Raw genomic sequence first — 57,671 nt, forward strand, 5'->3', positions numbered from 1 at the left:
CGACGCACCGGACGGATGGGGATCTTCAGCTGGCGCATGAACCCGGCCGAGCGAGAGGCCGCGGTGCGTTCCCTGTTCCCGTGGCTGGTCGACAAGACGGCAAGGGAGCTCGTGCTTCGTTTTCCCGACCAGCCCATCTCCTTCTGGGCGGCGGTGCGTCGTCGCCTCGACGACGGGGTGCTCATCGCCGCTGTGGAACGCCGCGGGCTGCGCGATCTGACTCGGCGGTTGGTCTCCGGCAGTCGAATCAAGATCGACGATCACACCTACTCGGTCGAGGACATCACGGTGGCGGCCAAAGCCATGGCTGACGACTCCGCCCACGACTTCCTCACCTCCTAGACCTCTCGGAGCGTCATGGCCATCACCAGGACTTCCACCCACACCGCCACATACACACGCACGGAACTCATCAAGATGCAGGTTGAACGGGTCCTGGTACGCAGTCGCGTGACGCAGAAGTGCACCGAGGCCATCCTGCGGGGGCTTGAGATGCGCTGGATCGCCGAGGTGTCCATCTACGGTCTTGACGAGAATGACGAATGCCATGCGGAGTTGTTCATCAAGGTCGACTGGAGCCGGAACGCCCTGCATATCTCGGCTGGACGGGACACGGTGCAGATCGATGACGGGTGGCAGGACGGCATCTCCGCCGAAATCGACCTGTCGCTCAAGAAGTTCGAGGAGTTCGTGCGTCAGCTCGGGCTCCGCCGGGTCTTCCGCACCCGATATGCTCCCGGTGTCGACCGGGATTTGACAAACCGCAGGCTCGGCTTCGTCCGGAGCTCCGCCGTGCGATGGCGCGACGGAACGGTCGGCACCGCCATGAGTATCCCGGAGCTGGACGAGGTCACCGTGGGGATCAACATCGCGGCAAGCGACTGAGTACAGTCCCGCTTGTCCAGGCCCCCCACCGCCCGACTGCGCGTGGCGGTGACGCTTCGTCGCGGCGGTGGGCAGCGGGGAGAATGGGGCCATGGCGAAGTGTGAGAAGTGTGGTGCGCGGAAGCGTCGTTGGCGTCGGAGCTGTGCCGGGTGCGGTGGTGGGCAGGGGCGGTCGGAGGCGGTCACGGATGCCGCCGACCTGGCCGTGGCGGCGGGGGCACTGGGGTGGATATGGCGAGGAATCATGGGGTTTGTGCGGATGGTGCTGCGTGCGTTCAACTGACCGGCTCGGGCGCGGGTCGCTGAAAGGCTTTGCGGGGGCGTCGCCCGGGTGATGGGGTGGCGCGGTGATCGAACACGAGGAGGCGGCCGCCGTCCGCCCGTTGACCCTGGCCTGGGTGCACCGGCATCTGGCGGCCGGCGAGGCGGATCGTCCGGATCGAGGCGCTGCACGGCGGCATCACCGCCGAGATGCGGAGGCTGACCCTCGGAACGCGGGACGGGCACACGCGTGACCTGGTGCTGCGGTCCTTCGTCGACCCGTTCCACCTGGCGCGCGCCGAGGACTCGCTGGGCCGGGAGGCCGGCGCCCTGGCCCTGCTCACGGGGACCGATGTGCCGGCTCCCGAGCTGGTCGCGGTGGATCCGACCGCCGCGCACTGCGAGTACCCGTCGCTCCTGATGGCCTGTCTGGTCGGCCGGACCGTCCTTGACGACACGGGACTGGAGGCGCGCGTCCCGCTGCTGGCCCGTCAACTCGTGGCGATCCACGCGGTGCGGCCCGCTGAACGGCCCCTGGAGTACGAGGCGTTGACGACCGCCGACACCGTGGTGACGCCCGAGGGCGCCGACGCGGCGGTATGGGCGGCGGCGATCGAGGTGATCCGGGGGCCGGCGCCGCCCTATGTCGGTCGGTTCCTGCACCGGGACTTCCAGCCCGGCAATGTGCTCTTCGCCGTGCCGCCCCGGGCGCCGGCGGCGGCCCGGATCACCGGCGTCGTCGACTGGGCGGGCGCCTCCTGGGGGCCGGCGGATCTCGATGTGGCGCACTGTGCCACCGTTCTCGCGCTGCTGCACGGCCCGGCCTGGGGCCTGCGGTTCCCCGAGGCATACGAGGCGGCCGGCGGAACGCCGGCCACGGTCCCGAGCGAGCGGCGGTACTGGCTGGTGCGGGACGCTCTGGCGGCCTCGGAGGAGATACGGGAGATGTCGGTGCCCTGGCGGCAGGCGGGCAGGACCGAGCTGACGGCGCGCGCCGTGGCGGAGCGGCTGGACGCCTACCTCACCGCCCTGATGGCCATGTTTGGGCTGAGCCGCCCCCGAGACCCGACGTCGAGCGACCCGAAAGGTGACACGGGTCACGGGGCGGCGGGGGAACCCGGGGCACGGTGCGGACAGGGCACGGGACATGACGACAGAACTGCGGCCCCGGATTCGAGACGGGGACGAGGATGCCTTCGCCGAGCTGTTCGACGCCTATGCGCGTTCCGTCTACAATCACGCGTTTCGGCTGACCGGGGACTGGGGGGCCGCCGAGGACGCCGTGTCGTTGACGTTTCTCGAAGCCTGGCGGCTGCGCGGGCGGTTGGACGCCGAGGGCGGTTCGCTACGGCCCTGGCTGCTGGGGATCGCGACCAATGTCGTGCGCAACAGCCGGCGCGCCGCCCGCCGCCACGCGGCGGCGCTGTCGCGACTGCCACGCCCCGAGGCCGTCCGCGACTTCGCCGACGAGGTGGCGGGCCGGATCGACGACGCCGCTCTGCTGGCGACGGTACGCCTCGCCCTGGACACCCTGCGCCGCCCCGAACGCGAGGTGTTGGCGCTGTGCGTGTGGGCGGGCCACGACTATCCGACGGCCGCCGAGGCGCTGGGCATCCCGGTCGGCACCGTCCGCTCCCGGCTGTCCCGCGCGCGCCGCAAGCTCGCGGCGGCGGCCGAGGCGCGCGTCGCGCGGAACGCGGCGGAGCCGGTGGCCGCCGGGCGGGAACCGCCGGGCCGGCAAGGACAGGTAGGAGGTGGCCGCCGAACGGCGGCCTGGCCCACCCAACGGAAGGACACCCCATGAACGACAACGCGTCGCTCCCCGAACGGGACCTCCCGCCGGGCCGTCACCGACAGCTCAAGGAGCACCTGATGCGCGAGATCCGACAGACCCCGGAATCCGATGGCGTCCGGGCCGGCCGGCGGAAGTGGTTGCTGCCGGCGGTCGGCGTGCCGGTGGCGGCCGGCGGGCTCGCGCTCGCCCTGCTGGTGGGCGGCCTCCCCGGCGGTTCCGACGACCCCGAGCGTGGCAGGGAGACCGAGGCCGGCCGCACGGCGGGCAGCGAGGGGACCGACCGGACGGCGGTCCAGCTGCTGACCCAGGTGGCCGACCGGGCCGCCGCCGAGGCCCCGGGTGACATCCGCGACGACCAGTACGTGTATGTCTCAGGCGTGGAGCTGTACCTGGGCGACGAGTCCAGGGAACGCGAGATCTGGAAGGCGGTGGACGGCGCCGCGGAAGGGCTGCTGCGGCTGAGCGGCGACGAGGAGGACATCCCGCTCGAACCCGACCCGATGCCCGCGCCGGGAAGCGACGGGACCTCGTCCTGCTACCGCTTCCTCGAAACGCTGCCCACCGATCCCGAGGCCATGCTGGCGTGGCTCTACGCGCGGCAGGAGGAGGGCGACGCCGACCACGACGCCGACCAGGACGCGTTTGTCCTGATCGGCGATCTGGTCAGGGAGGCCCTGGTGCCGCCGGAGGTGGCCGCCGCGCTCTACGGCGCCGCCGCGCTCATCCCCGGCGTGACCCTGGTGCCCGACGCGGTCGACGCGACGGGCCGCCCGGGGGTCGCGGTCGCCAGGACCGACGCCTACAACCCCGACACCAGCGAGGAGTTGATCTTCGACGAGGAGTCGCTTGAACTGCTCGGCACCCGCACCGTCGCCCTGACGGACATCGACTACGAGGACCTGCCCCCGATCGGCGCCGGCGAGGTGACCTATGCGTCCGCCGTCCTGGACCGCGCGGTCGTAGACGAGGCGGGCACCCACCCCTGAGGCCGAAACGGGTCACCGGGCCGGCCCGCCGGGCCCGTCCGGGTGATGAGGATTCCTCCTCATCACCCGGACGGGTCTGACAGACTGACGCAATGTCAGCTTGGAAGGATCCGCGGTGGCGGCGGCGATTACGGACGGCCCTCTACCTGGCGGGGGGAGCGGTTACCCTCGGGCTCGCCGCCCTCATGGTGCGCAGCGGCATCAGCCAGGGCGACTCGGTGGCCAGCGTCGTCGGGCTCTTCGTGGGGATCGCGGGCCTTGTCGTCAGCCTGGCCGACGTGCTGCGCGGGGAACCGCCGCCGCCGCCCGATCCCCGGGAGATCGCCGACGATCTGGCGCGGACCCTGAGGGCCCAGTGGCTCGCCGAGGCGGAGTCCCGCCGGGTGCGCGATCCCCGCGTGCTGCCGCTGACCTGGGCCGCCACCCGGCGCGAGGTCGGCCAGGACCCCGAGGCCGCCGCCGGGGCGCCGATCGGCGGCCGGGTGGTACGCCTGCGGCTCGACGGGCGCCTGGACGGGCGGTTCGACGAGGCCGTCGAAGGGCTCGCCGCCGGGTACCGGCAGATCGCCAGCGGACGACTGGTCGTCCTCGGCGAACCGGGCGCGGGGAAGACCGTGTTGGCGCTGCTGCTCACCCTGGGCCTGCTGGACGAGGCACACCGCGAGCCCGGCGGCCAGGTGCCGGTGCTGGTGTCGGCCTCCTCCTGGGACCCGATCACCGAACCCCTCGACGACTGGCTGGTGCACCGGCTCGCCGAGTCCTCCTACGCCGGCCGCGAGGAGATCCCCCGCACCCTGCTCCGGCACCGGCTGCTGCTGCCGATCCTCGACGGGCTCGACGAGATCCCCGAATCCGCCCGCCGCAGCGCCGTGCGCGCGCTCAACCACGCGCTCGGCCAGGAACGCCCCATCGTCGTGACCTGCCGGGCCGCCGAGTACGAGGACGTGATCAAGGCCGGTTCGCCGGTGCTGCGCCGGGCTCCCGTGGTGGAGATCGCGCCCGTCGCCGCCGAGGACGCCATCCGGTATCTGGGCGACATCTCCTGGTCTGAGCAGACCGACTGGACCCCGGTGTACGAACGGCTGCGCGCCGCGCCGGAAGGGCCGTTGGCCGCCGCGCTCTCCACCCCGCTGATGATCTCCATGGCGCGCACCGGATACGAACGACTCCCCGGGCCGTCCGCCGAGTTGGCCGACGAGGAGCGGTTCGGCAGCCGGCAGGCCGTGGAGGACTATCTGACCGAGCGGTTCATCGACGCCGCCTACGCACCGGGCGCCTTCCCCTGGGCCCCGCCCGGCGACGCGCCGGGCCAGGACGCGGCGCGGGCCAGACGGCGGCTGTCGTTCCTTGCCCGGTATCTCCATCGGCACCGGGAACGCGACCTCGCCTGGTGGCGGATGAGCGGGCGGCTGCTGTCCGCCTGGGCGGCACCTGGCATGGGCCTGGCGTTCGGCGTGCTCTTCACGATGGTGGCGGCGGTCGTCCTGAACCTCTCGGGAGCGGACGGCATCGATCTGATCATCGGCTGCGCCCTGATCGGCGGGTGTTTCGCCATCCTCACCATGCTGGTCTGGTACGCCACGCCCAACCGCCCACCGGGCCGACTGTCGTTCACCCGGCGCGGCGCGCTGCCCCGACTGCGCCGGGGCTTCGCGACCGGGTTCGCGGTCGCGGCCGTACCGGCCGCGGCGATCTGCGGGACGGCGCTGCTGGCCGCCCTGTCCGACGGCTCGCACAAGTCGTGGGGGAACGCCCTGGAGTTCGTGGTGCCCGCACTGGCCGTCATGGTCATCGTCGGCTGCGGCGTCGCCGTCCACGAGAGCCTGAACGCGCCGCCCGAGCACGCCGGTCGGGCCGATCCGCTCGACTCGCTGCGCGCGGACCGCCGTTCGGCGCTGGTCGGGGCGCTGGCCGCCGCCGTGGTCGTGGGCCTGGGAACCTTCCCGGTGCTGGTCACCGTGCGGGTACTGGCGTCACTCGTCGGCATGGCGTTGAGCGGCTGGGCCGGCGAACCGGCGCTGACCGACCTGGTGTTGCTGGAGGCGCGCCGCGAAGCGCGGCGCTTCGGTTCCCCGGAAGGCGAGGAGTACGCCACACCGGGGCTGCTGATCGTCCAGTACACCTTGCTGCCCGGCGTCGCCGCGGCGCTGCCCATCCTGCTGTCGCGGGCCTGGACGCGGTTCGCGCTGCTGCGTCTGGTCGCCTCGATGCGCGGGCCACTGCCCTGGCGGCTCACGGGCTTCCTGGCCGACGCCCACCGGCGCGGCGTGCTCCGGCAGTCAGGGGGGCAGTACCAGTTCCGGCATATCAGGCTGCAGGAGGCCCTGGTGGAGCGGCCCTCGGGCGCCGCGCCCCCGCCCGGCGCGTTCACCCTCCAGGCGCCCTGGCGGGTGCGCGGCTCCGCACGCCTCACGACGGGGGCGGCCGTCGTGGCGCTCGCGGTGCTGCTCCCCTCGCTTCTGGCGCATCCCGACGACGATTCGACGGCCACCATCATCACGGACTTCTCCGCCGACTCCCTGGCCTTCGACGGCGATCTGGTGACGGCCAGGGACGGGGACTGGCTGCACCGGTGGGACGCGGCCACCGGCCGGCCGACGAAGGGTCCGCCGCGGCGCGTCGAGTTCGTGGATGTCGGAGGCCGCCTGCCCGACGAGTTCGTGACGGCCGTCACCGAGGACGGGTTCTGGTCGTACGCCGCTGTCTTCGACCTGCGCACCGGCGACGACCTGCTCGAGTACTTCTGGCTCGCGGACGGAGTCCCGGATTTCGAAGAAGCCGCGCCGTTCGCGCCGACCGGCGACGATCCGCTGCTGCTCGCCGTGGGATGCGCCGAGCCACGGTCGTATGTCGTCGACGCGCGTGACGGCGACTACGTCCCCACCTCGCCCGAACTGGCCGCGAAGCTGTGCGCCGACGACAGATACCGGCACGCCGTGCTCGGCCCGGCCCGCACGCTGATCGCCCTCTGGGACCGCAACACCAACTGCGGGGTGCGCCTGCTGGACTATGTGTCGGCCGTGGAGGTCGGCAGGATCGACAGCACCTGCCTGGACGAGAGCTCCACCTACCTCTCGGCCGTGGCCGTCAGTCCCGACGACCGCCTGCTGGCGACCGGCTATGGCGACGGCACCGTGCTGCTCTGGGACATCGGGAGCGGGGAACCCCTGGGCGGGCCACTGACGGGCCACACCCCGGAGACGCCCATCGACTTCCTGGCGTTCAACGACGAAGGCACCCGCCTGGCCAGTCACGACATGGAGGACAGCACGATCCGGCTGTGGGACGTCCCCGCGCCCTGACGGACCTACGCCGGGTAGGTGCCGGTGGCCGTGTCGAGGGCGAGCAGGTGGGTGGCGGTGGCCACATACACCAGGTCGTCGTGGACGACGGGGTGGTTGCCGTCCACGGTGAACCCCACCTGTTCGCCGGGGCGGGCGTTCCACAGCTCGGAGCCGTCCCCGGCGTCCAGTGCCAGGACGGTGGGGGAGTACTCCGCGCGGTCCGCGACAAGGACCCGTCCGTCGGCGACGGCCGGGATGGTGCCCGGCCGGTCGCCTGCGGCCCACTTCCGTTCGCCGTCGGCGGCGTTCAGCGCGTACACCAGTCGGTCGCCGCCGCCGACATAGACCGTGTCGCCGGCCAGCACGGCCGGTGACGGGCTCTCCGTCCCCTCGTCCTGGACCGGTGAGGCCCATCGCTCCGCGCCGTCGTCCAGGCCGAGGGCCACCACCCGGCCCCCGTCGACGAGATAGAGAACCCCCTGGGACGCGTCCACCGCCGGCGGTCCCGACAGAAAGCCGTCCGAGGGACGCGTCCACCGGGTATCGCCGTCGTCCAGGTCGAGCGCGTACAACTGGTCGTCCCAGGCGCTGAGAAGGACGGTGTCGGCGGTCACCGTCATCGTGTGGTCACGCCAGTCCCGCGCGGACTCCCACCGCCTGTCACCGGTGGCGGCGTCCAGGCAGTACAGGACCCCGTCGGTGACCAGACACACCGTCCCCTCGTGCGCCCGAACCGTCGTGCCGCGGTCCGAGCCGGAGGCGAACTGCCAGTCGGCCACCGCGGTGCGACGGAAGCCGTACACCGTCCCGTCGGCGCACCCCACGAACACCCGGGGGCCGGACGCCGCCAGGGAGCCCGCCTGCTCCAGGGGCGCGGTCCCCAACTTCTCGCCGTTGGACGGCTCCACGGCGTGGAGCCCGTCGAGGTCCACGACATGGAGCACCCCTTCCACCATCAAGGGGGCGGTGGGCAGCACGGAGTTGAGCGCGGTCGTCCATCCCGGTCCGGCGGCCGGGGAGTCGGATCCGGTGCCGGCGGCGCCTGGCCCCGTCCCGCCGTCTCCCGGCCTGTCGCCGAACCGCAGCAGCGCGGCGACGCCCGCACCGGCGGCGGCCACCGCGCCGCCGCCCAGCCACAGGGCCCGACGGCGGCTGGGCGGTCGGGGCGTCGGGGCGGGCGGGGGCGCGAGCGCCGTCCGGGTGGGCAGGGCGTGCGGCGCCGGGGGTTCGGGCCGTTCGGCGGGGTCCGCCGCGCGGCGCGGCGGGTCGGCGACGGTGGGGGCCGGGAGCGCGGGGCGGCCGAACGCGCGCAGGGCGTCATGGACCTCGGCGGCGGTGGCGGGACGGTCGGCGGGATCCTTGGCCAGCAGCCGCAGGACAAGGTCGTCCAGAGCCGCGGGGATGTCGGCACGGTGCCGGCCGGGCGGCGTGGGCGGCGTGCCGAGGTGGGCGGTCATCATGGCGACCGGCCCGCCGGACTCGAACGGCGTGTGCCCGGTGAGGAGTTCGTGGAGGACACAGCCCAGCGCGTAGAGGTCGGAGCGGGCGTCCCCCGGGTGCTCGGCGAAGCGTTCCGGCGGCATATAGGCGAGGGTGCCCATGACCTGGCTGGACTTGGTGGTGGCGGCCATGAAGCGGGCGATGCCGAAGTCGAGGACCTTGATCTCGTCGTCGGTGGTGAGCATCAGGTTGCCGGGCTTGAGGTCCCGGTGGACGACATCGGCGGCATGCGCGGCGGCCAGCGCCGCGGCGGTCCCGGCGGCCCACTCCACCGCGCGGTGGACGGGCGGCGGACCGTCCCGGCGCAGGAGGGCGGCGAGATCGTGCCCGCTGATGAACTCCATGACGAGGTAGAGGGTGCCGTCGGTGGCGTCCTCGCCCATGTCGAAGACGGTGACCACACCACGGTGGTTGAGCCGGCCGGCGGTGCGTGCCTCGCGGAAGAAGAGCTGGGCGCCGCCGCCCCCGCCCCGCTGGTGCGGGAGGAGCTTGACGGCGACGCGGCGTCCGATGACACGGTCGTGGCCCGCCCAGACCTCGCCCATGCCGCCCCGGCCCACGAGCGACGCCAGTTCGTACCGGCCCGCGAGTACCCGATCAGCCACGCTGCCCCCGTCCCCTCGTCCATCGCACACCTGGACCCTCGGTGCCCATTCAACCGCAACCGCGCACCACGGGCTCCCGAGGTTCGGGTGCGGAACCAACGCACCGTAATTCCACTAGAGTCCCGCCCGCTCCGGTTGTCGGGGCGGGGATGCTGCGTACTCTTTTCCCTGTGTGGCCCGGTGGTCGAGTCCGGTGGTCGAGTTCGGTGGATTAGTTCGGCGGCTCGGTCCGGTGGTTGAGTCCTGAGGGGAGAGACAGGTGAATCGGTCGGCATTCCGGCCGTATCGCGAATGACGCCGTGCGGAGTGCGCCGCCGTGTGTTTACCGGAACTCCGATCCGGGATATCCACGCAGCCCAGTGCGCCCGTACCGCCTGATCGACAGCCCGTCGAAAAGCCGCCGGCCCTTCTCTCCTCCCTGGTGGAACCGGCCTCACCGACGACCGAGGGGAATTACCATGCAGCGAGGCATGCGACCCGCGCTTCTGGACGGAGAAACGCTGGGGGACGGCCTGGTCCGAATAGCGAAGGCCGCGCCGGAAACCCGTGCGCGATTTCCCACCGCCGGCGACGAGATCACCACGGCGGAACTCGAACTCGCCTCGGCCTCGGCCGCGCACGAGTTCTTACGCGCGGGCGTGCGGCCCGGGGAGGTGGTGGGCGTGCTGGTGCCCACCGCGGCCCGGTTCCTCACCACGATCTTCGGGCTGTGGCGGGCCGGGGCCGCGATCAGCGTGCTTCCGGTGGGGACCGGTTTCACCGATGTGCGCGCCGTCGCGCACCGTCTCGGGCGGATCGCGGATGTCGCGGGGATGCGCCATCTCGTGCTGGACCAGGACTACGCGGACCTCGGCCGTGAACTCGCCACCGTGACACCCGAGTTGACTTTGGTGCCGCCGCCGTCGCCCGGCGGCGTCGGCAGCGCCGGCACCCTGCCGACGGTCGAACCCGACGCGTTGGCCGTCGTCCAGTTCACCTCGGGGAGCACCAGCCGGCCCAAGGGCGTGCTGCTGCCGCACCGGACCACCATGGCCGGCCTGCGCGCCTGCGTGGTGTCCGGGGCGTTCAGCCCGGACGACGTGTTCGTCCAGTGGGTGCCGACCTTCCACGACATGGGGCTCATCGGACTGCAGTCGCACTGGCTCAACGGCGCCGATGTGCATGTCTTCGACCCGATCTCCTTCCTCCGCCGCCCGGGCGCGGTGCTCGAACACTTCGCCACCCACGGCGGAACGGTGATGACCGGGCCCAACTTCGCCTACGACCATCTGCTGGACAATGTGGCGCCCGAGCGGCTCGCGGCCCTCGACCTGTCCGGCTGGCGGCTGGCGTTCAACGGCGCCGAGCCGGTCGGCGCGGCCACCGTGCGGCGGTTCACCGAGGCCCTGGCACCCAGCGGCGTCGACCCCTCCGTGATGTACCCGGTGTACGGCATGGCCGAGGCCACCCTGTCGATCAGCTACCCCACCCCGGGCGACACGGCGACGACGCGCGCGGTGGACCGCGACGAACTCGCCTCGACCGGCGTCGCCCGGGCCGTGGACCCGAGCACGCCCCGGGCCAAACCGGTGGTCTCCGTGGGCCGCGCGGTGCACGGCCTGCGGCTGCGGATCGTCGGCGAGAGCGGCGCGGTCGCCGCCGAGGGGGCGCTCGGCGAGATCCAGATCGCCGGCGACTCGGTGACCACCGGGTACTACCGGGACCCCGACGCGACCAGGGCGGCGTTCGACAACGGCTGGCTGCGCACCGGCGATCTGGGTTTCCAGCTCGACGGCGAGCTGTATGTCACCGGGCGGCGCAAGGAGATGATCGTGGTGCGCGGCCAGAACTTCTTCCCCGACGACGTCGAGACGGTCGCCCGTTCCGCACCCGGCGTGTACCGCCGCCGCTGTGTCGCCTTCGCCGACCAGGACGCCTCGGGCGGTGAGCGGATCGGCGTCATCGTGGAGGCCAGGGCCGATCCCGCCGCCGTGTACCGGGAGGTCCGCAGCCGGGTGGCGGCCGAGCTGGAGCTGTCCCAGGTGCAGGTCTATGTGGTCAAACCCCGCTGGATTCCCCGTACCACCAGCGGCAAATGGCAGCGCGTCCTGGCCGCGCGGCGCGTCACCGCCGGAGACGGGGCACAGGTCTTCTCCGGCACCGGAAGCCAAGACCAAGGAGAACGGGTGTGAACAGCAGAACGGAATCGGCCGCCGGGGTCCCCCTGCTCGCGGACGAACGCATGCACAGCGCCCGGGTGTTCGCCGGCTACCAGCACGCCACCTGGGAGCTGCACCACATCCCGTGGGACGAGTTCAGGCCGGATCTGGTGGCGCCCGAGCACATCGTGTTCGCCAAGGGCGCCATCGTGGGCGAGTCCAATGTCATCGCCGCGACCCACGGCCTGCTCAACGAGTTCGCCGAGGACTACGACTTCTCGCAGTTCGCCTCCATCTGGGGCTATCAGGAGATCCAGCACCACATCGCCTTCCAGACCTGGCTCCAGCTCGCCGGCCACCGCATCGACCACCGGACCATCGCCGCGATGCGCGAGGCGTACCCGCCGGGGGTGAGCAGGGCCGCCACCCTGGCCACCAACGTCATCTGCGAGGTGCTGGCCACCCATGCCTACAAGTGCGTCGCCCGGTCCCTGCGGGAGCCGGTGCTCGCCGCGATCCTGAACAAGGCCAGCGGCGACGAGGCCCGGCACGCCCGGGAGTTCGTCCACTACACCGCGCGGGAGCTGGCGGCGCACCCCGAGGACCGCGCCTCCGTGGTGGAGACCCTGTACATCTACATGGGCACCACCCGCGACCTGTACCGCCATCCCGTCAGCCGGTTCAAGGGGAACCTGCCCGAGCTGGCGGACCACGAGACGATCGACGAGATGTTCGCCTACTTCGCCGAGGTGGACGAGGACGGCAGGGAGTGGGCCAAATGCTGTGAGCAGCTGTTCAAGTACTTCTCCACGCTCACCGGCCACCGGCTGACCAAGATGGCGGACGTGCGGCGGGCCATCGCCGAGGAGTCGTCGCGCGACCGGGTCTCCGCGTGAGTACCGCCCGGCGTCCGTCCGACGGGACGATCGACCTCCCCTGGCACGCGGAGCCGTCCTTCAACTGCTTCGGCTGCTCGCCCCGCAACCCGATCGGGCTCGCCCTGCGCCTGAGACGGCTGCCGAACGGGGACCACGCGGCCGAGACCACGTTCACCGAGAACTACGCGTCCTACCCGGGGGTCGTGCACGGCGGCATCGTGAACGTGCTGTTGGACGAGGTGATGGGCGACACCATCGCGCTGGTCCACGAACTGCTCGCGTTCTCGGTGACGTTGCGCAGCAGGATGCTGCTGCCGCTCAGGGTCGGCGAGCCCTATCTGACCGTCGCGCGGATCGGCGGCGGGGGCAACGGGGTGCTGCACGCCGAGGCCGAGATCACCGGGGCGGACGACGCGCTGCATGTCATGGCCACCGGCACCTACCAGCCGATCCGCTCCGAGCAGGCCAGGTCCCTGATGGAACTGGACGAGGCGGCCTTCGCCCGGGTGCGGCACTACTTCGATCACAAAACACTCGACCACGCCACAGGAGAGAGATGACCAGCGAGCCCATCAGCCGCGAGCAGGTCGCCGCGGTCACCACCGAACTGGTCGCCGCCGAGCTGGAGATCTCCCCCTCGGAGATCGCGCTCACCGACGTTCTCAAGGGACTGCCGGGCGCCGACTCGATGAAGCTGCTGCGGGTGGTGTCCAAACTGGAACGCCACTGGGACGCCGAGTTCGACGACGAGGCCATCTTCGCCGCCCGGACGGTGGACGATCTGATCACGTTGGTCCAGAAGCACCTCGGCGAGGAGACGGCCGGCTCATGACCGCCCCGACGCCACGGGAGGCGTACCAGGCCACCAACCAGCACTACGAACTCCCCGCCGAACTCTTCGGCATCTATCTCGACCGGCGCCTCAAGTACAGCTCCGGGCTCTACCCCGACGAGCACACCGACCTCGACCAGGCGCAGACCAACAAGCTCCACTTCGTGGCCCGCCGCCTCGGCCTCACCGGCGGCGAGCGGCTGCTGGACATCGGCTGCGGCTGGGGCAGCCTGATCCTCTTCATGGCCCGGGAGTTCGGCTGCCGCGTCACCGGGGTCACCCCCTCGGGCCCGCAGGCCGACCATATCGGGGCGGAGGCGGCCAAGGCGGGGGTGGCCGACCTGGTCACCGTGGAACGCGGCTCGTTCACCGATGTCGAGCCGGCCGGGCGGTTCGACGCGGTCACCCTGCTGGGCTCGATCGTCCACATGCCCAACCGGACGGCGGTGCTGCGCAAGGTCCACGGGCTGCTGCGGCACGGCGGAGCGATGTACCTGTCGGAGAGCTGCTTCCGGGACCAGGCGGCCTACGAGGAGTTCTCGCGGCGGCCCGGCACCCGACATGTCACCGAGGGGATCTTCGGCTTCGCGGACATGGTGCCGCTCTCCACCCTGGTGGCGGCGGTGGAGTCGGCCGGCTTCAGCCTCACCGGGCTTGCAGATCTCACGGCGCACTACCACCGCACCATCGAAGAGTGGGAACAGCGCGTGCGGGCCGCGCGCGACCGGGTCGAGCTGATCGCCCCCGGTATGAGCGAACCCCTCGTCCGCTATCTCCGCACCGCCAACGCCGGTTGGGGCTACACCACCAAGCACTACGCGCTCAGCGCGCGCAGATCCCGGCTGGGCCCGACGGAGGCACCGTGAACGACACCCGACCCGACCCCGGTTATGAGCCGTTACCCCCGGCCGTCGAACCGGGGGAGATGCGGGAGCTGACCCGGAACGCGGTGCGCCGTGCCGCGTCCCGGCAGTGGTCGGTCGACGAGCTGTCCTGGGCGTCGCTGCGGCCCGAGCAACTGACCGACACCGACCGGTCGGTGGTCCGGTTCATCACCTTTATCGAGGACCATATCCCCGGGTACCTGACCTACTTCCTCGACGCCTTCCCGGTGTCCGGCACCGATCTGGCCATCGAGGAGTTCTGCTTCAACCGGGAGTACTTCCGGTTCCTGATCTCCTGGGCGAACGAGGAGGAACGCCACGCCTCGGTGCTGACCAGGTACCAGATCGAGGCCGGCATCAGCGATCCGGAGACGCTGATGCGGGAGCTGGCCGAGGAGGGCCGCAAGAAGTTCGCCCTGCCCTACGAGAGCCCGGTGCAGGCGTTCACCTACACACTGGTGCAGGAGAAGGCCACCCAGCTGTTCTACCAGCGGTTTCGAACGGTCGCCAGGGAGCCGGTGCTCCGCGACCTGCTGCACCGGCTGGCCAGGGACGAGGCCCGGCACTTCGCCTTCTACAGCGAACTCGTCGAGGCGTATGTCCGGCGGCACGGGCTGGCGGCGACCGTGCCGGACCTCAAGGACGTGCTGGCGACCTTCCGCATGCCGCTCGCCGACACGTTGAACGGGTACTGGCGGTGGTCGCTGAGGATCGCGGACGCCACGTCCTACGACCACACCGAGGCGTACCAGGCGCTGGTCAGGCTCGTCAACGGGTTCGCCACCTCGGGCGGCCGCGCCTCGGCGGCCGATCTGGGCGCGTTCACCCGGGCACTCCGCGGGCTCTGACCGACAGGGGCCCGACGGCCGCACAGCCCCGCGCACAGCGAACATTCCGGCGCACAGCGACAGGACGAGGTGTTCCCATGCAGGCGAACGGCACGGCCGGCCCGGCGTCGGTCGCGGTCATCGGACTCTCCGCCGGCTCATCGGCGGATCCGCCGGCCGAGGCGGCGCTGTGGGCGCTGGAGAACGCCGGCGTCCCGCCGGAACGGCCGGCGGCCACGGCGACCGGCGTCTTCGCCACGGCGTCCGCCGAGCTGGTCGCCGCCGAACTCGGCCTGACCGGGCCGGTGTTGACGCTGGAGGGGCGGCCCGCCCAGGTGCTCCACCTGGCCTGCCGGAGCCTCGGCACCGGGGAGTGCGATCTGGCCGTCGCCGGGATCCGGGCCCTCGGAGGGGACGGCGGCTTCCTGGTGCTGAAACGGGCCGCGGACGCGCTGGCCGACGACGACCCGATCCACTGCCTGATCGACGGAAGCGCCCTCGGCCGGGGGGACGTCGTCCGGCGGGCGTGCGCCCGGGCCGGGGTGGACCGCGACGCCATCCGGTTCGTCTGGCGGCGCGGCTACCAGCCGGCGGAGACCGCGCTCGACGGGCTGAGCGAGGGGGCCGAGCCGGACGACGAGCGGGAGGAGGCGGCCGCCATCCTGGAGCTGCCCCCGCTGCTCGGCCGCCGCCACGTTCCGCCGCCCGGCGTTCCGCTCGGCGACGACCGTCGGCTGACCGCCCTGCTCGGCAGCCTGGACCGGGCGGGCACCGCCTGCGCGCTGGTGCTCTCCGAACCCCCGGCGCGGCAGCGGCCGTTGGCCCCGACCGGCACCCCGACACAAGCGCCGCCGGTGCCGGTGCCGGTGCCGCTGTCGGCGGACAGCGCGGAGAGCCTGCGCGGCCGGGCGGAACGGCTGCGGCTCCGGCTGGCCGAGCCGGACGCCCCCGACCTGCCCGACATCGCCCACACCCTGGCCGTCGCCCGCCCGCACCGGCCGCACCGGGCGGTGATCGTGGCCACCGACCGCGCCGAGCTGGCACGCGGGCTCGGCGAACTCGCCTCCGGCGCTGGCGGCGCCCGGGAGGCCGGGGCCGGACGCCGGGTGGCCTTCCTCTTCCCGGGCGAGGGCGGGCAACGGCCGGGCATGGGACGCCGGCTGTACCCGCTGTTCGACGTGTTCGCCGACGCGCTCGACGAGGTGTGCGACCAGCTGGACGCCGTCGCCACCTGGTCGGTACGCGATCTGCTGCTCGGCGAAGGACCCACCGAGGTGGCACCGGCCGACGAGCCGCTGTACACCCAGGACGCGCTGTTCGCCCTCCAGGTGGCGCTCTTCCGGCAGTTCGAGGACTGGGGAGTGCGCCCAGACCGGGTCGCGGGGCACTCCGTCGGGGAGCTGGCGGCGGCGACCGTGGCCGGGGTGTTCTCCCTGCCCGAGGTGTGCGCGCTGCTGGCCGAGCGCGTCCGGCTGTTCCGGGAACGGACGCCCGTCGGCGGCGCGATGGTCGCGCTGCGGATCTCGGAGGACGAGGCGCTGACCTCGTTGGCCGGCTGCGAGCGGCTGGCCGGGATCGCCTCGGTGAACGGACCCGACTCCGTCGTGCTCTCCGGGGACCGCGACACCGTGCTGCGGATCGCCGGACAGTGGTCGGAGCGTGGGCGCAAGGTGAAACGGCTGCCCGTCGACCGGGCCTTCCACTCGCCGCATATGGCGGCGATGGCCGACGACTTCGAGCGCTTCGTCCGGGAACTCTCGCCGCGACCGCCGACCGTCCCCGTCGTCCCCGTCCACCCCGGGCTGGGGTCGCGGCCCGAGGTGGTCGGCCGGCCCGAGTACTGGGGCGCACAGGTGCGCGGCACCGGGCACTTCCTCGGCTCCGTCACCGCGCTCCACGCCGCCGGCGTGGACACCTATGTGGATCTGAGCGCCAACGGGATGCTCGCCGCGCTGGTCGAGGAGTCCCTGCCCGCGACCACGGCCGACGCCCCACTGGTCACCGCGGCCCTGCGCGGCGGCGGCGACCACTCCGATCCGCAGGCCCTGCTCGGCACCCTCGGCCGCCTGCACAGCCATGGCGTCGAGGTCCGCTGGCCCCGGGTGCTCCACGGGCGCGGCGGCCGACGCGTGCACCTCCCCACCGGGGTGACCGAGACGGCCGGGCCGCCGGCCGCCACCGGGGCCCAACCGACGGATCTGCGCCGGGTGATCAGGACCGAGACCGAGGCGCTGGCCAGAAGCGACTACGGGCCCGACCGTTCCTTCGTCGAGCTGGGCCTCGACTCCCTGGCCGTCGTGGAACTGGTGAACCGGCTGCGGGAGCGGACCGGACTCGCCATCGGCGCCACCGCGCTCTTCGACCACCCCACCCCCGAGCTGCTGGCCGCCCACCTGGACAACCGCGCCCCTCACCCGACTCCCGCCCCCGTCCGCCGCGCCGACCCGGACGAGCCGATCGCCATCGTCGGGATGAGCTGCCGCTTCCCCGGCGGGGTGCGCTCGCCCGACGAGCTGTGGGACGTGGTCGACTCGGGCCGGCATATCGTCTCCCCGATACCGGAGGACCGGGGCTGGGACCTGGCCGCCCTGCACGATCCGGAAGGCCGAAGGCCCGGCACCACCCGGGTCCGCGAGGGCGGATTCCTCCACGACGCCGCCGAGTTCGACCCCGCGTTCTTCGGCATCGGCGAGCACGAGGCCCTGGACATGGACCCGCAGCAGCGGCTGCTCCTCGAACTCTCCTGGGAGGCTTTCGAACAGGCCGGTATCGACCCGGCCACGCTGCGCGGCAGCGACACCGGGGTCTACGCCGGACTGACCCATGGCGACTACGGCACAGGCCCCGGCCACGCCGGGCCGGCCGCCCGCCCCCAGCTGGCGATGGGGACGGCGACCAGCGTGGCGTCCGGCCGGATCTCGTTCACCTTCGGGCTGCAGGGGCCCAACCTCTCCGTCGACACGGCCTGTTCCTCGTCCCTGGTGGGGCTGCACCTCGCCGCCGCCGCGCTGCGCCGGGGCGAGTGCTCGCTGGCGCTGGCAGGGGCGGTGACCGTGCTGTCCTCCCTGACGGTGTTCGTCGAGTTCAGCCGCCAGGGCGGGCTCGCGCCCGACGCGCGGGCGAAACCGTTCGCCGAGGGCGCCGACGGCACCGCCTGGGCCGAGGGCGGCGGGATGTTCGTCCTGGAGCGGTACTCCGACGCGCTCCGCAACGGGCACCGGGTCCTCGCCCTGATCCCGGGCTCGGCGGTCAACGCCGACGGCGCCAGCAACGGACTCACCGCGCCCAACGGCACGGCCCAACAGCGGCTGCTGCGCTCCGCGCTCGCCGACGCCCGGCTGCGCCCCTCCGACGTCGACGTGGTGGAGGCGCACGGCACGGGCACCAGGCTCGGCGACCCGATCGAGGCCGGCGCGCTGCTGGCGGCCTACGGGGCGCACCGGCCGCCCGACCGGCCGCTGCTGCTGGGCTCGTTGAAGTCCAACCTGGGGCACACCCAGGCGGCGGCCGGCGCAGCGGGCGTGATCAAGATGGTGCTGGCCATGCGGCACGGCGTGGTGCCGGCGACGCTCCATGTCGACGCGCCCAGCTCCCTGGTGGACTGGGACGGCGGGCTGCGGCTGGTGACCGAGCGGACGCCATGGCCCGACCACGGCTCGCCCCGGCGCGCCGGCGTCTCCTCGTTCGGGATCGGCGGGACCAACGCGCATCTGATCCTCCAACAGCCACCCGCAGAGCCCCCGCCCGCGCCGGCGGAACCCGTGCGGCCCGTCCGTCCCGTGTGGACCGTCTCGGGCGCCTCCGACGCGGCGCTGCGTGCCCAGGCCGGCCGCCTGGCCGCGCGCTGGGACGCGCGCCCCGGGGCCGACGCGCACGACGTCGGCCTCTCCCTGGCCACCACCCGCTCCGCGCTGCCGCACCGCGCCGCGCTCACCGGTGCCGACCCGGACGCGCTGCGGCGCTCCCTCGGCGCGCTGGCCGCCGGCAGGCCCGACCCCGACCTCACCGTCGGCACCGTGGTCGACGGTGGCCTCGCGTTCCTGCTGGCCGGCCAGGGCAGCCAGCGCACCGGCATGGGGCGCGCCCTCTACGACGCCCATCCGGTCTACGCCGCCGCCTTCGACGAGGCATGCGCCGAACTCGGCCCGCGGGTGCGGGAGACGGCCTTCGGCACCGACCAACAGCGCCTGGACCGAACGGAGTTCGCCCAACCCGCGCTGTTCGCCCTGCAGGTGGCGCAGTTCCGGCTGCTGGCGAGCTGGGGCATCCACCCCGATCTGCTGCTGGGCCACTCCGTCGGCGGGCTGACCGCCGCCCATCTGGCCGGCGTGCTGTCCCTGCGCGACGCGTGCGCCCTGGTCGCCGCGCGCGGCGAGCTGATGGGAGCCCTGCCACGGGACGGCGCGATGTACGCGGTGGCGGCCGCCCCCGACGAGGTCGCCGAACTCCCCGCCGGAGTGTCGCTGGCGGCGGTCAACGGGCCACGCTCCCTGGTGGTCTCCGGCGACGAGACGGCGGTCACCGAACTCGCCGAACGGTTCCGCGCCCGGGGGCGCAGAACCCGACGCCTGCGCGTCAGCCACGCGTTCCACTCGCGGCTGATGGAGCCCATGCTCGACGGATTCCGCGCCGTGGCCGAGAAACTGACCTACCGACCGCCCCGGATCCCCGTGGTCTCCGATCTGACGGGACGGCCGGCCACCGCAGACGAGCTGTGCTCCCCGGACTACTGGACCCGCCACGCACGCGGCACCGTCAACTTCCTCGACGGGATGCGGACCGCGCGGGAGGCGGGCGCCACCACGTTCCTGGAGCTGGGCCCCGGCACCACGCTCACCGAGCTGGCCGCCCACTGCCTCACCGGGGACGGCGACGCGGCGGCCGTTCCCCTGCTGCGGGAGGACGACGCGCTGCGCGCCGTCGCCGAACTGCAGGTGCGCGGCCATGGCCCCGACTGGGCCGCCTGGTACGCCGGCAGCGGCGCCCGCCGCGTGGACCTGCCCACCTACGCCTTCCAACGCAAACGCTTCTGGCTGATGCCCGAGGCGGCCCCGCGCCCCGCCCCGCCGTCCGGAGCGGCGTTCTGGGCGGCCGTCGAGCGCGGGGACCTGACGCGACTGACGGAGCTGCTGGGCACCGGCACCGACCGGACGTTGGGCGAGCTGCTGCCGGCGATGGCGCGCTGGTGGCGCCGGCACGACCGGGAGGCGGCGACGGACCGGCTGCGGTATCTGGCCGGCTGGCAGCCCACGGCCGACCGGGCCACCGTCCCCGGCGACTGGCTGCTCGTCCACTCCGCCGAACTGCCGGTGCCGAAGCCGCTCGCCGAGGCGTTCGGCGCCAGGACGCTGCCCCTGGACGTCGGCGCCGACCGCGCCGGGATCGCCGAACTGCTCGCCGCCCTGTCCGCCGAAGGACCGCCCCCGTGCGGGGTGTTGTCCTTGCTGGCGCTGGACGAGCGGGAGCATCCGAAGGCCCCCGATGTGCCGGCCGGGCTCGCGCTGACCTGCGCGCTGATCCAGGCCCTGGGCGACGCCGAGCTGGACGCGCCCCTGTGGTGTGCGACCACGGGCGCGGTCTCCACCGGCCATGGCGACCGGCTCGCCGCGCCGACCCAGGCCATGGTGTGGGGTCTCGGCCGGGTCGCGGCGCTCGAACACCCGCGACGCTGGGGCGGGTTGGTCGATCTGCCGGACCCGCTGGACGAGGCGGCCGTCGAACGCCTGGCCGGCGCGCTCTCCTCGGCGGAGGACCAGATCGCCGTGCGCGCCTCGGGGGCGTTCGTCCGGCGCCTGCGGCACGCGCCCGCCGGCGGTGGCCCGCGCCGCCCGTGGCCGGTGCGCGGCACCACGCTGGTCACCGGCGCCTTCGGCGCGCTGGGCCGACGGCTGGCCAGGTGGCTGGCCGCCCAGGGCGCCGAACGGCTGCTGCTGACCGGCCGCACGGCGCACGATCCCGAACTGGTCGCCGAGTTGACCGCGCTGGGCGCCGAGGTCGAGACCCGCGCCTGCGATGTGGGCGAGAGGCGGGCGGTGGCCGACCTGCTGGCCGGTATCCCCGCCGACCGTCCGCTGACCGTGGTCGTGCACGCGGCCGGGGTGCTCGACGACGGGGTGCTCGACGTGCTGGACCCGGCACGGTTCGCGCGGGTCCTGCGGGCCAAGGCCGCCGGCGCGCGCCACCTCCACGAACTCGCCGGGGAGTTGGCGGCCTTTGTGCTGTTCTCCTCGGCGACCGGCGCCGTGGGCAACGCGGGCCAGGCCAACTACGCCGCCGCCAACACCTATCTCGACGCCCTGGCCGACCAGCGCCGCGCCGACGGCCTCCCCGCCACCTCCATCGCCTGGGGGCCCTGGGGCGAGGGCGGCATGGCCGACAGCCGGGAGGTGGGCGAACGGCTGCGCCGCAACGGCATGACGCCGCTCGACCCGGAGCTGGCGATCGCCGCGCTGGCCTCGGCGTTCGGCGGGGACGAGTCCGGTCTGGTGATCGCCGACGTCGACTGGGAACGGTTCCTCTCCGCGTTCACCACCACCGGACACGCCCCGCTGCTCGCCGAACTGCCCGAGGTGCGACGCCGCCCGGCGGCCGGCGCGCCAGCCGCCGAGGACTCCTCGCTCGTCCGCCGTCTGGCCGGCCTGTCCCCGGCCCGGCGAGCCCGCGCGCTGCGCGATCTGGTGTGCGAGGAGACCGCCCGGGTGCTGGGCCACGACTCGGCCGCGGTGGTCAGGACCGGAAAACCCTTCCACGAACAGGGACTCAGCTCCCTCGGCGTGGTGGAGCTGAGCAACCGCCTCGGCGCGGTGAGCGGCCTGCGGGTGCCGGCGAACATCCTGTTCGACCATCCCACCCCCACCGCGCTGGCCGGCTATCTCGACGCCCGACTCGCCCCGGCCGAGCGGGAGTCGGAGACCGAAACCGCAACCGGGAGCGGGAGCGGGAGCGGGAGCGGGACGGAGACCGTGGCCGACGACCACCGCGCGACCCCGGACGATCTCGACGCGGCGCTGCGGCGCGCCGAACAGGAACTCGCGCGCGGAAGCGAAGGGCAGCCCCGATGACGGACAACCACCACGCGCTCGCCACCCTGGAGCGCCTGACCACCGCGCTGCGGGACACCCGCGAACGCCTCAGGGCGGCCGAGGCGCGGGCCCACGAGCCGATCGCCATCGTCGGCATGGCCTGCCGCTTCCCCGGCGGGGTGAACGATCCCCAGGACCTGTGGCGGCTGCTCGACGCCGGCCGGGACACCGTCACCCCGTTCCCCACCGACCGTGGCTGGTCGGACGAGTTCAGCGGCGCCGGGTCCTTTCTCACCGACCCGGCCTGGTTCGACGCGGCCTTCTTCGGCATCGGGCCCCGCGAGGCCCTTTCGACGGACCCCCAGCAGCGCCTGATGCTGGAGATCTCCTGGGAGGCGGTGGAGCGGGCCGGCATCGACCCGGTGTCCCTGCGCGGCTCCAGGACGGGGGTGTTCACCGGGACCAGCGACCAGGACTACCGCCGGCTCCTCGGCGAGCTGAGCAACCACCACCAACACGCCGACCATCTGGCGACCGGAACGGCGGCGAGCGTGCTCTCCGGGCGCGTCGCCTACCTCCTCGGACTGGAGGGCCCGGCCGCCTCGATCGACACCGCCTGTTCCTCCTCGCTGACCGCACTGCACCTGGCAGTGCGGTCGCTGCGCACGGGGGAGTGCGATCTGGCGCTGGCCGGCGGCGTGTTGGTGATGTCGACGCCCGCCGCGTTCACCGCCTTCGAACGGCAGGGCGCGCTGGCGCCCGACGGCCGCTGCAAGGCGTTCGCCGAGGCCGCCGACGGCCTGGGCTGGGGCGAGGGCGCCGGCGTTGTGCTCGTCGAGCGGCTGACCGACGCCCTCGCCCACGGCCGCCGGGTGCTGGCCGTGGTGCGCGGCAGCGCGGTCAACTCCGACGGCGCGTCCAACGGGCTGACCGCGCCCAACGGCCTCGCCCAGCGGCGGGTCATCCGCGACGCGCTGGCCGACGCCGGGCTGCGCCCCTCCGACGTCGACGCGGTGGAGGCGCATGGCACCGGCACCAGGCTCGGCGACCCGATCGAGGCGTCGGCGCTGCAGGCGGTCTACGGACAGGACCGGGAGACCCCGTTGGCCCTCGGATCGGTCAAGTCCAACATCGGGCACACCCAGGCCGCGGCCGGCATCGCCGGCGTGCTGAAGACGGTGCTCGCGCTGCGCCACCAGACCCTCCCCGGCACGCTGCATGTGGATCGCCCCACCTCCCAGGTCGACTGGGACGCGGGCGCGGTCGAACTGCTCACCGCGAGCCGACCCTGGCCGGCCGGCACCGGCCGCACCCGGCGCGCCGGGGTGTCCTCCTTCGGGGTCAGCGGCACCAACGCCCATGTGATCATCGAGGAGGCGCCGCCGACGCCCGCGCCACCGGCCACCGGTGCCGAGCCGCTGCCCTGGGTGCTCTCGGCCAGGACGGACACCGCGCTGCGGGCCAGGGCCACCCAACTGCTGTCCCACGTGGACGGCCACGACCCGGCGGCCGTCGCCCACGCCCTGGTCACCACCCGCTCCACGTTCGACCACCGCGCCGTCGTGCTCGACGCCGACCCGGGCCCGGGACTGACCGCGCTGAGCCGGGGCGCCACCCGTCCGGGCCTGGTGACCGGCACGGCCGATCTGACGGGCAAGGTGGTGTTCGTCTTCCCCGGCCAGGGCGGTCAGTGGGCCGGCATGGCCCGGGACCTGCTGGACACCTCGCCGACGTTCCTGGCCCGGCTGCGCCGCTGCGCCGAAGCCCTGGCGCCGCATGTCGACTGGGATCTGCTCGCCGTGCTGCGGCAACTCCCCGGCGCGCCCTCGCTGGAGCGGGTGGACGTGGTCCAGCCGGCGCTGTTCGCCGTGATGGTCGCGCTCGCGGACCTCTGGCGGTCCTGCGGCGTCGAACCGGACGCCGTGGTGGGCCACAGCCAGGGCGAGATCGCCGCCGCCCATATCGCCGGCGCGCTGACCATCGAGGACGCCGCCCTGGTGGTCACCCGGCGCGCGAAGGCCCTGACGGAACTCACCGACGCCGGTGGCGGCATGGCCTCGGTCGAGCTGCCCGAGGACGAACTACGGCCCCGACTGGACGCGTCGCTCTCGGTCGCCACGGTCAACGGACCACGCTCGACGGTGGTCGCCGGCGACAGCGGGGCACTCGAAGCGCTGCTGGCCGATCTGGCGGCGGCCGGGGTCAGGGCGCGGAGGCTGGCGGTCGACTACGCGTCCCACTCGCCCCAGGTGGAGCGCGTCCGCGACCGTGTCATCGCCGAGTTGGCCCCGGTGTCGCCACGGGCCACCGACATCCCGTTCCATTCGACGGTCACCGGCACGGTGCTCGGCGGCACCGAGCTGGACGCCGGGTACTGGTACCGCAACCTGCGTCTGCCGGTCCGCTTCGACCGGGCCGTCGCCGGGCTCGCCGTGCCGGAACACTCGTTCTTCGTGGAGGTCGGGCCCCATCCCGTGCTGGTGCCGGCGCTGTTGGCGGCCGTCCACGACAAGGCCGTGGTGGTCGGGTCACTGCGCCGTGGGGAACGGGCCAGGGACGCGCTGCTCGCCTCGCTGGCCGAGCTGTATGTCCGTGGTCTCTCCCCGCGCTGGACGTCCTGGGCCGGCCCGGAATCGCCCGGCTTCGCCGAACTGCCCACCTACCCGTTCGAACGCAGACACTTCTGGCTCTCCCCCGGACCGCCCCGTGGCGGCGGTCACCCCCTGCTGGGCGCCCCGGTCGAGCTGGCCGAGGGCGACGAACTGGTGCTCACCGGACGGCTTTCGGTGGCCACCACCCCCTGGCTGGCCGACCACCGGGTGTGGGACGAGGTGATCCTGCCGGGAACGGCCTGGCTCGACTTCGCACTGAGCGCGGGCGCCGAGGCCGGCTGCCCCACCGTAGAGGAACTGGACCTCGAAGTGCCGTTGGTGCTGCCCGACGACGGCGCGGCAACGGTGCAGTTGCGCGTCGGCCCACCCGACGACGCGGGGCGCCGGCGGCTGACCCTGCACGCCAGGGTGGACGGCGCCGGCTGGGTGCGGCACGGCGGCGGGGTGCTCGGCCGGGACGAGGCGGAGCCCGAACCGCTCGACGCCTGGCCGCCGGCGGGCGCCGAGGCCGTCCCACACGCCGGCCTCTACCCGGCGCTGGCCGCCGACGGGCTGGGCTACGGCCCCGCGTTCCAGGGGGTGCGGGCCGTCTGGCGGCGCGCGGACGCGGTCTTCGCCGAGGTGGCCTGCCCGGTCGAGACGCACGGATTCACCGTCCATCCGGCGCTGCTGGACGCCGCGTTGCACGCGCTGGGCGCGGCCGGCGGCGGCGACCGGCCGGCGGGCCCCGCGCTCCCGTTCGCCTGGACCGGGGTGCGCGCGCACCCGGGGGAGCCGAGGACGCTGCGCGTCCGGCTCCGGGGTTCGGTGGAGAAGGGGGTGCGGCTGACGGTCGCCGACGGCGGGGGCAGGCCGGTGCTGTCGGCGGAATCGCTGGTGCTGCGGCCCGCCGTCGCGCGCGGCGACGCCCCCAGGGACGCGCTGTTCCGCACCAGATGGGTCGAGGTGCGCCCGTCGGGCGGCGTCGCCGCCGAAACGGTCGCGGCCGTCGGCCCCGGGACCGGGCACTTCCCCACCTATCCCGATCTGGCGGCGCTGGAGCTGGCGCTCGCCCGAGGGCTGCCGGCCCCCGGCGCGGTGCTGGTGGCCGGCCTCGGCGGCTCGGTGCGGGAGGCCGCGCACCGGGCGCTGGAACTGGTCCAACGCTTCACCGGCCGCCCGGAGTTCGCCGCCTCCCGGCTGGTGTTCCGCACCTCGGGCGCGGTGGCCGTCAGGACCGGCGACGACGTCCACGATCTGCCGGGCGCGGCCGTCACCGGCCTGGTCCGCTCGGCGGCGACCGAGGAACCCGGCCGGTTCGTCCTGCTCGACGCGGACGAGATCACCCCGCTGGCCCTCGCCGCCGCCCTCGCCTCGGGCGAACCCGAGCTCGCGCTGCGCGGCGGGCGGCTGTTGGCGCGCCGCCTGGTGCGCGCCGTCCCGCGCGCCCCGGTGGAGTTCGCCGACGCGGAGGACACGGTGCTGATCACCGGCGGCACCGGCACCGTCGGCGGGCTGCTGGCCCGTCATCTGGTCACCGCGCACGGCGTGCGACGGCTGGTCCTGGCCAGCCGTGGCGGCGGCGCGCCCGAGCTGGTGGACGAACTCACCGCGCTGGGGGCCGATGTCACCGTGGTCGCCTGCGATATCGCCGACCGCGCCCGGGCCGCAGCGCTGCTCGACGCGCACCGGCCGACGATCGTGGTCCACGCTGCCGGGGTGCTCGACGACGGCGTGGTGACGGCCATGACGCCGGACCGTCTCGACGCCGTGCTGCGGCCCAAGGCGGAGGGCGCGCTGGTCCTGCACGAGCTGACCAGGGAGCTGCCGCTGAAGGCGTTTGTGCTGTTCTCGTCGGCCGCCGCCAGCGCGGGCAGCGCCGGCCAGTCGAACTACGCCGCCGCGAACAGCGTGCTCGACGCGCTGGCCCACCACCGCCGCGCACGGGGGCTGCCCGGGATCTCGCTCGCCTGGGGCCTGTGGGCGGAGCCCAGCGCCATGACCCGCCATCTCCGGGCACCGGCCGCATCCCTGTCGACCAGGGAGGCGCTGGCGCTGTTCGACGCCTCGGTGACGCTCCCCGACCCGGTGCTGGTGCCCGCCAGGATCGACCCGCGCGGCGAAGTACGGCCTCTGCTGAGGGAGTTGGCGACCCGGCCCGAGCACCAGGAGGGAAGCCGGCGCCCGTTCTTCGACTCCCTCGCCGGCCCCGAGCTGGAGGGGGCGCTGCTCGATCTGGTCCTGGAGAAGACCGCGCTGACCCTCGGCTACGACGGCACCGACCAACTCGGCCCGAACCTCGCGTTCCTGGAGATGGGCGTGGACTCCCTGGCCGCGGTCCGCATCCGCAACCGCGTCGCCGAGGTGCTCGACGCACGGCTGCGGCCGACCGTCACCTTCGACCATCCGACGCCGCTGCTGCTGGCCCGGCATCTGAGGGAGGTGCTGGCCCGGGGCGCGGCGGAGGGCGAGGCGGAGGAGGACCCGGCGGCGGGCCGGGACATGGAGGAGATGATCCTGCTGGCGGCGGCATCCGACTGGGAGGAGCAGCGCACGTTCTTCACCACCCTGGACGAGCTGCCGGTGACCCCCCGCCCCCTCCGGCTGGCCGGCGGCCCGCAGGGGCCCGCGCTGGTCTGCGTCACCTCGATCGCCGGCGTCTCGGACCCGGTGCAGTACGCCCGGCTGGCGAAGCCGTTCCAGGGCGAGCGGGACGTCTGGGCGCTGCGACAGCCCGGCTTCCGCAGCGGCGAGGCGCTGCCGAGGACGGCGGATGTGCTGCTGGAGGCGCATACGGCCGGCCTGCGCGAGGCCCTGGGGGAGCGGCCCTTTGTCCTCACCGGCCTGTCCGCCGGCGGACTGGTCGCCCATCTGCTCGCCCAGCACCTCCACGAGCAGGGCACCCCGCCGGCCGGGGTCGTGGTGCTCGACAGCTATGTACCCCGGGGCTTCCGGCAGTTCGGCCGGCTGCTGCCCGGTCTGCGCGAACAACTCCAGTACCGGTTGAACGAACCGGACTTCGCGGTGCCCGACGACAAGGGCTGGATCACCGCGATGCTGCACTACGCGGACCTGAACTGGCGACAGCTGGTCGAACTGCCCGTGCCGGTCCTGTTCGTGCGCGCCGAGGACCCGCTGGACGGCTGGCCCGAGGACTGGGCACCGACCTGGCCGTTCGACCACACCGCCGTCGTCAGCCGCGGCGACCACTTCACCATGCTGGAGGGCGAGGCCCCGTACACCGCCGGTCTGATCCGCGACTGGCTGCGCGACAACTTCGACTGACGGCGGCCGGGGCCCCGTTCACGGCCGCGGGGCGGTCCCCGAAACCGGGAGGAGGGAACGATGCACCCTGAGGGGGAGCCTGGCCAGACCACGGAAGCTGACGTTCGGCCGCCAGACCAGCTCCTCCTCGGCCAGCTCGATGGTGGCGTACCGGCGCAGCAGCGCGGCCAGCACCAGGGAGGTCTCCAGCTTTCCGAGCGCGGCGCCGAGGCAGTAGTGGGGTCCGCCGCTGAAGGCCAGGGTCTTCGTTCCGGTGCGCGTCACATCGAGCCGGTCGGGGTCGGGATAGGCCACCGGATCGCGGCCGGCCGCCCCGAGAAGGAGCATCACCTTGGCCCCCTCGGGGAGCGTGACATCGGGGAGCACCACATCGTCGGTCAGCAGCCGGGAGACGATCTGCACCGGGGGGTCGTAGCGGGAGATCTCGTCCACCGAACCGGCGATCAGCTCGGGGCGCTCGCGCAACAGCCGCAACTGGTCGGGGTGGTCGAGCAGCGCCAGCAGGCCGTTGCCGATCAGATTGACCGTGGTCTCGTGGCCCGCGACAAACAGGAACTGCACATTGGCGATGATCTCCTCCTCGGTCAGCCGGACGCCGTCGACCTCGGAGTGGAGCAGGAGGGACAGAATATCCTCGCGCGGTTTTGACCTGCGCTCCGCGAGCTGATCCGCTATGTATGCGCGGAACTCGACTTCCGCCGCATTCATTTCGGCCGTGTCCTCGGGGGTTATCGAGGGATCGATCACACGGCTGATGTGCTCCGTCCAACCGCGACACCGGTCGCGGTCGCGCGTGGGTAAACCGAGAAGTTCACATGTCACGGTCACCGGAAGGGGCAGGGCAAGGCTCTGGATCAGATCCGTTTCGCCTTCTCCCACGCTGTCGAGAAGCCGTTCGGCCTCGGCGACCACGCGGGGCCGTAACCGCTCGACGGAAGCCCGGGTGAAAACCTTTCCGATCACGCCGCGGATACGTCGATGGGCCGGGCCGTCGAGCATGAGCATCCAGTTCCGCACGCTCCTGACCAGCGGACTCCCCGCGCCACCACGGCGGTTGGCCCAGGTCTCGTTCCGGTAGAACTCGCTCGAAGCCGCGGGCGAGCGCAGCACGGCGGCGACATCCGCATAGCGTGAGAGAACCCAGTAACCGAAGTCCGACCGGTGTATCGGCTCGGCCTCGCGCAGGGATCGATAGAGGGGATAGGGGTCGGTGCGTACCAAGGGGTCGCGCGGATCAAACGTTATGGCCATGGCCGTCCTGTCCCTGGGTGCGTGGGCCCGTTCCTCGAAATGTCATGGCGAGGAGCTTTCTTCGATTCCCGGGAGGGGTGAGTGTCCTTGCGCGCCCGGCCAGGCGCCGCCGATATGCGCGGAAACAGAGCCGCGACCACTCTCGCGGCCGGCCGGGATCGTGAAGCGGAACGCCGCCTTCTGGCATGTCCACATCCCGCATCATTTCATAGGGCGAGACGGCTGGTAAAGACGCTCCCGGTAATCGGGGCAGGGGAGTACGAGCTGAAACCGGGCCGCATTTCCGACCGGCGGCCCGGGCTGTCGGCCCGGCCGGAACGGCCCGGGATATCCGGTCACGGAAGGTCCGCTCCGCCCGCCGAGGCCGCGCCGTCGGTCGGGCGGAGCTCACCGGGGCCGGCCGGCCCGCCCTGCTCGGCAGGCCGACCAACCATCTGTCGGCGGCGCTGGTCGACGCGTTGACCGACGCGATCCGGACGCCCCGCGCCGCCGTGGTGGTCGCGACCCATGACCGCCAACTCCTCCGCGACCTCGCCGACTGGTCGCGTCTGGAGGTGGGGACGACCGGCTGAGGGGAGGTGACGCGGACGGGCGGGCGTTACGGCTTGCGGGCGACCGCGCCGTACTGGTGGACCTCCTCGGGCAGCCCGAGGGCGAGGGTGTCAGGCCGCCAGCGGGAGCAGGACGAGAGGCCGGGCTCCACCAGCTCCAACCCGTCGTAGAACGGCCGCAGTTCCTCCGGGTCGCGCAGGATGTAGGGCACCGGGGCCTGGGCGTTGTAGCCGGCGATGGCGGCCACATAGTCCTCGCTGGTGCTGGTGCTGTCGTAGTGCACCAGATAACTGCCGGACGGCAGCCCGGCGACCAGCCGCCGGGCCAGGTCCCTGGCCTCGTCGAGATCCTCGATATGCCCGAGGATGCCCATCAGCATCAGCGCGACCGGGCGGCCGAGGTCAAGGTGCTCGGCCGCCCGTTCCAGGATGACCTCCGGCTCCCGGATATCGGCCTGAAGATACTGGGTGGCCCCCTCGGGGGCGCTGGTCAGCAGCGCCCTGGCATGCGCGATCACCAGCGGGTCCCTGTCCACATAGAGGGTCCTGGACTCGGGCGCGACGCGCTGCGCGATCTCGTGGGTGTTGTCCACGCCGGGCAGCCCGGTGCCGACGTCGAGGAACTGGCGGATGCCGCCCTCGCCCGCCAGATACCTGACCGCGCGGGCGAGGAAGTACCGCGCGGCCCGCGCGCCGACCGTGATCCCCGGGAAGCGGGCGCGGAACGCGTCGCCGGCCACGCGGTCCACCTCGTAGTTGTCACGCCCGCCCAGCCAGTAGTTCCAGATCCGTGCGGAGTGCGGCACCGTGGTGTCGATGGCGTCGCCGGTGTTCTCGTTCATCAGCTGCTCTCTCTGAAACGGCTTCTTTGCGGCGCCCGCCCCCGCACGAACGCGTCAAGTAGCGATTATGCGCGCGCATTTCGAGCATCCGTGCCACCTCATGGCCAGTAGTCGTGCCTCCCGGGACCCCGGTGCGGTGTCAGGCCCGTGCCGTCCGTTCGAATCGGCGTGGTTCCGGGTCCCTCGTTCGGATGAGCGGTGAGGGCTCGGCGCGCCCAACGCCCCGGTGGCGGCCCATAGTTGTCGGGCGGTGGTCCTCGGTCTCGGGCGGAGGGGCGGCGCGGTTTCTCGTTCGGTTCTCCGCCATGCCGTGCCGCGTGGCCGACGGAAGGGTGACGTGTGATGCGCGACGAGGCGGTCAGCCGGGTCAGGACGGTCTTCTCGCTGTTCGACGTGGATGGCAACGGGGTGCTGGAGCCGGTGGACTTCGCGCTGATGGCGGACCGGGTGGTGGCGGCCGCGCCGCGTTCGCCCGTGGCCGACCGGGACGCGATGCGGGCCGCGTTCCAGCGCTACTGGACCACCCTGGCCGCCGCCCTGGACGCGGACGGCGACGGGCGGATCGACTTCGCCGAGTACTCCGCCTGTGTGCTCTCCCCCGAGCGGTTCGACGAGACGATCGCCGAGTTCGCCAGGGCGCTGACCGCGCTGGGCGATCCCGACGGCCAAGGGCTGGTCGGGCGCGCCGAGTTCGTGGCGCTGATGATCGCCATCGGCTTCCGGCGGAGCGGGATCGACGCGCTCTTCGACGCCTTCGGCCCCTCGGCCGACGACCGGATTCCCGCCGCCACCTGGGAGGCCGGCATCCGGGAGTACTACGCCCCGGACAAGGCGGACATCCCGGGCGACCACCTGGTGGTCGACGGAACCAGCGCCTGAAGGCCCCGCCTCCCATGGACATCGCAGGCCGGAACACCGGCGTGGCCGACGGCGTGGCGCGGACCGCGCTGCTGGTCGCGGCGGCGCGCGCCATCGAGACGCACCGCGCGGACGCCCTCGCCAGCGACCCGTACGCGGAGCACTTCGTCCGGGCCGAACCGGCCTGCGCCGGCTGGCCGTTGCGCCCCAGGGAGGTGCCGGCGGGGGAGGCCGACCCGCTGTGGGGGCGGCTGGGCCGCTACTTCGGGCTGCGCACCCGGGTCATGGACGACTTCCTGCTCGACGCCGTCCGGGCCGGCGTCCGTCAGCTGGTGGTGCTGGGCGCGGGCCTGGACACCCGGGCGCTGCGGCTGCCGTGGCCGGCCGGGTGTGTGGTCTTCGAGCTCGACCGGGAGCCCGTGCTGGCGTTCAAGCGACGGGTGTTGGCGGAGCTGCCGCCGGGCCACGGGAGCGGGGCCGAGGCGGCCGTCCGGGTCGGTCTGGCGGCGGATCTGCGCGAGCCCTGGGAGGCGCCGCTGCTGCGCTCCGGCTTCGATCCGACGGCGCCGACCGCCTGGCTGGCGGAGGGGCTGCTGCTCTACCTCCCGGCCGCAGCGGAACGTCGACTCATCGACACCGTCGACCGGTTGAGCGCGGCCGGCAGCTTTCTGGCCTACGAGATCAAGCTCGGGGTCGAATCGGCGGAGGTCAGAGCCAGCCCGGTGTATGTCGCCGCCCGCCGGCGGATCGGGGTGGATCTGCTGGCCCTCTTCGACCGCGAGCCACGCCCCGATTCGGCCGGTGCCCTCGCCGACCGGGGGTGGACCCCTGAGGTCCACTCCCCGTTCGGCTTCGCGCGCCGGCACGGCCGTGGCCCGCTGCCGCAGGCCCCGGACGCGCTGGCCGCCAACCGCTGGGTGTTCGCCCGGCGGCGGTAGGCGGTGTCGTCGGCTCAGTCGGCGTAGACCTCGGCGCGGTCCACGCTGACGAACGCCCCGCCGGACTGGGCGTTGCGTTCGCCGGTGACGCGGATCGTCAAAGTGTGTTCGCCGTGCGGCAGTCGAGGGCTGAGGTACTGGAGCGTTTCGCCCACCCGGATCGGGCCGTGGAGGTCGACGCGCTGCTCGGGGCCGCCGTCGACGCTGATGGCGGCTATGCCGTTGCCGGTGTCGCGCACGGAGAGCAGGGCGATCCTGGTGCCGGTGAAGGTGAATGTCGCGGTGGCGCCGGGCTGGTCGCTCCAGTGGTCGTCGCCCCAGAAGCACTGGGCGGCGCAGCCGTCGCCCGCGTTCCAGGAGCCGTCGAAGGCGACGGTGCCGGCGCCGCTGGAGCGGCCGTCGTCGTTGATCCAGTAGGTGCCGGATCCCGGGTCGCCGGAGGGCAGGTCCTGGGTGGCGCCCAGGGCCAGGGGGGCGCCGAGGTCGGGGCTGCCGTCCTGGTGCCAACCGATGCGCTGGGCGCGGGTGGTGCGGTCGGTGTAGGTGTAGTCGGCCGTGGTCTTGCCGTGGTAGATGATCCAGTCCTCGGTGCCGTCGGGTGACCGGAAGAACGTGTGGTGCCCCGGCCCGTAGACCCCGGCGGCGTCGTTCCGCGCGAAACGGGGGCCGTCGTGTTGGGTCCAGTTCGCCGGGACCAGCGGGTCAGCGCCGTCCGGCAGGGACATCATCCACACCTGGTAGTCGGGCTTGCCGGTGTCGCAGGTGGAGTAGGTCATCCAGGTGTGGCCGTTGCGGTAGAGGAACGCGGGGCCCTCGCGGACCTCGGGGCAGCCGCCGGCGCCGTCGAGCGGGACCGCGTCGCCGGAGACGGTGTAGGGGTTGGACATCGGGGCGATGTTGAGCCCGTTGTGCTGGTACTGGTTGAGCCCGCTGTAGGCGAGGTAGAGCCGCCCGTCGTGGTGGAGGATGCCGGGGTCGATCGCGAAGTCGTCGACGTGGTTGGGCGGTTCGAGCTTGCCCTTGAAGTGGTAGGGGCCGCGTGGGTCGTCGCCCTCGGACTCCAGGACATAGAGCCGGTGGTGTTCGTCCACGCCGTCGTCGGCCGTGTAGTAGAGGTACCAGCGGCCGTCGAAGCGGTAGAACTCGGGCGCCCAGATGTGCTGGTCGCGGGAGGGGTCGGTGTCTGTCCAGACCGTGACGGGGTCGGCGGCGAGCAGGGTGGCCAGGGAGGGGGAACTCCACATCCGGATGGCGTCGCCCTGGGTGGTGGCGAGGTGGTAGTTCCCGTTCGCGTAGGTGAGGAACGGGTCGGGCCCCGTGTTGAGCGGGTTGCGGAACGTTCCGGCTGCGGTGGGCATGGTGTCTCCTGCGGTGGCCTGGGGGGTCAGGACCAGGCCGATGAGCAGTGCGAACACCGCCACGACCAGGGTCGTTCGGGATCGGGCGCGCATCGTCGGGCTCCCTCGTCTCAGCGTGTCCATGGACGCCGGTACGGACGTCCGCTGACGTCCTTTATGGCATCACGACTGTTACAGCGATGTAAACGGCCAGGGGGCGGCCGGTTCCGCAGGACGGCCCGTCGCCGGGTCAGACCTTGGCGATCCTGGAGAGCTGACGCAGCCGGGCCGGCGGCCTGCGCATGAAGAGCACCTGTTCGTCGGTGAACTCCTCGGCCGCGCGCGGGTCCACCGGGGAGAGGCCGAACACCTGGAACGGCAGGACGCTCCCCTTGCGCCACATCCAGACGCCGCGCATCTCCTCGCCGAAGACGTCGGCGCAGTGCACGGCGGGCCGGCCGGCGAACGCTTCGGCGAGAGCCCTGGGCACGTTCGTCGGGTACCGGTCGGCGACGGAATCCACCCAGCCGACCACGGCCGCCCGCTGCCGGCGAAGGATGCCGGGCGGCACCCGGAGGTCGAAGACGAACACCAGGTCGTCCGGGGTGTCGTTGACCCCGGAGATCCGGTCGCCCAGCCGCACCTTGCCGACGAACAGCGCCCAGACCGGGACATGGGCGGCGCGCAGCCGGTCGAAGTCCTCCCGCACCAGCGCCGCGCGCCGGTGACGCAGCCCGGCCTCCCTGACGGCCCAGCGGCCCAGCCCGCCCGCCATGGCCAGCGCGGTCGCGGCCATCACCACCAGTTCGCCGACCTCCCCGACGGTGCCGGCGGGGAGGTCCCCCCAGCCGAGCAGACAGAGCACCAGCGCCCCGAGCAGCAGGCCGAGGACGAGCAGCAGCGCCCGCTGCCACCAGGGCGGGATCGCCGCGTAGTGCGCGTCGAACTCCTCGGGCGTGCGCCAGGGCGGCAGGTCCGTCGGAACGGGGGTCCACAGGTCGTAGCGGTACACATCGGCCCTGTCCCACGCACCGCGTGGCTCGCCGGGCCAGCCGGTCTCCATCACGCCTCTCCCTCCTCGTCGCCGGTGTCCACCCACCGGACCACGGCCGCCCCCCGCACGCAGGGTGCCCGGGGCGCGACCGCTACCGATCACAGGTCGGCGCCCGTGGCGGAGCCGGGTGGGGGACTCCGGGCCTCCCGAACTCCCCCACCCGGCACGCGAGTTCAGGGCGTCAGGGCGTCAGGGCGTCAGGGTGGAGATGTCGATGACGGCGCGGTAGCGGACGTCGGAGGCCAGGACCCGGTCCCAGGCCTCGTTGATCTGGTCGGCGCGGACGATCTCGACCTCGGGGGCGATGCCGTGTTCGGCGCAGAAGTCGAGCATCTCCTGGGTCTCCGCGATGCCGCCGATCTTGGATCCGGAGAAGGAACGCTGGTTCTCGAACAGCGTGAACAGGGTCACCGGCACCGGCTCCGGCGGGGCGCCGACGTTGACGACCGTGCCGTGCAGGGCGAGCAGCCCGAGGTAGGCGTTCAGGTCCAGCGGCGCGCTGACGGTGTTGACGATGAGGTCGAAGGTGTTCGCCAGCTCCTTGAACGTCGCCGGATCGTCGGTCGCGTAGTAGTGGTCGGCGCCGAGCCGCAGCCCGTCGTCGCGCTTGCGAAGACTCTGGGAGAGGACGGTGACCTCCGCGCCGAGGGCGTGGGCGAGCTTGACCGCCATATGACCGAGACCGCCGAGGCCGACGACGGCGACCTTCTTGCCCGGGCCGGCGTTCCAGCGCCGCAGCGGCGAGTAGGTGGTGATACCGGCGCACAGCAGCGGCGCCGCGCTCTCGAACGGGATCGCTTCCGGTATGCGCAGCACAAAGTGCTCGTCGACCACGATATGGCTGGAGTAGCCGCCCTGGGTGACGGATCCGTCGGCGTCGGTGCCGCCGTAGGTGTCGGTGAACCCGTCGAGGCAGTACTGCTCGAATCCGGCGCGGCAGTTGGCGCAGGTGCGACAGGAGTTGACCATGACGCCGACGCCGACCCGGTCGCCCACCCGGTGGCGGGTGACCTCGGGGCCGACCTCGGTGACGAAGCCCGCGATCTCGTGCCCGACCGTGAGCGGAAACGGCACCGGGCCCCATTCGCCCCGGACGGTGTGGATGTCGGAGTGACAGATCCCGGCCCAGGCGATCTCGATGAGCACATCCTTCGGGCCGACCTCCCGCCGGGAGATCACGCCGGGGGCGAGCGGGCCGGTCTCGGAGGTCGCGGTGTAAGCGGGGACGAGTGGCATCGGGGTCCTTTGCGGTGGTGAGCGGGAACACGGCATCCGCGGCGGGATGCCCGAACGTCCTCAACGAAACCACCGCGCCGCCTCTTCCCGGGAGGGTCCCCCGGGAACTTTCCGGACTCGGGGGCCGGCCGCCGGGCAGCGGTAGGCTCGAAAACATCCCGGGCCGGCCCGCCGGAGCAGTGCCGTGGGGGCGGCCCGCGCGACGTCGAACAGGAAGAACAGGAAGCCGCACCCATGTCGTTGCCTCAGCGAACCATCGGCGATGTCCAGGTCAGCGCGATCGGTCTCGGCGGGATGCCGATGTCCGTCGAGGGCCGCCCCGACGACGAGACGCGTTCGGTCCGCACCGTCCACGCCGCGCTCGACGCCGGAGTGACGCTGATCGACACCGCGAACGCGTACCACCTCGGCGCCGACATCGTCGGCCACGACGAGACCGGACACAACGAGACGCTTGTCGCCAGGGCCCTGGGGGAGTGGGGCGGCGACAGCGACGCGGTGCTCGTCGCCACCAAGGGCGGCCATCTGCGGACCGGCGACGGGACCTGGATCGTCAACGGCCGGCCCGAACACATCAAGCGGGCGGCGAAGGACTCGGCCGTCCGGCTCGGCGTCGAGGCCATCGGCCTCTACCAGCACCACCGCCCGGACCCCGAGGTGCCCTACGCGGACAGCGTCGGGGCGCTCGCCGACCTCCTCGACGAGGGCGTGATCCGCCTGGCCGGCATCTCCAACGCCGATCCCGGCCAGATCCGCGAGGCCCATGACATCCTGGGCGGGCGGCTGGCCTCGGTGCAGAACCAGTTCTCGCCGGCGTTCCGTTCCAGCGAGCCGGAGTTGGAGCTGTGCGCGGAACTCGGCATCGCGTTCCTGCCGTGGAGCCCGCTCGGCGGCATCGGCCGCGCCGGCGCGCTCGGCGAGCGCTTCACCCCGTTCGCACGGATCGCCACCGCGCACGGCGTCAGCCCACAACAGGTCTGCCTCGCCTGGCAGTTGGCGCTGGCTCCCACGGTCATCCCCATCCCCGGCGCCTCCCGGCCCGCCAGCATCGAGGACTCGGCGAAGGCCACCGAACTCACCCTCACCGAAGAGGAGATCGCCACCCTCAGCACAACGAGCCCGAACTGAGGGGGGAAGCCTTCACCCCTGCCGAGGCGGCGCCCCCGCCGCTGCCCGGCGGGACCGTGACCGTGACCGAGGCCCCGGGCGGGCGGGACGGCCGACGTAGTCGGCCGTCCCGCCCGCCCGGTCCCCGTTCTGGCCGGGGACCGTCAACGCGCTCCGGTCAGGCGGGGGTTGCGACGTTCACTTGACGCCGAGGAGCTGCTCGACGGGGTCGATGGCGAAGTAGACCAGGAAGAGCGCCGCGGTGCCCCACAGCAACCAGTGGACCTCGCGGGCCTTGCCCATGCACGCCTTGATGATCACGTAGGAGACGAAGCCGGCGCCGATGCCGTTGGTGATGGAGTAGGTGAAGGGCATCACGACGATGGTCACAAAGGCCGGGATGGCGAGGTCGTAACGTTCCCAGTCGATGTGCCTGACCTGGGTCATCATCAGGAATCCGACCGCGACCAGGGCCGGGGACGCGGCCTGGAGGGGAACGATGGTCAGCAGGGGCGTGAGGAAGAGGGCGACGGCGAACATGCCGCCGGTGATGAGGTTGGCGAAACCGGTGCGGGCGCCCTCGCCGACGCCGGCGGCGGATTCGATATAGGTGGTGGCGGACGAGGACGAGGACGCGCCACCGGCGACCGCGGCCGCGCCGTCGATCAGCAGGACGCGGCCGAGCCCGGGGACCTGCCCGCGTTCGTCCAGCAGCCCGGCCTCCGCCGTGACGCCGACGACGGTGCCCATGGTGTCGAAGAAGTCGGACAGGATCAGGGTGAAGACGAGCAGCACGACGGTCAGGACGCTGATCTGCTCGAACGAGCCGAGCAGGTCGAAGTTGCCCAGCAGGCCGAAGTCGGGAGCGGCGACGATCTCGTCGGGGAGGGAGGGGGAGGTCAGGCCCCAGGACTCGATGTCGGCGATCTCGTTGACGACGATGGCGAGGAGGGTCATCAGGGCGATGCTGATGAGGATGGCGCCCTTGATCTTGCGGGCCAGGAGGACCAGCGTCAGGAGCAGGCCGAGGCAGAAGATGGCTATCGGCCAGCCGGTGAGGGTGCCGCTGCCCAACTGGACGGGCACGGTGGTGTTCGCGACGTCGGGGATGCGGGTGACGAACCCCGCGTCCACGAAGCCGATGAAGGCGATGAACAGGCCGATTCCGACGCTGATGGCCTGTTTGAGCGGTTGTGGAATGGCGTGCATGACGGCCTCGCGCAGACCGGTCATGACCAGCAGGGAGATGAGCAGGCCCTCAAGCACGATGAGGCCCATCGCGTCTTCCCAGCTCATCAGGGGCGCGATCTGCACGGCGACGATCACGTTGATGCCGAGGCCCGCGGCCAGGGCGAGCGGCAGGTTGCCGCCCACGCCCATGATCAACGTCATGACCGCCGCCACCAGGGCGGTGGCGGTGGCCAGTTGGGGAATACTCAGTTGCTCGCCGAACTTGTCCTCGGCGCTCCCCAGGATGATCGGGTTGAGCACGAGAATATAAGCCATGGTGAAGAACGTGGCGAACCCGCCGCGTATCTCCCGGGCATAGGTGGAGCCACGTTCGCTGATGCGAAAGTAGCGGTCCAGCGGACCGCCCGTTCTGGGGGGTGGGGCGTGAACCGGACGGCCGGGGCGGGCCGGACTGGTGTGCATGGCGGAGTCTCCTGGGACTACAAATGTGAGCGGGATTGGTGCGTCGTGTTCCGTCGCGTGTGACGGTCGTTACGCGAGTGGCTCGGCACCATGCGAGCGGATCATACGCGGCCCGGCTGAATTGCCAATTACATGGTGATGTCAGGTAGTTGCCAACCTCGCTCATCCCCGGTCGCTTCATGAAGAATCGGCATCGACATAGCTCGCTAAAGGTGACGCACGCGACAGCGGCTATGGAGTTACGACCGGTAAGCCCCCTACTCTCTGCGCGTGCAGCCACCGCACCCATTCAACGCACGCGCCGCCCGCACCTTGCGTGAGACGCTCGGAATGACTCCGGATCACATCGCGTACAGCATGCGGGCCTCTCATGGCGCGCCCCACATAACCCCCCACCACATCGCCGCATGGGAGCGCGGCACCGCCTGGCCCACCGCCCACGAACTCACCGCCCTGGCGGCCGCCCTGTGGTGCGCCCCCAGGGATCTCATGGGCCGTCCCCGGACGTTGCTCGAACACCGCCTGGCCCGTGGCGTCGCCGCCGCGGACCTCGCCCGGCTCCTCGGCCTCAAACTCGATGACTACCGCGCCATGGAGGAGAGCGGCCAATGGACCGGCGACCAGACACAGGCCGCCGTCCTCGGCCGGGTCCTGGAGCTCTCCCCGAGGGACCTCATCGCCGCCACCGGCTATGAGGAGGAACTCGCCCACCTGCTCGCCGAGGCCGTGTCCAGCCGCTGGCAGGCGCATATCGGCGCCATCGCCAAGCTGGTCTCCCTGGACCGGCGAACGCTGCGGGACCCCCTGCGCACGATGCACCAGGAGTACCAGAACCTCGCCGCCGCCACCCTCAGTCGAGCCGGCCCCACGGCCGGCGAAGCCGGAGAGCGCTATCTGGAGAACATCGTCGACCACTTCTGGTCCCGACTCCCGGAACGCTAGAGGCGGGTGTCCCCACGCGCGGCCGCATAAGGCGAGGGCGCGCCGTCCGGTCACTCCTCTCCGTTTCCCGGCCCTGGCTATCCGTGATCGAAACGGAAGGGCATACGGCCGAAGAGGAGAACGCCGCCGATTTTCCTTCGAATATCTTCACCGACCGATACGTCATCTTCATCCAACAGAAAGACAAAGAGTCACGCGACAGTGTCGGCTGATCAGCTCAGCGTGATCTCACCAAACCTCCCCGGATTCCGAGGAGAAAGGAGACGCGCGCTCTTGGGCGCGGCCCAAGATCATTTTACCGGCGATCCCCACCCCCGGCCGCCGAGCGGCAACTCCCCCCGCCGCGCGCTCTGCTGCTGACACCAATCGAGCGGACCGTCGGCAACTCCCTCCATGCCGGGGCGGATCGCGCCCGCGATGGCGAAACGGTCGACCCCCTCGGCGACGGCGTCAGCGGGGCGGAGGGATCCCCGCGCCCGCCCCTGTGACCGAGGCGCCCGGCGGTGACCGTGGCCCAGGGCGAACCGGTCCGGCTTCTCGTCGTTGGTCAGATTCCCGTTCACCGGGGTGAGCGCCTGACGGCGAGCCGGCCCGGTGCGTGGGCGCGGGGCCGGCTCCTTGTGCCAGTGCGGCGTGACCTTGCCTGCTGGCCGATCACTTCGCCTGGGAGAGCGAGACCGCGTCGGGGCCGGCGGGGAATCGCAGCTGGCCGGTCGTGTCGTGCGCGGCTCGCCACACTGTTTCGGCGACGTCGCTCTCCTTGGTGAAGAGGTCCTGTCCCGTGAAGTCGCCCATGGCCTTCTTCGCCCATGGCGCGTAGGGCGCCGGGACCAGCTCGTCCAGCGAGGTGCCCTTCGTCGCGTTGGCGGCGAAGTTCGTCGTCAGGCAGGCGCCCGGCTGGACCGTCTTTGCCCGCACACCGAACGGCAGGAGCTCGAGTGCCAGGGATGCGGTGAACCCCTCGATGGCCATCTTGCTCGCCTTGTAGACGGCCGAGAGCGGCATGTGCCCCAGCACCACGCTGGAGGTCACGTTGACCACCACGCCGGAGCCACGTTCGCGGAACTGGGGCAGCACCGCCTGCGTCATCGCCATCACGCCGAACGTGTTGGTCTCGAAGACCTCCCGCACTCGGGCCATGGGGGTGCCCTCGAACACGCTGATCGAGGGCACGCCCGCGTTGTTGACCAGGACATCGATGGGGCTTTCGGCCTCGAAGGCGGCGGTGATGCTCTCGGGCCTGGTCACGTCGAGCTCGATGACGCGGAGCCGGTCCGACTCGGGAAGAACCCCTGGACGCGGCGTCCGCATCGTGGCGATGACGTTCCACCCCTGCGAGTGGAAGTAGAGGGCGGTCTCCCGCCCGTACCCGGATGAGGTGCCAGTGATCAGAACGGTCTTCATATTGTGCCCCTTTGCGACGTGGTGGGATCCATACGGGTGGGCAGGCATTTTCCTGCTCCACGGGAGAACCGGTGATCCCATTGAAGCGTTCTGACCTGCGGAGACAGTAGAGCTATCCTCGCGATTCCTTGCACGATCCTCCAGTAGATCCCACCCGGCTCAGGGCAGGAGACCTGCCGGTGCACGCACGGCCTGACGCAGGCGGGCGGCGTCCTGGCTGGGGGGCGCGCCGAACTGGCGGCGGTACTCCCGGCTGAACTGCGACGGGTTGTCGTAGCCGACGCGGTGGCCGACTCCGGTGACGTCTCCGGGGTGGGTGGCGAGCAGCAGCCGGGCCTCCTGGAGCCGGATCTGCTTCTGGAATTGGATGGGGCTCATCGCGGTCACCGCTTGGAAGTTGCGGTAGAAGGCGGAGACGCCCATGCCGGTCTGCCGCGCCACGTCCTCGACGCGGAAGGGCTGTGCGTAGTGCTCGCGGATCCAGCGCACGGCCCGCGAGATGTGGCTGAGGCTGCTGTCGGCCAGGCCGAGCTGGCGGATCGTCGCGCCCTGCTCGCCGGTGATCAGGCGCCACAGGATCTCGCGCTTGACCAGCGGGGCCAGTACGGCCCGGTCGCGGGGTTCGTCGAGCAGGCGCAACAGCCTGACCACCGCGTCCAGCAGCGCGGCCGGGGCATCACTGACGGCGATCCCCGACGGCGCGCCCCCGCTGCTCCGGGGGGCGCCTCCTGGCCCGGCCTCAAGCAGCAGCTCGGCAACGGCGGACGGTTCCAGGAGGAGACCGAACCCCAGCGCCGGCTGCTTGGGGTCGGCCTGGGTGAACTGCCCTGTGACAGGCAGGTCGACGGAGGCGACCAGGTACTGCCCGGGTCCGTACTCGAACACCCTCTCCCCGAGGGCGAGGCGTTTGGCGCCCTGGGCGATGACCGCCAGGAGTGTGCCGGACATCGAAGGCGCCGGCGGATCAGGGCGGTCGACCTTGGAGATGAGGACGCCGTCGACGGCGGTGGTCCAGTCGGGCCGCGCATGGCGGGCCAGCAGGGTGCGGAGTTCTTTGAGGCACATCAGTCCATTGCAGCACCATTCCGCGCTGCGGTTCCCAAAGTCGCGAGGATCGTGCAAGTTCGAACGAGTATCGGTCTAACGTTTCCGCAGTTCAACCAGCTTGAATGGAACCACCGCACTCCATCACTGAGGAGGATGAGAGGGATCCATGATTGCCAACTACGGCTTCGGTGCCACCCTGACCGCCAGGCCCGGTATGGGCGACCAGCTCGTCGACCTGCTGTTGACCGGACTGGACGAGGGCAGCCCCGGCGCGAGCGAGTACTGCCTCGTCTACCTCGTCTCCCGCTCCGCGTCCGACCTCGACGTCGTCCACGTCGCCGAGGGCTGGACCAGCGAGGAGGACCACCACCGCGTCTTCGCCAGCGAGGACGCCCGGGCCATCACGGCGCGGATCGCCCCGCTGCTCGCCAAGGACCCCGAGTACACCGACCACGTTCCGGTTCGCGGCAAATCCGCCCTCTGACCCGCCGAACACCCGCGCTCCACACCCCTGTTTCGCCCGACTGTCCCACCGCCACTCACGAGAGGCAACGACCATGACCACAGCACGCCCCTCCGTCGACCCCGAGCTGCGGGAACTCCTGGCCGATATGCCGCTGATGTCCCAGCTCAGCCCGGAAGTGCTGGCGCAGGTACGCCCCTTCTCCTCGATGCCCGTCGAACCCCTCCTCGAAGGTCGCGCTATCGACCGGCGCGAGGTCACCGTCGCGGGTCCGGACGGCACCCCGACCCCCTTGTCCGTCTTCAGCCCAGCGAACAGCGATCGCACCGCTGCCGCACCCTGCGTCTACTGGATGCACGGCGGCGGGATGGTCATGGGCGACCGCTTCTCACAGATCGACATCCCGCTGGAGTGGCTCGACGAGTTCGGCGCCGTCGTGGTCTCCGTCGACTACCGGCTCGCGCCCGAGTCCACCGGCGCCGTCCCGGTCAACGACTGCTACCAAGGGCTGCTCTGGATCGCCGACCACGCTGCCGAACTGGGCATCGACCCCGCCCGGATCATCGTCGCGGGCGCCAGCGCGGGCGGCGGCCTCGCCGCCGGCGTCACCCTGCTGGCCCGCGACCTCGGCACCCCGACGATCGCCGCCCAAGTCCTGATAGGCCCCATGCTCGACCACCGCAACACCACCGTCTCCAGTCTCCAGTACTCGAACGGGCCCGGCGTCTGGACCCGCGAGATGAACGGATTCGGATGGCGCTGCCTCCTCGGCGACCTCGCCGACGACGAGGTACCCGCATACGTCTCACCCGCCCTTGCCGACGACCTCGCTGGCCTGCCGACCACCTACATCGACACCGGCTCCGCCGAGGTCTTCCGCGACGAGGACACCGACTACGCCACCCGCATCTGGGCGGCCGGCGGCCAGGCCGAACTCCACGTCTGGGCAGGAGGCTTCCACGGATTCGACGCCCTGTACCCGCAGGCACACATCTCGGCCGCGGCCCGCCGAACCCGCACCGACTGGCTCGCCCGGCTCCTGCCCACGAACCCCGCCGCATAGGTGAGGTCGACCACGCCGCTGGGCCGGGTTCCGCTGCATCAGGCGCCGGCCGCCGAGGGAACGGGCTCCGTCCTGCTGCGCCCCGAGCAACTGTCGTTCGTCGAACCGAAGTCGGGGACCGGACCGGGCTGTCCGTCACGGGAACCGCGACGCTCTTCCCCGGACCGTCCCGCTCGGCCGGCTGAAGGGGTCCGACGGCTGGCCTCGTCCGCGACGGAACGCCCGTCCCGCGCGTCGCCTTTTGGTGCCGGCCGGCCGGCGCACCGCGCCGTGTCTCCGCGTCTCCTCAACGCGAGCCCGGCGTCGCGTCGTTCTAATGGCGTCCGTCGTCGGCGAGCACGTCCAGGACCTGGGTGAGGCGCAGGGGGAGCAGCTCGCGCATGGCGAGCGAGGTGCGGGTGCGGAGCACCCCCGGGCACGCCAGGATGTGGCCCGCCACCCGGTAGAGGTCCTCGGCGTCGGAGGCGATGACACGGATGAGGAGGTCCATGTCGCCGCTGAGCCCGATGATCTCGGTGACCTCCGTGATCCTGGTGAGGGCCACACCCACCTCGGTCAGTCGGCGTTGCTCGACCTCCGCCGTGACAAAGGCCGTCAGCGGGTAGCCCAGGGCGGCGGGGTCGATGCGGCATTCGAACGGCCGGAGCACTCCCTCGCGTTCGAGTCTGGTCATGCGGGCCTGGACGGTGTTGCGCGAGAGTCCGAGGCGTTGGGCGAGGGCCAGCACCGTCGCCCTGGGCTCGTGGTTGAGGGCCCTGAGGATGCGGGCGTCGGTGGCGTCGAGGTGTCGTTCCTTGCTCACATTGCTCACATTGCTCATGGGAACTGCCGCTTCTCCGGGGGGAGCTGAGCACTCTGGTAAGTGGCGGGGGCGCCGATTGCGCGGGTTCCGTCGCACCTGTCACGTTGCTGCGCGAAGACACATCGCACGATGATCGCGGGAGGCGCGCGGGATGACGTTGTCCGAACGGTGGGACACGAGCGGGGGCGGGGACACCACGGGGCTCACGCCGCGGTTGCTCGACTCGGTCGAGCGCCGCGTCAGGTGGCTTTCGACGGCGATCGTCGACCACGCCAACCGGGTCAGGAGCAACCCGTCCGGCCTCAAGGTCGGTGGGCACCAGGCGTCCAGCGCGTCGATGACGTCCCTGCTGACGGCCCTCTGGTTCGGTCAGTTGACCGCCCAGGACCGGGTTTCGGTCAAGCCCCACGCCTCCCCGGTGTTGCACGCGGTGAACTACCTGCTCGGCGAACTCCCGGCGGAGCGGCTGACGACACTGCGGGCGTTCGGCGGGCTCCAGAGCTATCCCAGCCGCACCAAGGACCCCGACACCGTGGACTACTCGACGGGTTCGGTGGGCATCGGCGCCACCGCGCCGCTGTGGGGGGCGCTCGCCCACCGCCTGGTGCGGGACCGGTTCGGCGAGCCGGCCCCCGGCGGGCGGCAGTATTCCCTGCTGGGCGACGCGGAGTTGGACGAGGGCGCTGTTTGGGAGGCGCTGCGCGACCCGTTGGTGGCCGGGCTGGGCGAGGTCGTCTGGGTGGTGGATCTCAACCGTCAGTCGCTGGACCGGGTGGTGCCGGGCTCGACCCCGGCCAGCCTGGAGGGGATGTTCGCCGCCGCCGGTTGGCAGGTGCTGACCCTCAAGTACGGCAGCCTGCTGGCGGAGTTGTTCGGTCGGCCCGGTGGGGCCGCGCTGCGGGCGCGCCTGGACGGCATGGGCAACGCCGAGTATCAGCGCCTGCTGCGCTGCCCGGCCGAGGAGCTGCGGCACCGGCTGCCCGCCGGGGACGGGAGCGATGGCGGCGCCGGGCAGGAGGACGCGGGAGCGGATCCCCGGGGACTGGCCCGCCTGGTGGACGAACTGGACGATGCGACGCTGCTCCGGGCCGTGCGTGATCTCGGTGGCCATGACATGGCCTCGCTGCTGCGCGCGTTCCGGGCCGTGGACGACACCCGGCCGACCGTGATCCTGGCCTATACGGTCAAGGGCTACGGGCTCCCCGTCGAAGGCCATCCACAGAACCACTCCGGCTTGTTGACCGCCGAGCAGATGAAGCAGCTGGCCCAGGACCTGGGGACGGACCTCGACGACCCCTGGGCCCCTTTCCCCGAGGGGACGCCTGAGGCGCGGCTGTGCGCGGCGACGGCGGAACGGCTGCGCCGGCCCGCCTTCCCCCCGGTGGCTCCGCCGACCGTGCCGCCGGACAGCGGACGAACCGCGCCGACCGGGCTCGGCAACACGCAACAGGCCCTCGGAAGAGCGCTGTTGGAACTCACGCGCAGCGCTCCCGAGGTCGCACGGCGCATCGTCACGGCGAGCCCGGATGTCACTTCCTCCACCAATCTGGGAGGTTGGCTCAACAAGGTCGGGGTGTGGTCGCCCACGGACCGCCGCGACTGGTTCACCGACGATCGGGAGACACTGCTGCACTGGCGGGAGAGCCCCGCCGGGCAGCACGTCGAGTTGGGCATCGCCGAGACCAACCTCGTCGGCCTGCTCGGTGAGCTGGGTGCCACCTGGAGCCGTTGGGGTCGACCGTTGTTTCCCATCGGTGTGCTCTACGACCCGTTCGTCAACCGGGCGTTGGAGCCGTGGTCCTTCGGCATCTACGCCGGCGGCCAGTCGATCCTGGTCGGCACTCCGTCCGGCGTGTCGCTGGCCCCCGAGGGCGGCGCCCACCAGTCGATCACCACCCCCTCGCTCGGCATCGAGCAACCCGGCTGCGTCAGCTACGAGCCGGCGTTCGCCATCGACACCGAGTGGTGCCTGCGGGCGGCGCTCTCCCGGCTCGGCAGGCCGGGCGGGGAGTCGGCCTACCTGCGACTGTCCACCCGCCCGGTCGACCAGTCCCTGGCGGCCGTGCCCACCGACCCGGCCGCGCGGGAGCGGCGCCGCCGTCAGGCGACCGCCGGCGGATACGTGCTGCGGCACGCGGGCCGCCCGGCCGTCACCCTGGTGGCGATGGGCGCGCTGGTGACGGAGGCGATCCAGGCCGGGGAGCGGCTGGCCGATCTCGGCCACGACGCGGACGTCGTGTGCGTGACCAGCGCCGACCTGCTCTTCCGCGCCACGCGGGGCCGCAGCGGTCTGGACCGCGCCGAGGACTGGATTCTGGACCGGCTCCTTCCCGCTCACCGGGCCGCCCCGATGGTGACCCTGGTCGACGGGCATCCCCACACCCTGGCCTTTCTCGCCACCGTCCGGCGCGTTCCCCTCGTTTCCCTGGGGGTCACCGACTTCGGTCAGTCCGGCTCGATCGACGAGGTGTACCGGCACCACGGGATCGACACGGACAGCGTCGTCGGTGCGGCACTCGACCTGATCGAGACAGAGCGCTGAGCGGACCGCCCGGGCCCTTCCGGCCCGGGCGGTCGCACCGTCGGGACCGCGCATCTAGCGCGGCGCTCCCGTGTCGGCGGTCACCGGGACGGGCGGCGCCGCGGGGGATGCGGGCGCTTCCGTCGGGGTGCTCCTCGACGCGCCGAACGCCAGGGCGTCGCCGAGCGCCAGCAGTGCGGCCTCGACGAGGCTGGCGTGCACGCCGACCGTCGTCCACTCCTCCGCTCCCCGGCTGCTGGTCGCCAGCACGCGGGTCCGGGAGCCGGTGCCCGAGACGTCTCGCAGCACCCGGACCGTGTAGCGGGTCGGCTCCAGTCCTTCGATCCAGGGGAGGTGCGGCCGCAGCGCGGCGCGCAGCGCCAGGTCCAGGGCCTCTACCGGTCCCTCGGCCCGCGCCGAGGCGGTGACCGGACCGCCGTCGACGCTCAGCCGCACCGTCGCCTCCGACACCACGGCGCCGTCGTCCCCGCGCTCCGAGACCACCCGGTGGGAGACGACGAGGAACGGTTCCGGTGCCCGGTGCCCCTCCGCCGCCAACTCCCGGCGCAGCAGCAGCGCCAGGGAGGCGTCGGCCGCCTCGAAGGACCAGCCCTCCGCCTCCAGCGACTTCACGCTCCGCACCGCCCGGGTCAGCGCCTCCGGCGCGCCGGCCAGATCCACGCCCAGCTCCAGGGCCTTCAGCTCCAGGCTCGCCCGCCCCGACATCTCGGAGACCAGGACGCGCGTCTCGTTGCCGACCGCCACCGGATCCAGATGGTTGTAGAGCGCCGGATCGACCTTGACGGCGCTGGCGTGCAGCCCCGCCTTGTGGGCGAACGCCGACCGTCCCACATAGGGCTGGTGCGGGTCCTCCGGCAGATCGGCCAGCGCCGCCAACGCCCGTGCGACGCGGGAGAGTTCGGACAACCGGCCCTCGGGCAGCACCGGCATCCCCAGCTTGGTGGCGAGGTTCCCGATCACCGCGAAGAGGTCCGCGTTGCCGGCGCGCTCCCCGTACCCGTTGGCCGTGCACTGCACATGGGAGGCGCCGGCCCGTACGGCGGCGAGGGTGTTGGCGACGGCGCAGCCGGTGTCGTCCTGGCAGTGGATGCCCACGCGCAGGCCCGTGCGGGCGATGACCTCGGCCACGGTGGCGCCCAGCGCGTCGGGCAGCCGGCCGCCGTTGGTGTCGCACAGCACCATCACCTCGGCGCCGGCGCCCGCCGCGCTGTCGAGGACGCCCAGGGCGGTGTCGGGGTCGTGGGCGTAGCCGTCGAAGAAGTGCTCGGCGTCCAGGAAGACCCGGCGGCCCTCGCCGACGAGGAACCGGACCGTGTCCGCCACCATCGCGCGGTTCTCCGCCACATCGGTGCGCAGCGCCCGTTCCACGTGCCGCGCGTCCGACTTGGCGACGAGGGTGACGACCGGCGCCCGCGAGTCGAGAAGGGCACGCACCTGGGGGTCCAGGTCGACCCGTGTCGCCGGTTTTCTGGTGCTGCCGAAGGCGACGAGCGCGGCGTGCCGCAGGGACAACTCCCGTTCGGCGCACCGGAAGAACTCCGTGTCCTTGGGCATCGCGCCCGGCCATCCCGCCTCGATGAATCCCACGCCGAGGGAGTCGATGAGGCGGGCGGCCTCCAGTTTGTCCGCGACGGAATAGGAGATTCCCTCGCGCTGTGCGCCGTCGCGCAGCGTGGTGTCGTAGAGATGAAAGATGTCCAGCAGCGGCGTATCCGCCGGGGTGGTGCGTTTCATGATGATGAAGTCCTGTCCTCGCCCGTACCGTCGTTACGGTCGGCCGACGCGTGGGCGCGCGTTCGAGCGCGCCCTGACACAGCGGTCGTCACCCCGTGGCTCCGCCGGTGCGGCCCAGAGGCGGTCGGCACGGCAGGCCGGCGCGCCCCAGGGGGTTGGGCGAATGTCGGGGGAGAGCCTCCGAAGAGGGAGAACGCGGGAACCCGCGTGATGCGACGAGTGGCCCCGGGCGGCGGAACGCGGCCGGGAGCCGTGATGGTGAAGGGGTTCAGCCCCTGGCACCTCGCGCTGCGGACCTGGGTGTCCGGTCGTGCCGATGTCGGGCGGGATGCTGTGACAGGACAGCGGGGGTGGACATGACGCGTCAGCTCCATCCTCGTGGGCTTCGTCGTGATGCCTGTGGGCGGCGACCTGACTCCTGGAGTCATGCTCCAGTCACAGTGGCGGGACCGTGCCGGACTCTCACCGGCTTCCCCGCGGCACAGGCGTTTACCGCCCCAGGTATACCAGCTGAATATGTCTCACGCGCGCCGTGGAAACCCCTATTTCATGTCCGGGGGTTCGGCTGGGGTGCCCTCCGGGCTTAAACCGACGTAATTCGGATGTGTGGGGCGGTTGTTGGCCGCCCCACACAACCTGGGCGCGCTGGAACCGGCTTGAGAGGCGCCGCCTGGAATCCGTATTTCCCCGGACGGGAGAAACGGGTGGACCCGGTGCTTTCAGGCGTGCCCGAAGTGCGGTGGGCGCCGTTCGACCAACCGCGAGACCGGGCCGGCCCGTTCGGCCTCGGCGGCGTCCATGGCGCGGCCCGTCAGAACCGGTCGGTGCGTTCCACCGGATAGGGCACATAGGTGCGTCGGTCCGGGTCGATGGCCAACCGTCCGCCGGCCGGTGGGCGGGCGCGTTGGGCGCAGTCCCGGCGTTCGCAGATGCGGCAGCCGAGGCCGATCGGGGTGGCGGCACGCGGATCGTCCAGGGCGACGCCCTCGGCGTAGACGAGCCGGTGCGCGTGGCGCAGCTCGCAGCCCAGGGCGACGGCGAACTCGGCGCGCGGGGCGTGGTGCCCGAAGCCGCCCCGGGTGATGGTCCGCGCGACCCAGAAGTACCGCTTGCCGTCCGGCATCTCGGCGACCTGGGTGAGGATGCGGCCGGGCGCGGAGAACGCCTCGTAGACCGTCCACAGCGGGCAGGTGCCGCCGAGCCGGGAGAAGTGGAAGTCGCTCGCCGACTGGCGCTTGGAGATATTGCCGGCCCGGTCGACCCGCAGGAAGGAGAACGGCACGCCCCGCCGCCCGGTCCGCTGCAGGGTGCTCAGCCGGTGGCAGACGGTCTCGAAGCCGACGCCGAAGCGCGCCGAAAGCAGCTCGATGTCGTAGCGCACCTCCTCGGCGGCGGCGTGGAAGGCCGCGTACGGCATCAGCAGCGCGCCGGCGAAGTAGTTCGCCAGGCCGATGCGGGCCAGCGCCAGCGACTCGGGCGAGGTCAGCCCCGTGGCGCCGGCGGCGAGTTGGTCCAGGACCGGCCCGTGTTCCAACAGGGCCAGCTGGGTGGCGAGTTGGAAGGCACGCTGGCCGTCGCTGAGCCAGGGCGAGAGAAACAGCAACCCGGCCTCGGGCGTGAAGCGTCGGGCGTCGTCCGCGCGGCCGGGGGCGGCCCGGACGACGCGGACGCGGTGGCGTTCCGCGAGGAGCGACGTGAGCGGGTCGGCCGCCCTGCCCGCGCGGAGACCCAGGGCCTCGGCGGTCCGTTCGGCCTCGGCGTCCAGCGGTGGGAAGTGGTTGTGGTGCGCGTAGAAGAAGTCCCGCACCTCGTCGTGCGGCTCGGCCGGGGGCAGGGGCGTCCCGCCGGGGGAGCCCAGGGCGGCGGCCTGCTCGGCCGCGTCGCGGTAGCGGCGGTGCAGGGCGACCAGGGCCCGGGCCACCTCCGGGTGGTCCCGGGCGGCCTCGGCGATCTCCTCGCCGCCGGGCAGCGGAACACCGCACGCCTCGTCGGCCAGCGCGTCCCGCAGGTCGGCGGCGAGCCGCTCCTCGTCCGCCCCGGAGAAGAACGCGGCGTCCACGCCGAAGACCTCGGCGATCCGCAGCAGCACGGAGGCCGTCAACGGGCGCTGGCTCTGCTCCAGTTGGTTGGCGTAGCTGGTGGAGATGCCCAGGGCGCCCGCCATGTCCACCTGGTTCATGCCGTGCTCGCGGCGCAGCCGGCGCAGCCTCGCATGGGCGTAGATCTTCGGTCCCGCCGCTCGTCGGGCCATGGCGTACACCTCCCCTCTCGCGAATCCTCGGGAGCCGGTTGCGAATTTAGCATTCGCTTCGTTCGCAGAATTCGCAGGTTCGCACCGCGATGCTGTACGGATTCCACAGGTTGGCGCGGTGGCGAGGCGGCCGCCCGGTGGGCCAGTGTCGATCGTGACGGCGCAGAGAGGGCCGTTCCGCAACCGCGAGGAGTCCCGTGATCGAGCACCGTGTCCGCGTCCACCCCAGCAGCGACCACCTTCCCCGCGAGCAGCAGCTCGCCTGGCGGCTCGCCTCCGTGGCCACGAGCGCCGGGGAAGCCGGGGAAGCCCGGGAAGTCGAGGAACTGGACGCAGACAGCGCCGCGATGGCCGCCAACCGGGTGGTCGACAACGCCGCGGTGGCCGTGGCCTCCCTGACGCGCCGCCCGGTCGCAGTCGCCCGCGCACAGGCCGCCGCCCACCCGGCCGCCGCTCGGGGCGCCTCCGTCTTCGGCTCCGACGCCAGGGCCTCGCCCGAGTGGGCGGCATGGGCCAACGGAACGGCGGTGCGCGAACTGGACTTCCACGACACCTACCTCGCCGCCGACTACTCCCACCCCGGCGACAACATTCCGCCGCTGCTCGCCGTGGCCCAGCACACCGGCCGCACCGGGGCCGACCTGCTGCGGGGCATCGTCGCCGCGTACGAGATCCAGGTGGCGCTGGTGCGCGGCATCTGCCTGCACGAGCACCGCGTCGACCATGTCGCCCACCTCGGCGCGGCCACCGCCTGCGGCCTCGGCGCGCTGCTGCGGCTGCCGACCGAAACGGTGTACCAGGCGGTCCAGCAGGCCGTGCACACCACCACCGCGACCCGCCAGTCCCGCAAGGGCGAGATCTCCAGCTGGAAGGCATACGCCCCGGGCTTCGCCGGCAAGGCCGCGATCGAGGCGGTGGACCGCGCGATGCGCGGCGAGACCTCGCCCTCCCCGATCTACGAGGGCGAGGACGGCTTTCTGGCCTGGATGCTGGACGGGCCCGCTTCCGACTACCGGGTGTCGCTGCCCGAGCCGGGCGAACCGCGCCGCGCGATCCTCGACACCTACACCAAGGAACACTCCGCCGAGTACCAGGCCCAGGCGGTCATCGACCTGGCCCGCCGGCTGCGCGAGCGGACCGGCCCGCCGGACCGGGTGCGTTCGATCGTCCTGCACACCAGCCACCACACCCACCGGGTGATCGGCTCCGGCGCCAACGACCCGCAGAAGTACGACCCCACGGCCAGCCGGGAGACCCTCGACCACTCGGTGCCCTACATCCTCGCCGTCGCCCTGGAGGACGGGAGCTGGCACCACGAGCGCTCCTACGCCCCCGAGCGGGCCCGCCGCCCGGCGACCGTGGAGCTGTGGCGGCGGATCACCACCGTCGAGGACCCGGAGTGGACCCGCCGCTACCACGACCCCGACCCGGAGCGCCGCGCCTTCGGCGGTCGCGTGGTGATCACCCTCGACGACGGCACGGTCGTCGAGGACGAACTCGCGGTCGCCGACGCCCACCCGGCCGGCGCCCGCCCGTTCGACCGGCCCGCCTACCAGGCCAAGTTCCGCACCCTCACGGAGGGCATCGTCGCCCCGGCCGACCAGGACACGTTCCTGAACACCGCGGCGAACCTGGCCGAGTCGACCGCCGTCGAACTCGACGGGCTCTTCCCGACCGTGGACACCGACGCCGTCGCGGAACGCGACGCCCAGCTCCCGAAGGGCCTGTTCTGATGCCGCACACCCGCACCACGCCCACCGAACGCCGCCGCGCGTTCCGCGAACAGCTCGCCTCCGGCCGGCTGTTGCGCGTTCCCGGGGCGATCAACCCGCTGTCCGCGCGGCTCATCCAGGACACCGGCTTCGACGCTGTCTACCTCTCGGGCGCCGTCCTCGCCGCCGACCTGGGCCTGCCCGACATCGGCCTGACCACCTCCGTCGAGGTCGCCGGCCGGGCCCAGCAGACGACCCGGGTCACCGACCTGCCCGTTCTCGTCGACGCGGACACCGGCTTCGGCGAGCCGCTGAACGTCGCCCGCACGGTGCAGCTGATGGAGGACGCCGGCTTGGCCGGCCTGCACCTGGAGGACCAGGTCAACCCCAAGCGCTGCGGCCACCTCGACGGCAAGACCATCGCGCCCCGCGCGGAGATGGTCCGTCGGCTCAGGGCGGCCGTCGACGCCCGCCGCGACCCCGACTTCCTCCTCATGGCGCGGACGGACGCGCGCTCCGTCGAGGGACTTCAGGCGGCGATCGACCGTGCGAAGGCGTATGTCGAGGCGGGCGCCGACGCGATCTTCCCCGAGGCCCTTGCCGACCCTGCCGAGTACGAGGCGTTCCGCGCGGCGATCGACGTGCCACTGCTGGCCAACCTCACCGAGTTCGGCAGGACACCCCTGCTGGACGCGGCCACCCTGCAGAACCTCGGCTACAACATCGCCCTCTACCCCGTCACGCTGCTGCGCCTCGCCCTGGGCGCGGTCGAGGACGGACTGCGCACCCTCGCCACGGAAGGCACCCAGGAGTCCCTGCTGCCCCGGATGCAGACCCGCTCCCGCCTCTACGAACTGCTCGGCTACGACGGATACGCCGCCTTTGACTCCTCCGTCCACAACTTCACCCTGCCACCCGGCACCTGACGCTACGGAGGCATCCGCCCATGACCACCGCCACGCCCGAGATCCGCCGCGGCCTCGCCGGTGTCGTCGTCGACACCACCGAGATCTCCACCGTGATCCAGGAGACCAACTCACTCACCTACCGCGGCTACCCGGTGCAGGAGCTGGCCGCCCGCCAGTCCTTCGAGGAGGTCGCCTACCTCCTCTGGCACGGCGAACTGCCCGGCCCCGCCCAGCTGGGCGAGTTCCAGGCCCGCGAACGGGCCCTGCGCCCGCTGGACCGCACCACCCTGGAACTGCTCGCCCGACTGCCCGAGACCTGCCACCCGATGGACGTGCTGCGCACCGCCGTCAGCTTCCTCGGCGCCGAGGACCCCACCGAGGACGACGGCAGCCCCGCCGCCAACCACGCCAGGTCCCTCACCCTGCTGGCCAGGCTGCCCACGGTGGTGGCGGCGGACCAGCGCCGCCGCCGGGGCCTCGATCCGATCCCCCCTGACCCCGGCCTCGGCTACGCGGAGAACTTCTTCCACATGTGCTTCGGCGGCGTGCCCGACCCGGAGGTCGTCCGCTGCTTCGAGATCTCCCTGGTGCTGTACGCCGAACACAGCTTCAACGCCTCGACGTTCACCGCCCGCGTCGTCACCTCCACCCTCTCCGACCTCTACAGCGCCGTCACCGCCGCCGTCGGCGCCCTCAAGGGGACGTTGCACGGCGGCGCCAACGAGGCCGTGATGCACATGCTGCGGGAGATCGGCGACGCACGGCGGGCCGAGGAATGGCTGGACGGGGCCCTCGCCGCCCGGCGGAGAATCATGGGCTTCGGGCACCGCGTCTACCGCGACGGCGACTCCCGGGTCCCGATCATGCAGGAGGCACTCGACCGCCTGGTGGCCCGCGCCACCGACCCCGGGACGACCCGGCTGGCCACCCTGCACGCCGCGCTGCGGCACGCCGTGATCAGCCGCAAGGGCATCCACCCGAACCTCGACTACCCGGCCGGCCTCGCCTACCACCTCATGGGCTTCGACATCCCGACGTTCACCCCGATCTTCGTGATGAGCCGCATCACCGGCTGGACCGCCCACATCACCGAACAGCTCGCCCACAACGCCCTGATCCGCCCGCTGGCCTCCTACGACGGCCCTCGCCCGCGTCCGGTCCCCGGCGGATGAGACGGGAAGGCGGAGCACCGCGCGGATGCCCTGAGCAGGGACACCGGCATGGCACACGGGTACGGACCCACATCCGTACTGCCGTGGGCTCGGAACTGGATCCCGGTCGTCGCGCATATCGAGCGTCTACGAACGACGGCTTGTTCGCCCGTGAGATGGTTGCCGTCATGACTGTGGGCGCGCCGGGCGGCGGGGTTCTCCTTGAGACGAGTCGGCTGCTGCTCAGACCCTGGCGGGTGGACGAGGCCGCCGTCCAGCGTGAACTGTGGACCGAACGTGATCCACGAGGGCCGCCGCACCGCCGAATCGACGTGGACGGACACCCCACGGTCGCGGAACTCGAGGACTCGATCCGCACCGACCCGGTGTGGTCGACCGGGCTGCTGGCGGTCGAACGGAAGGCGTCCCGTGACGTCATCGGCTATTGCGGGCTGGTCGACAGCCGGCGAGGAGCGGTAGGAGAACCGGAACTGGCATTCGAGCTGCTACGCCGAGTCTGGCGTCAGGGATACGCGACCGAGGCTTCGTCGGCGGTTCTGGAATGGGCGCGATCGTCCGGGTACGAACGTCTGTGGGCCACCGTCTGGGACTGGAACACCGCTTCTCGCAGAGTCCTGGCCAAGGTCGGGTTCACCGAGACCGACCGGCAGGCAGCGGACACGGTACACGGGACCACCTTGTTCACCACGCTACGGCTCTGACACCCCCGACGCTTGCCCGCGCGGACACATCTGTGCGGTACCACCCGGCGACAGCTGGCCGTTCGCTCGCTCCCCCGAGCCGCCGTCAGCGGACTCGTCAGGACGCGTCGATTGCCCCCTCGTCCGGGGCCGTGGGGGCATGGTGCTCGTCGGTGAGTGGATCGAGGAGGTCGGGAGCGGCTGCGAACCACTCCCGACCTCGGGGGTGGGAGGGGGACGTGGTCAGTCGGTGAGGGTGAAGCCCTGGTCCTCCGCGTAGTTGCGGGATGCCTCCTGCCAGGCGGCAAGGCTCTCGGTCAGGGGGGTGTCGGAGACATAGGACTGGCCGACGGTGTCGTTGAAGATCGAGTTGGCGTAGGCCTGGAACGGGAGGTAGGACCAGTCGGGCACCACGTTCGCCGCCGATTCGGCGAAGACGAGGTTGGCCTGTTGGCCGCCGAAGTACTCGATCTCGGTGTTCAGGAACTCCTCGGACCGCAGCTCGCTGTTGGTGGCCGGGAAGGCGCCGTTGGCCACCCGGGTCGCCGCGCCCGGCCCGGTGTTGGCGTATTCGACGAAGGCGTAGGCCAGTTCGTGGTTGCGGCCTTGCGACGGGACTGTCAGGGAGCTGCCGCCGTTCTCGGCGGTGTCCTGGCCGCCCTCCTCCCACTGGGGCATGGGGGCGACCCGCCAGGAGCCGGAGGCGTTGGGCACGCCGGAGACGAAGTTGGCGGGCATCCAGGCGCCCGTGACCAGGGTGGCGATGGTGCCGTCCCCGAGTCCCTGGTACCACTCGTCGGTCCAGCCGTTGATCGGCGCCAGCAGCTCCTCGTCGATGAGTTGCTGCCACAGTTCCGCGTAGGTGCGGGTGCCGCCGTCGGTGAAGTCGATGCCGACCTCGGTGCCGTCCACGGTGTAGGGCTGTCCGCCGGCCTGCCAGATCAGGCTGGTGGTCAGTCCGGACTCACCGGTGTCGCTGGTGATGTAGGTACCCGGATCGGCCGCTCGCAGAGCCCGTGCCGCCTCGACATACTCCTCCCACGTGGTCGGTACCTCGACCCCGTGCTCCTCGAAGACGTCCTGGTTGTAGAAGAGGGCCATCGGCCCGGAGTCCATCGGCAGTCCGTGGATGCCGCCGCCCGCCCGGACCGCGTCCCATGGCCCCGAGGTGAAGGTCCCGGAGAGCTCCGAAGCGCCCAGGCCGGAGAGGTCCAACAACCGGTCGGCGATGGTGAACTGGCCCAGGGCGAAGTACTCGATCTGTGCCACGTCCGGCACCCCGGAGTCGGCGCCCATGGCGTTCTGCAACGCGGTGTACTGCTCGTTGCCCGTGCCGGCGTTCACCAGATCGACCTCGACGCCGGGATGCTCGTCCTCGAAGTCGGCGGCGACCTGCTCAAGCGTGGGCTCCCAGGCCCAGACCGTGATCTTCCCGCCCTCGGCCAGGGCGGCCTCGACATCCTCGGGCGTGCCGGGCGCGGCGTTGTCGTCCGAGCCGCCACAGGCAAGCAGCCCGAGGGACAACGCGCAGGCGAGCGCGACGCCGCGTATCGCCCGACCGCCGGTCAACTGCTTGGTGAGCATAAAACTCATCTCATTTCGTCGCTTCGCGGGAGTTCACGGGGGTCCGCAGTGGTTCGCGGGGGTTCGTGGGGGAGGGGGGAAGGTGCCTTCTTTCCGGGCGGCTACTCCTTGACGCTTCCGGCGGCGAGCCCGGACTGCCAGTAGCGCTGGAGCAGAAGGAAGGCGCAGACCAGCGGCACGATGCTGAGGAGGGAGCCGGTGATCACCAGGTGGAAGACGGCCTCGCCGCCGGCCGTGGCCGCCTGGGCGTTCCAGGCGTTCAGGCCGAGGGTCAGCGGATACCAGTCCGGGTCCTTGATCATGATCAGCGGCAGGAAGTAGTTGTTCCAGGTGGCGACCATGGTGAAGAGCGAGACGGTCACGATGCCGGGGGCCAGCAGCGGGAGGCAGACCTGGAGGAAGGTGCGCAGCTCGCTCGCGCCGTCGATGCGCGCCGCCTCCAGCAGCTCGGAGGGGATCGCCTGGCTGGAGAAGACCCACATGAGGTAGAGGCCGAACGGCGAGATCAACGAGGGGATGATCACGGCCCAGGGCGTGTTGGTCAGGCCCATCTCGCTGAACATCAGGAAGGTCGGCACCGCAAGCGCCGTGCCGGGCACCGCGACGGCGCCGATGACGACGGCGAAGACCGCCCGCCTGCCCGGGAAGTCGAACTTGGCCAGGGCATAGCCGCCCAGCACGGCCAGGGCCGTCGCCCCGCCCGCCCCCAGGACGACATACAGCACGGTGTTCAGCAGCCAGCGGGTGAACACCCCGTCGTCATAGGT

At 72.2% G+C, this 57,671-nt stretch carries 37 protein-coding genes, 2 pseudogenes and 1 riboswitch (2 of these 40 running past the window's edge); of the genes and pseudogenes, 25 read left to right on the forward strand and 14 right to left on the reverse strand.

Annotated elements, in window-relative coordinates; genetic code table 11:
* From AOM46_RS17765 to AOM46_RS17785, 6 genes and pseudogenes are all read left to right on the forward strand, one after another.
* A protein-coding gene (locus AOM46_RS17765) for an AAA family ATPase (protein WP_158920467.1) crosses the window boundary here: on the forward strand, positions 1-342 show its final stretch. 483 nt of this gene lie to the left of the window's left edge; only the last 342 of its 825 coding nucleotides appear in the window; the start codon falls outside the window, past its left edge; its stop codon occupies positions 340-342.
* Positions 343-357: 15 nt separating this feature from the next.
* On the forward strand, positions 358-885 hold the full coding sequence (locus AOM46_RS17770) for a hypothetical protein (protein WP_062212963.1): 528 nt from the start codon (positions 358-360) through the stop codon (positions 883-885).
* A gap of 347 nt (positions 886-1,232) precedes the next feature.
* Positions 1,233-2,193 (forward strand): annotated as a pseudogene (locus tag AOM46_RS32080) (phosphotransferase family protein); the annotation flags it as partial.
* 100 nt (positions 2,194-2,293) lie between these two features.
* Positions 2,294-2,950: an RNA polymerase sigma factor gene (locus tag AOM46_RS17775; protein ID WP_062212966.1), complete on the forward strand. Its 657-nt coding sequence runs from the start codon at positions 2,294-2,296 to the stop codon at positions 2,948-2,950.
* The gene (locus tag AOM46_RS34625; protein ID WP_062212970.1) at positions 2,947-3,927 is read left to right on the forward strand and encodes a CU044_5270 family protein; all 981 of its coding nucleotides are present in this window, start codon (positions 2,947-2,949) and stop codon (positions 3,925-3,927) included. Before AOM46_RS17775 ends, AOM46_RS34625 begins: the two co-directional genes overlap by 4 nt.
* Positions 3,928-4,019: 92 nt before the next feature.
* Positions 4,020-7,229 (forward strand): NACHT domain-containing protein, encoded by a 3,210-nt coding sequence (locus AOM46_RS17785; RefSeq protein ID WP_158920469.1) that lies wholly within the window; start codon positions 4,020-4,022, stop codon positions 7,227-7,229.
* A gap of 5 nt (positions 7,230-7,234) precedes the next feature.
* Here the strand turns inward: AOM46_RS17785 and AOM46_RS17790 are convergent, their stop codons facing one another.
* Positions 7,235-9,316: a serine/threonine-protein kinase gene (locus AOM46_RS17790; protein WP_062212976.1), complete on the reverse strand. Its 2,082-nt coding sequence runs from the start codon at positions 9,314-9,316 to the stop codon at positions 7,235-7,237.
* Between the two features lie 470 nt (positions 9,317-9,786).
* Between AOM46_RS17790 and AOM46_RS17795 the strand changes: the two genes are divergently transcribed.
* The 8 genes and pseudogenes from AOM46_RS17795 to AOM46_RS17830 form a co-directional block, all read left to right on the forward strand.
* The gene (locus AOM46_RS17795) at positions 9,787-11,487 is read left to right on the forward strand and encodes an AMP-binding protein (protein WP_062212978.1); all 1,701 of its coding nucleotides are present in this window, start codon (positions 9,787-9,789) and stop codon (positions 11,485-11,487) included.
* Positions 11,484-12,350 (forward strand): ferritin-like domain-containing protein, encoded by an 867-nt coding sequence (locus tag AOM46_RS17800; protein WP_199823995.1) that lies wholly within the window; start codon positions 11,484-11,486, stop codon positions 12,348-12,350. Before AOM46_RS17795 ends, AOM46_RS17800 begins: the two co-directional genes overlap by 4 nt.
* On the forward strand, positions 12,347-12,892 hold the full coding sequence (locus tag AOM46_RS17805) for a PaaI family thioesterase (protein ID WP_062212981.1): 546 nt from the start codon (positions 12,347-12,349) through the stop codon (positions 12,890-12,892). Before AOM46_RS17800 ends, AOM46_RS17805 begins: the two co-directional genes overlap by 4 nt.
* Positions 12,889-13,164 carry an acyl carrier protein gene (locus AOM46_RS17810; protein ID WP_062212983.1) on the forward strand — a complete coding sequence of 92 codons (276 nt, stop codon included), beginning with the start codon at positions 12,889-12,891 and terminating at the stop codon, positions 13,162-13,164. The genes AOM46_RS17805 and AOM46_RS17810 overlap by 4 nt, the downstream gene beginning before the upstream one ends.
* Entirely contained in the window at positions 13,161-14,030 is an 870-nt protein-coding gene (locus tag AOM46_RS17815; RefSeq protein WP_062212986.1) for a cyclopropane-fatty-acyl-phospholipid synthase family protein, read from the forward strand. Before AOM46_RS17810 ends, AOM46_RS17815 begins: the two co-directional genes overlap by 4 nt.
* Complete coding sequence (locus AOM46_RS17820) at positions 14,027-14,896, forward strand: acyl-ACP desaturase (protein WP_062212990.1); 870 nt, start codon at positions 14,027-14,029, stop codon at positions 14,894-14,896. The genes AOM46_RS17815 and AOM46_RS17820 overlap by 4 nt, the downstream gene beginning before the upstream one ends.
* 77 nt (positions 14,897-14,973) lie before the next feature.
* Positions 14,974-21,936, forward strand: coding sequence for a type I polyketide synthase (locus AOM46_RS17825; protein ID WP_062212993.1), 6,963 nt, complete (start codon positions 14,974-14,976; stop codon positions 21,934-21,936).
* 26 nt (positions 21,937-21,962) lie between these two features.
* Positions 21,963-27,773, forward strand: a pseudogene (locus AOM46_RS17830) (SDR family NAD(P)-dependent oxidoreductase); the annotation flags it as partial.
* A gap of 18 nt (positions 27,774-27,791) precedes the next feature.
* On the opposite strand, the gene AOM46_RS17835 reads toward AOM46_RS17830, so the two are convergent.
* On the reverse strand, positions 27,792-29,024 hold the full coding sequence (locus tag AOM46_RS17835) for a cytochrome P450 (protein WP_062212999.1): 1,233 nt from the start codon (positions 29,022-29,024) through the stop codon (positions 27,792-27,794).
* Positions 29,025-29,622: 598 nt separating this feature from the next.
* Positions 29,623-30,417 (reverse strand): SAM-dependent methyltransferase, encoded by a 795-nt coding sequence (locus AOM46_RS17840; protein WP_062213002.1) that lies wholly within the window; start codon positions 30,415-30,417, stop codon positions 29,623-29,625.
* Between the two features lie 342 nt (positions 30,418-30,759).
* Between AOM46_RS17840 and AOM46_RS17845 the strand changes: the two genes are divergently transcribed.
* The gene (locus AOM46_RS17845; RefSeq protein WP_062213005.1) at positions 30,760-31,296 is read left to right on the forward strand and encodes an EF-hand domain-containing protein; all 537 of its coding nucleotides are present in this window, start codon (positions 30,760-30,762) and stop codon (positions 31,294-31,296) included.
* Positions 31,297-31,310: 14 nt separating this feature from the next.
* Positions 31,311-32,213 (forward strand): SAM-dependent methyltransferase, encoded by a 903-nt coding sequence (locus AOM46_RS17850; RefSeq protein WP_062213008.1) that lies wholly within the window; start codon positions 31,311-31,313, stop codon positions 32,211-32,213.
* A gap of 14 nt (positions 32,214-32,227) precedes the next feature.
* Here AOM46_RS17850 and AOM46_RS17855 read toward each other — a convergent pair whose 3' ends face one another.
* From AOM46_RS17855 to AOM46_RS17865, 3 genes are all read right to left on the reverse strand, one after another.
* Positions 32,228-33,664, reverse strand: coding sequence for a glycoside hydrolase family 43 protein (locus tag AOM46_RS17855; protein WP_078856934.1), 1,437 nt, complete (start codon positions 33,662-33,664; stop codon positions 32,228-32,230).
* Between the two features lie 136 nt (positions 33,665-33,800).
* Positions 33,801-34,616, reverse strand: a complete 816-nt coding sequence (locus tag AOM46_RS17860) for a hypothetical protein (protein WP_158920471.1) — start codon at positions 34,614-34,616, stop codon at positions 33,801-33,803.
* Between the two features lie 177 nt (positions 34,617-34,793).
* A complete protein-coding gene (locus tag AOM46_RS17865; protein WP_062213016.1) occupies positions 34,794-35,840 on the reverse strand; it encodes an NAD(P)-dependent alcohol dehydrogenase in 1,047 nt (348 codons plus the stop codon).
* Positions 35,841-36,080: 240 nt separating this feature from the next.
* Between AOM46_RS17865 and AOM46_RS17870 the strand changes: the two genes are divergently transcribed.
* Positions 36,081-36,968 carry an aldo/keto reductase gene (locus AOM46_RS17870; RefSeq protein ID WP_107080116.1) on the forward strand — a complete coding sequence of 296 codons (888 nt, stop codon included), beginning with the start codon at positions 36,081-36,083 and terminating at the stop codon, positions 36,966-36,968.
* Positions 36,969-37,145: 177 nt separating this feature from the next.
* On the opposite strand, the gene AOM46_RS17875 is transcribed toward AOM46_RS17870, so the two are convergent.
* The gene (locus AOM46_RS17875; RefSeq protein ID WP_062213022.1) at positions 37,146-38,600 is read right to left on the reverse strand and encodes an NCS2 family permease; all 1,455 of its coding nucleotides are present in this window, start codon (positions 38,598-38,600) and stop codon (positions 37,146-37,148) included.
* Positions 38,601-38,930: 330 nt separating this feature from the next.
* Between AOM46_RS17875 and AOM46_RS17880 the strand changes: the two genes are divergently transcribed.
* Positions 38,931-39,542 (forward strand): transcriptional regulator, encoded by a 612-nt coding sequence (locus AOM46_RS17880; RefSeq protein WP_078856935.1) that lies wholly within the window; start codon positions 38,931-38,933, stop codon positions 39,540-39,542.
* Between the two features lie 654 nt (positions 39,543-40,196).
* Here the strand turns inward: AOM46_RS17880 and AOM46_RS17885 are convergent.
* Positions 40,197-40,946: an SDR family oxidoreductase gene (locus AOM46_RS17885; protein WP_062213029.1), complete on the reverse strand. Its 750-nt coding sequence runs from the start codon at positions 40,944-40,946 to the stop codon at positions 40,197-40,199.
* A 159-nt stretch (positions 40,947-41,105) separates the two neighbouring features.
* On the reverse strand, positions 41,106-42,011 hold the full coding sequence (locus tag AOM46_RS17890; RefSeq protein WP_062213032.1) for an AraC family transcriptional regulator: 906 nt from the start codon (positions 42,009-42,011) through the stop codon (positions 41,106-41,108).
* 148 nt (positions 42,012-42,159) lie between these two features.
* Here AOM46_RS17890 and AOM46_RS17895 point away from each other — a divergent pair, with 148 nt between their 5' ends.
* Complete coding sequence (locus tag AOM46_RS17895) at positions 42,160-42,477, forward strand: putative quinol monooxygenase (protein WP_062213035.1); 318 nt, start codon at positions 42,160-42,162, stop codon at positions 42,475-42,477.
* 73 nt (positions 42,478-42,550) lie between these two features.
* Positions 42,551-43,519 (forward strand): alpha/beta hydrolase, encoded by a 969-nt coding sequence (locus AOM46_RS17900; RefSeq protein ID WP_062213037.1) that lies wholly within the window; start codon positions 42,551-42,553, stop codon positions 43,517-43,519.
* A 313-nt stretch (positions 43,520-43,832) separates the two neighbouring features.
* Here AOM46_RS17900 and AOM46_RS17905 read toward each other — a convergent pair whose 3' ends face one another.
* Positions 43,833-44,339 carry an Lrp/AsnC family transcriptional regulator gene (locus tag AOM46_RS17905; RefSeq protein ID WP_062213040.1) on the reverse strand — a complete coding sequence of 169 codons (507 nt, stop codon included), beginning with the start codon at positions 44,337-44,339 and terminating at the stop codon, positions 43,833-43,835.
* A gap of 133 nt (positions 44,340-44,472) precedes the next feature.
* Here AOM46_RS17905 and AOM46_RS17910 point away from each other — a divergent pair, with 133 nt between their 5' ends.
* The gene (locus tag AOM46_RS17910; protein WP_078856936.1) at positions 44,473-46,863 is read left to right on the forward strand and encodes a pyruvate dehydrogenase; all 2,391 of its coding nucleotides are present in this window, start codon (positions 44,473-44,475) and stop codon (positions 46,861-46,863) included.
* Positions 46,864-46,917: 54 nt separating this feature from the next.
* Here the strand turns inward: AOM46_RS17910 and cimA are convergent, their stop codons facing one another.
* Together cimA and AOM46_RS17920 are read right to left on the reverse strand one after the other, a co-directional pair.
* The gene (cimA, locus tag AOM46_RS17915) at positions 46,918-48,597 is read right to left on the reverse strand and encodes a citramalate synthase (protein WP_062213042.1); all 1,680 of its coding nucleotides are present in this window, start codon (positions 48,595-48,597) and stop codon (positions 46,918-46,920) included.
* 383 nt (positions 48,598-48,980) lie between these two features.
* Positions 48,981-49,114, reverse strand: a riboswitch (cobalamin riboswitch).
* Positions 49,115-49,408: 294 nt separating this feature from the next.
* Positions 49,409-50,848: a short-chain fatty acyl-CoA regulator family protein gene (locus AOM46_RS17920; protein WP_062213721.1), complete on the reverse strand. Its 1,440-nt coding sequence runs from the start codon at positions 50,846-50,848 to the stop codon at positions 49,409-49,411.
* Between the two features lie 197 nt (positions 50,849-51,045).
* Between AOM46_RS17920 and AOM46_RS17925 the strand changes: the two genes are divergently transcribed.
* From AOM46_RS17925 to AOM46_RS17940, 4 genes are all read left to right on the forward strand, one after another.
* Positions 51,046-52,581 (forward strand): MmgE/PrpD family protein, encoded by a 1,536-nt coding sequence (locus tag AOM46_RS17925; protein ID WP_062213045.1) that lies wholly within the window; start codon positions 51,046-51,048, stop codon positions 52,579-52,581.
* Positions 52,581-53,486 carry a methylisocitrate lyase gene (gene prpB / locus AOM46_RS17930; RefSeq protein WP_062213047.1) on the forward strand — a complete coding sequence of 302 codons (906 nt, stop codon included), beginning with the start codon at positions 52,581-52,583 and terminating at the stop codon, positions 53,484-53,486. The genes AOM46_RS17925 and prpB overlap by 1 nt, the downstream gene beginning before the upstream one ends.
* Positions 53,487-53,506: 20 nt before the next feature.
* The gene (locus tag AOM46_RS17935; protein ID WP_062213049.1) at positions 53,507-54,640 is read left to right on the forward strand and encodes a bifunctional 2-methylcitrate synthase/citrate synthase; all 1,134 of its coding nucleotides are present in this window, start codon (positions 53,507-53,509) and stop codon (positions 54,638-54,640) included.
* Positions 54,641-54,780: 140 nt separating this feature from the next.
* Complete coding sequence (locus tag AOM46_RS17940) at positions 54,781-55,341, forward strand: GNAT family N-acetyltransferase (protein ID WP_234313838.1); 561 nt, start codon at positions 54,781-54,783, stop codon at positions 55,339-55,341.
* Positions 55,342-55,563: 222 nt separating this feature from the next.
* On the opposite strand, the gene AOM46_RS17945 is transcribed toward AOM46_RS17940, so the two are convergent.
* Positions 55,564-56,913 (reverse strand): sugar ABC transporter substrate-binding protein, encoded by a 1,350-nt coding sequence (locus AOM46_RS17945; protein WP_062213050.1) that lies wholly within the window; start codon positions 56,911-56,913, stop codon positions 55,564-55,566.
* A 92-nt stretch (positions 56,914-57,005) separates the two neighbouring features.
* A protein-coding gene (locus AOM46_RS17950) for a carbohydrate ABC transporter permease (RefSeq protein WP_062213062.1) crosses the window boundary here: on the reverse strand, positions 57,006-57,671 show its 3' portion. 264 nt of this gene lie beyond the right edge of the window; the window shows 666 of its 930 coding nt (coding positions 265-930); its start codon lies off the right edge, out of view — the gene reads right to left on this strand; the stop codon is at positions 57,006-57,008.

Origin of the sequence: Streptomyces sp. NBRC 109706 (assembly GCF_000974485.1) — a bacterium.
In the GTDB taxonomy this organism is placed as follows: Bacteria; Actinomycetota; Actinomycetes; order Streptomycetales; family Streptomycetaceae; genus Streptomyces.

Coding starts and splice junctions, on each gene's coding strand:
- AOM46_RS17880 (WP_078856935.1), top strand. CDS start 38,931: ATGACTCCGGATCACATCGCGTACAGCATGCGGGCCTCTCATGGCGCG.
- AOM46_RS17890 (WP_062213032.1), bottom strand. CDS start 42,011: ATGTGCCTCAAAGAACTCCGCACCCTGCTGGCCCGCCATGCGCGGCCC.
- AOM46_RS17945 (WP_062213050.1), bottom strand. CDS start 56,913: ATGAGTTTTATGCTCACCAAGCAGTTGACCGGCGGTCGGGCGATACGC.
- AOM46_RS17850 (WP_062213008.1), top strand. CDS start 31,311: ATGGACATCGCAGGCCGGAACACCGGCGTGGCCGACGGCGTGGCGCGG.
- AOM46_RS17840 (WP_062213002.1), bottom strand. CDS start 30,417: ATGAACGAGAACACCGGCGACGCCATCGACACCACGGTGCCGCACTCC.
- AOM46_RS17900 (WP_062213037.1), top strand. CDS start 42,551: ATGACCACAGCACGCCCCTCCGTCGACCCCGAGCTGCGGGAACTCCTG.
- AOM46_RS17835 (WP_062212999.1), bottom strand. CDS start 29,024: ATGGCCATAACGTTTGATCCGCGCGACCCCTTGGTACGCACCGACCCC.
- AOM46_RS17775 (WP_062212966.1), top strand. CDS start 2,294: ATGACGACAGAACTGCGGCCCCGGATTCGAGACGGGGACGAGGATGCC.
- AOM46_RS17770 (WP_062212963.1), top strand. CDS start 358: ATGGCCATCACCAGGACTTCCACCCACACCGCCACATACACACGCACG.
- AOM46_RS17815 (WP_062212986.1), top strand. CDS start 13,161: ATGACCGCCCCGACGCCACGGGAGGCGTACCAGGCCACCAACCAGCAC.
- prpB (WP_062213047.1), top strand. CDS start 52,581: ATGCCGCACACCCGCACCACGCCCACCGAACGCCGCCGCGCGTTCCGC.
- AOM46_RS17865 (WP_062213016.1), bottom strand. CDS start 35,840: ATGCCACTCGTCCCCGCTTACACCGCGACCTCCGAGACCGGCCCGCTC.
- AOM46_RS17785 (WP_158920469.1), top strand. CDS start 4,020: ATGTCAGCTTGGAAGGATCCGCGGTGGCGGCGGCGATTACGGACGGCC.
- AOM46_RS17895 (WP_062213035.1), top strand. CDS start 42,160: ATGATTGCCAACTACGGCTTCGGTGCCACCCTGACCGCCAGGCCCGGT.
- AOM46_RS17910 (WP_078856936.1), top strand. CDS start 44,473: ATGACGTTGTCCGAACGGTGGGACACGAGCGGGGGCGGGGACACCACG.
- AOM46_RS17855 (WP_078856934.1), bottom strand. CDS start 33,664: ATGCGCGCCCGATCCCGAACGACCCTGGTCGTGGCGGTGTTCGCACTG.
- AOM46_RS34625 (WP_062212970.1), top strand. CDS start 2,947: ATGAACGACAACGCGTCGCTCCCCGAACGGGACCTCCCGCCGGGCCGT.
- AOM46_RS17885 (WP_062213029.1), bottom strand. CDS start 40,946: ATGAAGACCGTTCTGATCACTGGCACCTCATCCGGGTACGGGCGGGAG.
- AOM46_RS17905 (WP_062213040.1), bottom strand. CDS start 44,339: ATGAGCAATGTGAGCAATGTGAGCAAGGAACGACACCTCGACGCCACC.
- AOM46_RS17875 (WP_062213022.1), bottom strand. CDS start 38,600: ATGCACACCAGTCCGGCCCGCCCCGGCCGTCCGGTTCACGCCCCACCC.
- AOM46_RS17825 (WP_062212993.1), top strand. CDS start 14,974: ATGCAGGCGAACGGCACGGCCGGCCCGGCGTCGGTCGCGGTCATCGGA.
- AOM46_RS17810 (WP_062212983.1), top strand. CDS start 12,889: ATGACCAGCGAGCCCATCAGCCGCGAGCAGGTCGCCGCGGTCACCACC.
- AOM46_RS17795 (WP_062212978.1), top strand. CDS start 9,787: ATGCGACCCGCGCTTCTGGACGGAGAAACGCTGGGGGACGGCCTGGTC.
- AOM46_RS17920 (WP_062213721.1), bottom strand. CDS start 50,848: ATGGCCCGACGAGCGGCGGGACCGAAGATCTACGCCCATGCGAGGCTG.
- cimA (WP_062213042.1), bottom strand. CDS start 48,597: ATGAAACGCACCACCCCGGCGGATACGCCGCTGCTGGACATCTTTCAT.
- AOM46_RS17845 (WP_062213005.1), top strand. CDS start 30,760: ATGCGCGACGAGGCGGTCAGCCGGGTCAGGACGGTCTTCTCGCTGTTC.
- AOM46_RS17935 (WP_062213049.1), top strand. CDS start 53,507: ATGACCACCGCCACGCCCGAGATCCGCCGCGGCCTCGCCGGTGTCGTC.